Annotated in this window: 61 protein-coding genes and 2 rRNA genes (2 of these 63 cut by a window edge); 35 read left to right on the top strand and 28 right to left on the bottom strand. The window is 50.2% G+C overall.

The genetic code is table 11. The annotated features are described in order from the left end of the window. From mlaD to ACTNE6_RS02825, 11 genes are all read left to right on the top strand, one after another. On the top strand, positions 1–83 hold the 3' end of the coding sequence (gene mlaD / locus ACTNE6_RS02875) for an outer membrane lipid asymmetry maintenance protein MlaD (protein ID WP_442498525.1). 397 nt of this gene lie to the left of the window's left edge; the window shows 83 of its 480 coding nt (coding positions 398–480); its start codon lies off the left edge, out of view; it ends in the stop codon at positions 81–83. Continuing rightward, entirely contained in the window at positions 80–412 is a 333-nt protein-coding gene (locus ACTNE6_RS02870) for an STAS domain-containing protein (protein ID WP_434483851.1), read from the top strand. The genes mlaD and ACTNE6_RS02870 overlap by 4 nt, the downstream gene beginning before the upstream one ends. A gap of 30 nt (positions 413–442) precedes the next feature. Beyond that, a complete protein-coding gene (murA, locus tag ACTNE6_RS02865; RefSeq protein WP_331817211.1) occupies positions 443–1,708 on the top strand; it encodes a UDP-N-acetylglucosamine 1-carboxyvinyltransferase in 1,266 nt (421 codons plus the stop codon). A 10-nt stretch (positions 1,709–1,718) separates the two neighbouring features. Beyond that, on the top strand, positions 1,719–2,345 hold the full coding sequence (gene hisG / locus ACTNE6_RS02860) for an ATP phosphoribosyltransferase (protein ID WP_194969694.1): 627 nt from the start codon (positions 1,719–1,721) through the stop codon (positions 2,343–2,345). A gap of 4 nt (positions 2,346–2,349) precedes the next feature. Beyond that, a complete protein-coding gene (gene hisD, locus ACTNE6_RS02855; protein ID WP_442498524.1) occupies positions 2,350–3,660 on the top strand; it encodes a histidinol dehydrogenase in 1,311 nt (436 codons plus the stop codon). 78 nt (positions 3,661–3,738) lie between these two features. After that, the gene (hisC, locus tag ACTNE6_RS02850; protein WP_442498523.1) at positions 3,739–4,827 is read left to right on the top strand and encodes a histidinol-phosphate transaminase; all 1,089 of its coding nucleotides are present in this window, start codon (positions 3,739–3,741) and stop codon (positions 4,825–4,827) included. 194 nt (positions 4,828–5,021) lie between these two features. Further along, a complete protein-coding gene (petA, locus tag ACTNE6_RS02845) occupies positions 5,022–5,624 on the top strand; it encodes a ubiquinol-cytochrome c reductase iron-sulfur subunit (protein ID WP_194969697.1) in 603 nt (200 codons plus the stop codon). Beyond that, positions 5,621–7,021, top strand: a complete 1,401-nt coding sequence (locus tag ACTNE6_RS02840) for a cytochrome b (RefSeq protein ID WP_194969698.1) — start codon at positions 5,621–5,623, stop codon at positions 7,019–7,021. The genes petA and ACTNE6_RS02840 overlap by 4 nt, the downstream gene beginning before the upstream one ends. Before the next feature lies 1 nt (position 7,022). Beyond that, on the top strand, positions 7,023–7,745 hold the full coding sequence (locus tag ACTNE6_RS02835; protein ID WP_442498522.1) for a cytochrome c1: 723 nt from the start codon (positions 7,023–7,025) through the stop codon (positions 7,743–7,745). A gap of 170 nt (positions 7,746–7,915) precedes the next feature. Continuing rightward, positions 7,916–8,521: a glutathione S-transferase N-terminal domain-containing protein gene (locus ACTNE6_RS02830; RefSeq protein ID WP_255528668.1), complete on the top strand. Its 606-nt coding sequence runs from the start codon at positions 7,916–7,918 to the stop codon at positions 8,519–8,521. Continuing rightward, positions 8,518–8,895, top strand: coding sequence for a ClpXP protease specificity-enhancing factor (locus tag ACTNE6_RS02825; protein WP_331817196.1), 378 nt, complete (start codon positions 8,518–8,520; stop codon positions 8,893–8,895). The genes ACTNE6_RS02830 and ACTNE6_RS02825 overlap by 4 nt, the downstream gene beginning before the upstream one ends. 40 nt (positions 8,896–8,935) lie before the next feature. On the opposite strand, the gene ACTNE6_RS02820 is transcribed toward ACTNE6_RS02825, so the two are convergent. Together ACTNE6_RS02820 and ACTNE6_RS02815 are read right to left on the bottom strand one after the other, a co-directional pair. After that, positions 8,936–9,268 (bottom strand): DUF1820 family protein, encoded by a 333-nt coding sequence (locus tag ACTNE6_RS02820; RefSeq protein WP_331817194.1) that lies wholly within the window; start codon positions 9,266–9,268, stop codon positions 8,936–8,938. A gap of 87 nt (positions 9,269–9,355) precedes the next feature. Then, positions 9,356–9,856 carry an NUDIX hydrolase gene (locus tag ACTNE6_RS02815; protein WP_442498521.1) on the bottom strand — a complete coding sequence of 167 codons (501 nt, stop codon included), beginning with the start codon at positions 9,854–9,856 and terminating at the stop codon, positions 9,356–9,358. 141 nt (positions 9,857–9,997) lie between these two features. On the opposite strand from ACTNE6_RS02815, the gene ACTNE6_RS02810 reads away from it, so the two are divergent. Both ACTNE6_RS02810 and ACTNE6_RS02805 read left to right on the top strand, forming a co-directional pair. Continuing rightward, entirely contained in the window at positions 9,998–10,564 is a 567-nt protein-coding gene (locus ACTNE6_RS02810) for a c-type cytochrome (protein ID WP_194969703.1), read from the top strand. A 211-nt stretch (positions 10,565–10,775) separates the two neighbouring features. After that, positions 10,776–13,019 (top strand): fused MFS/spermidine synthase, encoded by a 2,244-nt coding sequence (locus tag ACTNE6_RS02805; RefSeq protein WP_442498520.1) that lies wholly within the window; start codon positions 10,776–10,778, stop codon positions 13,017–13,019. A gap of 80 nt (positions 13,020–13,099) precedes the next feature. Here the strand turns inward: ACTNE6_RS02805 and ACTNE6_RS02800 are convergent, their stop codons facing one another. From ACTNE6_RS02800 to def, 11 genes are all read right to left on the bottom strand, one after another. Beyond that, on the bottom strand, positions 13,100–14,713 hold the full coding sequence (locus ACTNE6_RS02800; protein ID WP_442498519.1) for an ArnT family glycosyltransferase: 1,614 nt from the start codon (positions 14,711–14,713) through the stop codon (positions 13,100–13,102). 36 nt (positions 14,714–14,749) lie between these two features. Continuing rightward, entirely contained in the window at positions 14,750–15,028 is a 279-nt protein-coding gene (locus ACTNE6_RS02795; protein WP_194969706.1) for a lipid-A-disaccharide synthase N-terminal domain-containing protein, read from the bottom strand. A 1-nt stretch (position 15,029) separates the two neighbouring features. Continuing rightward, positions 15,030–15,752 (bottom strand): glycosyltransferase family 2 protein, encoded by a 723-nt coding sequence (locus ACTNE6_RS02790; RefSeq protein ID WP_194969707.1) that lies wholly within the window; start codon positions 15,750–15,752, stop codon positions 15,030–15,032. Positions 15,753–15,861: 109 nt separating this feature from the next. After that, positions 15,862–16,254, bottom strand: coding sequence for a 30S ribosomal protein S9 (rpsI, locus tag ACTNE6_RS02785; RefSeq protein ID WP_194969708.1), 393 nt, complete (start codon positions 16,252–16,254; stop codon positions 15,862–15,864). An 11-nt stretch (positions 16,255–16,265) separates the two neighbouring features. Then, positions 16,266–16,694, bottom strand: a complete 429-nt coding sequence (gene rplM, locus ACTNE6_RS02780) for a 50S ribosomal protein L13 (RefSeq protein WP_194969709.1) — start codon at positions 16,692–16,694, stop codon at positions 16,266–16,268. A gap of 129 nt (positions 16,695–16,823) precedes the next feature. After that, complete coding sequence (locus ACTNE6_RS02775; RefSeq protein WP_331817180.1) at positions 16,824–18,185, bottom strand: sigma-54-dependent transcriptional regulator; 1,362 nt, start codon at positions 18,183–18,185, stop codon at positions 16,824–16,826. 21 nt (positions 18,186–18,206) lie between these two features. Further along, the gene (locus ACTNE6_RS02770) at positions 18,207–20,348 is read right to left on the bottom strand and encodes an ATP-binding protein (RefSeq protein ID WP_442498518.1); all 2,142 of its coding nucleotides are present in this window, start codon (positions 20,346–20,348) and stop codon (positions 18,207–18,209) included. Continuing rightward, positions 20,330–20,908, bottom strand: coding sequence for a DUF4390 domain-containing protein (locus ACTNE6_RS02765; protein WP_442498517.1), 579 nt, complete (start codon positions 20,906–20,908; stop codon positions 20,330–20,332). The genes ACTNE6_RS02770 and ACTNE6_RS02765 overlap by 19 nt, the downstream gene beginning before the upstream one ends. After that, positions 20,886–22,172, bottom strand: coding sequence for a 16S rRNA (cytosine(967)-C(5))-methyltransferase RsmB (rsmB, locus tag ACTNE6_RS02760; RefSeq protein WP_442498516.1), 1,287 nt, complete (start codon positions 22,170–22,172; stop codon positions 20,886–20,888). The genes ACTNE6_RS02765 and rsmB overlap by 23 nt, the downstream gene beginning before the upstream one ends. 7 nt (positions 22,173–22,179) lie before the next feature. After that, positions 22,180–23,103, bottom strand: coding sequence for a methionyl-tRNA formyltransferase (gene fmt / locus ACTNE6_RS02755; RefSeq protein ID WP_442498515.1), 924 nt, complete (start codon positions 23,101–23,103; stop codon positions 22,180–22,182). A gap of 2 nt (positions 23,104–23,105) precedes the next feature. Further along, positions 23,106–23,612, bottom strand: coding sequence for a peptide deformylase (gene def / locus ACTNE6_RS02750; protein WP_442498514.1), 507 nt, complete (start codon positions 23,610–23,612; stop codon positions 23,106–23,108). Between the two features lie 548 nt (positions 23,613–24,160). Between def and ACTNE6_RS02745 the strand changes: the two genes are divergently transcribed. The 6 genes from ACTNE6_RS02745 (at position 24,161) to ACTNE6_RS02720 (ending at position 30,357) form a co-directional block, all read left to right on the top strand. After that, positions 24,161–24,334 carry a hypothetical protein gene (locus ACTNE6_RS02745; protein ID WP_442498513.1) on the top strand — a complete coding sequence of 58 codons (174 nt, stop codon included), beginning with the start codon at positions 24,161–24,163 and terminating at the stop codon, positions 24,332–24,334. Positions 24,335–24,708: 374 nt separating this feature from the next. Next, a complete protein-coding gene (locus tag ACTNE6_RS02740) occupies positions 24,709–25,821 on the top strand; it encodes a LysM peptidoglycan-binding domain-containing protein (RefSeq protein ID WP_442498512.1) in 1,113 nt (370 codons plus the stop codon). A 50-nt stretch (positions 25,822–25,871) separates the two neighbouring features. Next, positions 25,872–26,924, top strand: coding sequence for a DNA-processing protein DprA (dprA, locus tag ACTNE6_RS02735; protein WP_442498511.1), 1,053 nt, complete (start codon positions 25,872–25,874; stop codon positions 26,922–26,924). 19 nt (positions 26,925–26,943) lie between these two features. Next, positions 26,944–27,411 carry a DUF494 family protein gene (locus ACTNE6_RS02730; protein ID WP_194969719.1) on the top strand — a complete coding sequence of 156 codons (468 nt, stop codon included), beginning with the start codon at positions 26,944–26,946 and terminating at the stop codon, positions 27,409–27,411. A gap of 23 nt (positions 27,412–27,434) precedes the next feature. Continuing rightward, on the top strand, positions 27,435–29,744 hold the full coding sequence (topA, locus tag ACTNE6_RS02725) for a type I DNA topoisomerase (RefSeq protein ID WP_442498510.1): 2,310 nt from the start codon (positions 27,435–27,437) through the stop codon (positions 29,742–29,744). Between the two features lie 55 nt (positions 29,745–29,799). Further along, positions 29,800–30,357: an L-threonylcarbamoyladenylate synthase gene (locus ACTNE6_RS02720; protein WP_442498509.1), complete on the top strand. Its 558-nt coding sequence runs from the start codon at positions 29,800–29,802 to the stop codon at positions 30,355–30,357. Here ACTNE6_RS02720 and ACTNE6_RS02715 read toward each other — a convergent pair. Genes ACTNE6_RS02715 through ggt form a run of 3 tightly spaced genes read right to left on the bottom strand, consistent with a single transcriptional unit; the run spans position 30,335 to position 33,543 of the window. Further along, a complete protein-coding gene (locus ACTNE6_RS02715; protein WP_442498508.1) occupies positions 30,335–31,174 on the bottom strand; it encodes an alpha/beta fold hydrolase in 840 nt (279 codons plus the stop codon). The two genes, ACTNE6_RS02720 and ACTNE6_RS02715, sit on opposite strands and share 23 nt — an antisense overlap. Next, a complete protein-coding gene (locus ACTNE6_RS02710; protein WP_194969722.1) occupies positions 31,171–31,863 on the bottom strand; it encodes a 4'-phosphopantetheinyl transferase family protein in 693 nt (230 codons plus the stop codon). Before ACTNE6_RS02710 ends, ACTNE6_RS02715 begins: the two co-directional genes overlap by 4 nt. 3 nt (positions 31,864–31,866) lie before the next feature. Further along, positions 31,867–33,543, bottom strand: coding sequence for a gamma-glutamyltransferase (ggt, locus tag ACTNE6_RS02705; RefSeq protein WP_442498507.1), 1,677 nt, complete (start codon positions 33,541–33,543; stop codon positions 31,867–31,869). 248 nt (positions 33,544–33,791) lie between these two features. On the opposite strand from ggt, the gene smbP reads away from it, so the two are divergent. The 3 genes from smbP (at position 33,792) to ACTNE6_RS02690 (ending at position 35,914) form a co-directional block, all read left to right on the top strand. Next, positions 33,792–34,133 (top strand): small metal-binding protein SmbP, encoded by a 342-nt coding sequence (smbP, locus tag ACTNE6_RS02700; protein WP_442498506.1) that lies wholly within the window; start codon positions 33,792–33,794, stop codon positions 34,131–34,133. Between the two features lie 109 nt (positions 34,134–34,242). Continuing rightward, a complete protein-coding gene (locus ACTNE6_RS02695; RefSeq protein ID WP_442498505.1) occupies positions 34,243–35,127 on the top strand; it encodes an NAD(P)-dependent oxidoreductase in 885 nt (294 codons plus the stop codon). Further along, on the top strand, positions 35,120–35,914 hold the full coding sequence (locus tag ACTNE6_RS02690; protein ID WP_442498504.1) for a hydroxypyruvate isomerase family protein: 795 nt from the start codon (positions 35,120–35,122) through the stop codon (positions 35,912–35,914). Before ACTNE6_RS02695 ends, ACTNE6_RS02690 begins: the two co-directional genes overlap by 8 nt. A 29-nt stretch (positions 35,915–35,943) precedes the next feature. Here ACTNE6_RS02690 and ACTNE6_RS02685 read toward each other — a convergent pair whose 3' ends face one another. From ACTNE6_RS02685 to ACTNE6_RS02665, 5 genes are read right to left on the bottom strand one after another with little or no spacing between them, the layout of a single operon-like run. Beyond that, positions 35,944–36,189: a YfhL family 4Fe-4S dicluster ferredoxin gene (locus tag ACTNE6_RS02685; RefSeq protein WP_268118277.1), complete on the bottom strand. Its 246-nt coding sequence runs from the start codon at positions 36,187–36,189 to the stop codon at positions 35,944–35,946. An 8-nt stretch (positions 36,190–36,197) separates the two neighbouring features. Next, complete coding sequence (coaD, locus tag ACTNE6_RS02680) at positions 36,198–36,677, bottom strand: pantetheine-phosphate adenylyltransferase (RefSeq protein ID WP_194969728.1); 480 nt, start codon at positions 36,675–36,677, stop codon at positions 36,198–36,200. A gap of 56 nt (positions 36,678–36,733) precedes the next feature. Continuing rightward, positions 36,734–37,288, bottom strand: coding sequence for a 16S rRNA (guanine(966)-N(2))-methyltransferase RsmD (gene rsmD, locus ACTNE6_RS02675; protein WP_442498503.1), 555 nt, complete (start codon positions 37,286–37,288; stop codon positions 36,734–36,736). After that, entirely contained in the window at positions 37,285–38,592 is a 1,308-nt protein-coding gene (locus ACTNE6_RS02670) for a M16 family metallopeptidase (protein ID WP_442499664.1), read from the bottom strand. The genes rsmD and ACTNE6_RS02670 overlap by 4 nt, the downstream gene beginning before the upstream one ends. Then, on the bottom strand, positions 38,582–39,952 hold the full coding sequence (locus ACTNE6_RS02665; protein ID WP_442498502.1) for a M16 family metallopeptidase: 1,371 nt from the start codon (positions 39,950–39,952) through the stop codon (positions 38,582–38,584). Before ACTNE6_RS02665 ends, ACTNE6_RS02670 begins: the two co-directional genes overlap by 11 nt. A gap of 101 nt (positions 39,953–40,053) precedes the next feature. On the opposite strand from ACTNE6_RS02665, the gene cyoE reads away from it, so the two are divergent. Genes cyoE through ACTNE6_RS02650 form a run of 3 tightly spaced genes read left to right on the top strand, consistent with a single transcriptional unit; the run spans position 40,054 to position 42,776 of the window. After that, positions 40,054–40,941, top strand: a complete 888-nt coding sequence (gene cyoE, locus ACTNE6_RS02660) for a heme o synthase (protein ID WP_442498501.1) — start codon at positions 40,054–40,056, stop codon at positions 40,939–40,941. Beyond that, the gene (locus ACTNE6_RS02655; protein WP_442498500.1) at positions 40,938–41,963 is read left to right on the top strand and encodes a glycosyl transferase family protein; all 1,026 of its coding nucleotides are present in this window, start codon (positions 40,938–40,940) and stop codon (positions 41,961–41,963) included. The genes cyoE and ACTNE6_RS02655 overlap by 4 nt, the downstream gene beginning before the upstream one ends. Before the next feature lie 12 nt (positions 41,964–41,975). Further along, complete coding sequence (locus tag ACTNE6_RS02650) at positions 41,976–42,776, top strand: alpha/beta hydrolase (RefSeq protein ID WP_442498499.1); 801 nt, start codon at positions 41,976–41,978, stop codon at positions 42,774–42,776. Here ACTNE6_RS02650 and ACTNE6_RS02645 read toward each other — a convergent pair. Next, positions 42,773–43,378 (bottom strand): PilZ domain-containing protein, encoded by a 606-nt coding sequence (locus ACTNE6_RS02645; RefSeq protein ID WP_194969734.1) that lies wholly within the window; start codon positions 43,376–43,378, stop codon positions 42,773–42,775. The genes ACTNE6_RS02650 and ACTNE6_RS02645 overlap by 4 nt on opposite strands. Before the next feature lie 149 nt (positions 43,379–43,527). Here ACTNE6_RS02645 and ACTNE6_RS02640 point away from each other — a divergent pair, with 149 nt between their 5' ends. The 4 genes from ACTNE6_RS02640 to ACTNE6_RS02625 all read left to right on the top strand — a co-directional run bounded on the left by ACTNE6_RS02640 (position 43,528) and on the right by ACTNE6_RS02625 (position 47,225). Next, a complete protein-coding gene (locus tag ACTNE6_RS02640; protein ID WP_194969735.1) occupies positions 43,528–44,100 on the top strand; it encodes a transglycosylase SLT domain-containing protein in 573 nt (190 codons plus the stop codon). Positions 44,101–44,226: 126 nt separating this feature from the next. Beyond that, positions 44,227–44,646: an FKBP-type peptidyl-prolyl cis-trans isomerase gene (locus ACTNE6_RS02635; protein WP_442499663.1), complete on the top strand. Its 420-nt coding sequence runs from the start codon at positions 44,227–44,229 to the stop codon at positions 44,644–44,646. A 112-nt stretch (positions 44,647–44,758) separates the two neighbouring features. Next, on the top strand, positions 44,759–46,960 hold the full coding sequence (gene rlmKL / locus ACTNE6_RS02630; protein WP_442498498.1) for a bifunctional 23S rRNA (guanine(2069)-N(7))-methyltransferase RlmK/23S rRNA (guanine(2445)-N(2))-methyltransferase RlmL: 2,202 nt from the start codon (positions 44,759–44,761) through the stop codon (positions 46,958–46,960). After that, positions 46,950–47,225: an acylphosphatase gene (locus ACTNE6_RS02625; RefSeq protein WP_442498497.1), complete on the top strand. Its 276-nt coding sequence runs from the start codon at positions 46,950–46,952 to the stop codon at positions 47,223–47,225. The genes rlmKL and ACTNE6_RS02625 overlap by 11 nt, the downstream gene beginning before the upstream one ends. 6 nt (positions 47,226–47,231) lie before the next feature. Here ACTNE6_RS02625 and ACTNE6_RS02620 read toward each other — a convergent pair whose 3' ends face one another. The 4 genes from ACTNE6_RS02620 to ACTNE6_RS02605 form a co-directional block, all read right to left on the bottom strand. Then, entirely contained in the window at positions 47,232–47,873 is a 642-nt protein-coding gene (locus tag ACTNE6_RS02620; protein WP_442498496.1) for a sulfite oxidase heme-binding subunit YedZ, read from the bottom strand. Next, a complete protein-coding gene (gene msrP, locus ACTNE6_RS02615) occupies positions 47,873–48,817 on the bottom strand; it encodes a protein-methionine-sulfoxide reductase catalytic subunit MsrP (RefSeq protein ID WP_442498495.1) in 945 nt (314 codons plus the stop codon). The genes ACTNE6_RS02620 and msrP overlap by 1 nt, the downstream gene beginning before the upstream one ends. Positions 48,818–48,819: 2 nt before the next feature. Further along, a complete protein-coding gene (locus ACTNE6_RS02610) occupies positions 48,820–49,464 on the bottom strand; it encodes an HvfX family Cu-binding RiPP maturation protein (protein ID WP_442498494.1) in 645 nt (214 codons plus the stop codon). A gap of 211 nt (positions 49,465–49,675) precedes the next feature. Beyond that, positions 49,676–50,941: a TIGR03862 family flavoprotein gene (locus tag ACTNE6_RS02605; protein ID WP_442498493.1), complete on the bottom strand. Its 1,266-nt coding sequence runs from the start codon at positions 50,939–50,941 to the stop codon at positions 49,676–49,678. Between the two features lie 223 nt (positions 50,942–51,164). Here ACTNE6_RS02605 and ACTNE6_RS02600 point away from each other — a divergent pair, with 223 nt between their 5' ends. The 6 genes from ACTNE6_RS02600 to ACTNE6_RS02575 all read left to right on the top strand — a co-directional run bounded on the left by ACTNE6_RS02600 (position 51,165) and on the right by ACTNE6_RS02575 (position 54,819). Further along, a complete protein-coding gene (locus ACTNE6_RS02600; RefSeq protein ID WP_442498492.1) occupies positions 51,165–51,401 on the top strand; it encodes a hypothetical protein in 237 nt (78 codons plus the stop codon). A 146-nt stretch (positions 51,402–51,547) separates the two neighbouring features. Further along, positions 51,548–51,820 (top strand): hypothetical protein, encoded by a 273-nt coding sequence (locus ACTNE6_RS02595; RefSeq protein ID WP_194969743.1) that lies wholly within the window; start codon positions 51,548–51,550, stop codon positions 51,818–51,820. Between the two features lie 509 nt (positions 51,821–52,329). After that, on the top strand, positions 52,330–52,635 hold the full coding sequence (locus tag ACTNE6_RS02590) for a hypothetical protein (protein WP_194969744.1): 306 nt from the start codon (positions 52,330–52,332) through the stop codon (positions 52,633–52,635). 44 nt (positions 52,636–52,679) lie between these two features. Continuing rightward, positions 52,680–52,898 carry a hypothetical protein gene (locus ACTNE6_RS02585; protein WP_442498491.1) on the top strand — a complete coding sequence of 73 codons (219 nt, stop codon included), beginning with the start codon at positions 52,680–52,682 and terminating at the stop codon, positions 52,896–52,898. Between the two features lie 311 nt (positions 52,899–53,209). Beyond that, the gene (locus tag ACTNE6_RS02580) at positions 53,210–53,551 is read left to right on the top strand and encodes a cupin domain-containing protein (protein ID WP_194969746.1); all 342 of its coding nucleotides are present in this window, start codon (positions 53,210–53,212) and stop codon (positions 53,549–53,551) included. A 2-nt stretch (positions 53,552–53,553) separates the two neighbouring features. Then, positions 53,554–54,819, top strand: a complete 1,266-nt coding sequence (locus tag ACTNE6_RS02575) for a glycosyltransferase (protein WP_442498490.1) — start codon at positions 53,554–53,556, stop codon at positions 54,817–54,819. Positions 54,820–54,972: 153 nt separating this feature from the next. On the opposite strand, the gene rrf is transcribed toward ACTNE6_RS02575, so the two are convergent. Beyond that, a 5S ribosomal RNA gene (gene rrf, locus ACTNE6_RS02570) occupies positions 54,973–55,088 on the bottom strand. 103 nt (positions 55,089–55,191) lie between these two features. Continuing rightward, positions 55,192–56,369 (bottom strand): 23S ribosomal RNA (locus ACTNE6_RS02565) (it continues 1,715 nt past the right edge of the window).

The raw sequence follows: 56,369 nt of genomic DNA, 5'->3' as shown, positions 1-56,369 counted from the left end.
CGCAGTCCGCCATCATCCTGGAAAAAGTAATCGGCCAATTCCTGTTTAAATCAGCCGAAGAAAAAGCGGAAACGAAAAAGTGAGCGGGCTGAATATTATTGATCAGGGAGCGGGGAACTTCATCGTCGACGGCGATTTGACCTTTTCAACGATAGATAAGAAAACAGTCAAATCATTTGACTTCTTGAAGACGGCAAAACACATCACCATCGATCTCAGCCGGGTCACATCTACGGATAGTGCCGGGCTTGCACTCATGATCGAATGGATAAAGTATACGCGCGACCATAAAATCCAGTTGCACTTTAAGAACATTCCTAAGCAGCTGCTCAACCTTGCCAGATTGAGCGGCTTTGACAAGACGAACCATTTTACAAGTCAGCCAGATTCGCCAGAGTTTACTGATCTTTAGCATTTATCGAGATAACCCAAGACATTCTGTATGGATAAACTAATCATTACCGGCGGCAAAAGACTTTCAGGAGAACTGCGCATCTCCGGCGCCAAGAATGCGGCTTTACCCATTCTGGCCGCAACGTTGCTTTCGGAAACGCCCGTCAGCGTCGGCAACATACCGCACCTGCACGACATCACGACCACGATGGAATTACTGGGCCGCATGGGGGTTCAGCTCATCGTTGACGAAAAAATGAACATTGAAGTCGACGCAAGCTCGATCGCCTGTTTTGAAGCGCCGTATGAACTGGTCAGAACCATGCGCGCATCGATCCTGGTGCTGGGCCCTTTACTGGCCCGGTACGGCGAGGCGCATGTATCGCTGCCCGGCGGCTGCGCCATCGGCACGCGCCCTGTGGATATTCACATCAACGGATTGATCAAGATGGGCGCCGACATCACCGTCGAAAACGGCTATATCCATGCCAAGGTCGACCGATTGAAAGGCTGCCGCCTGGTGCTTGAACAGATCACCGTTACCGGCACTGAAAACCTGCTCATGGCCGCCGCACTGGCCGAAGGCACCACGATTATCGAAAATGCCGCCAAGGAACCGGAAGTCAGTGATCTGGCTTATTTCCTGAATGCCATGGGCGCCAAAATTTCCGGCATCGGCACTGATGTCCTCGTCATTGAAGGCGTCGAAAAACTGGGCGTGGAAAATCTGCACTACAACATCCTGCCCGACCGCATCGAAACCGGCACTTACCTGGTCGCCGCCGCCATCACCGGCGGCAAAGTCAGGCTGAAGAATACCCGGCCTGATCTGCTGGATGCCGTTCTGGAAAAATTGGTTGAGGCCGGCGCCGACATTACAACCGGCGAAAACTGGATCCAACTCGATATGCACGGCAACAAGCCCAAAGCCGTCTCCGTGCGCACTGCCCCCTACCCGGCTTTCCCGACCGACATGCAGGCCCAGTTCACGGCCATGAATACGGTCGCCGAAGGTGTCGGCATTATTACCGAAACGGTCTTTGAGAACCGGTTCATGCATGTCCAAGAAATGCAGCGCATGGGCGCCGACATCAAGCTGGAATCGAATACCGCCATCTGCACCGGCGTTAAAAAGCTGACCGCTGCCCCCGTTATGGCGACCGATTTAAGAGCGTCCGCGAGTCTGGTCATCGCCGCCCTTGCGGCCGAAGGCGATACGCTGGTTGACCGCATCTACCATATAGACCGCGGCTACGATCACATCGAAGAAAAACTTTCGCAACTGGGCGCGACTATACGCCGCGTCCCAAGATAAAGGATCAGCCATGCTGACTATCGCCGTATCCAAAGGCCGAATTTATGAAGAAGCCCTGCCCTTCCTGGAAGAGGCAGGCATCACGCCGATCGACGACCCGAAAACATGCCGCAAGCTGATTTTGCAGACCAGCCGCGACGACGTTCAACTGGTCATCATCCGTGCTACTGATGTACCTACATTTGTAGAATATGGCGCCGCAGACCTCGGCATCGCCGGCAAGGATGTGTTGCTGGAGCACGGCGCCGAAAGCCTGTACGAGCCGCTGGACCTGAAGATTGCCTGCTGCCGGCTCATGACCGCCGCGCCCAAGGATGCGCCGGACATCTCGGGCAGAATCCGCGTGGCGACCAAATACGTCAAAACCGCCCAACGCTATTTTGCCGGCCGCGGCATTCAGGCCGAAATCATCAAATTATACGGCTCCATGGAACTGGCGCCCCTGGTTGGCCTGGCCGATTGCATCGTTGACCTCGTCGATACCGGCAACACCCTGAAAGCCAACGGTCTCGAACCGCGCGATCTCATCATGAACATCAGCTCCCGCCTGGTCGTGAACAAGGCAGCCATGAAGATGAAGCATCAGGCCATTCAGTCACTACTCGATCAATTTGAAAAAACCCTTGCGGAAAGATAACGCCATGTCCGATTTAAACATTACCAAACTGGATGCCTCATCAGCTGATTTTGACCGGCAATTGAAAAATCTGCTGGCCTGGGATGAAACCGACGATCTGGAAATTCATCAACGCGTGCTGTCCATCATTGCCGACGTGCGCAAAAACGGCGATAAAGCCGTGATCGAATACACCAACCGCTTCGATCACTGCCAGATCACCGATGCCAGCGAACTGGAATTGTCCGGGGAGACGCTGAAATCAGCCTGGGAAAAACTGCCGGCCGATCAGGCCAAGGCATTGCAGACAGCGGCCGACCGCATCCGCGCCTATGCGGAAAAACAGAAGATGGAGTCATGGCAGTACACCGAAGCCGACGGTACGCTGTTGGGTCAGAAAGTCACCCCGCTGGATCGGGTAGGGCTTTATGTGCCGGGCGGCAAAGCGGCTTATCCGTCTTCGGTGCTCATGAACGCGATCCCGGCCAAAGTCGCCGGCGTCGGCGAACTGATCATGGTCGTGCCCACGCCGCATGGCGAAACCAATGAACTGGTGCTGGCGGCCGCCTATCTGGCCGGCGTCGACCGCGCCTTTGCCATCGGCGGCGCACAGGCTGTCGCAGCGCTCGCTTACGGCACGGAAACGGTGCCGGCCGTGGCCAAAATCGTCGGCCCCGGCAATATCTATGTCGCCACGGCCAAAAAACTGGTTTTCGGGCAAGTCGGCATCGACATGATTGCCGGCCCTTCGGAAATCCTGGTGATCTGCGATGGCAAAACCAACCCGGACTGGATTGCCATGGACCTGTTCTCGCAGGCCGAGCACGATGAAGACGCGCAAGCCATCCTGATCAGTGATGACGCAGATTTTCTGGCTGCCGTCGAGCAGAGCATCCGCAAATTATTGCCGCAAATGGAGCGGGCCGACATCATCAGAACCTCGCTGACCACGCGCGGCGCGCTGATCAAAGTCGGCAATTTAAAAGAAGCCGCCGAGGTGGCCAACATCATTGCGCCGGAACATTTGGAACTATCGGTTGAAAATCCGACCGCCTTATGTGAAGACATCCGCCATGCCGGCGCCATTTTCATGGGCCGCTATACTGCCGAAGCCTTAGGCGACTACTGCGCCGGCCCCAACCATGTCTTGCCGACATCGAGCACCGCCCGCTTCTCATCGCCTTTGGGCGTTTACGATTTCCAGAAGCGTTCCAGTCTGATCAACTGCTCCGAAGCCGGTGCAGATCAGTTGGGCAAGACCGCATCGATACTAGCGAGAGGTGAAAGCCTGACCGCCCATGCGCGCTCTGCCGAATACCGAATAAAGTCAGAGTAAGGCCCAAGATGCAGGGCGGATAAGTCTTCGCCCTGCATCTTGCCAGTTACTTTTCACCTTTGCCCTGAATCTTAATGTATGCCACAAAATGATCTGATTGCCTCCGTGTTCCGTCAGGAAGTGCGGGCCTTGTCTGCCTACAAAGTGGCCGATGCCACAGGCCTGATCAAACTCGACGCCATGGAAAATCCCTATACCTGGCCCGATGATATCAAGGCCAGCTGGCTGGAAGCGCTGAAAGACTGCGCGCTGAACCGGTATCCTGATCCTGAAGCCAAAGCGCTCGCAGCAACGCTGAAACGTTTGAACCAGCTGCCCGATCAATTCGAACTACTGCTGGGCAATGGCTCCGATGAAATCATTCAATTGCTGCTGATGGCGCTGCCATCGAATGCTTGCGTAATGGCGCCTGATCCTGGCTTTGTCATGTATAAACAACTGAGCCACTGTCTGGGACTGAATTATCATGGCATTCCGTTACGGGCCGACGATTTCGATCTGGATGTGCCTGCCATGCTGTCTGCGATTGAAGCGCATCAGCCTTCGGTTATTTTTCTGGCCTATCCCAACAACCCGACCGGCAACCTGTTCAGCGAAGACGCGATGCTGGCGGTTATCAAGGCGGCCAAGGGACTCGTGGTCATTGATGAGGCTTACGCGCCTTTTGCCGATGCCAGCTTTATCGACCGGCTGGATCAATTCGATAACCTTCTGGTCATGCGTACCGTCTCCAAACTGGGACTGGCCGGTCTGCGCCTGGGTTATATTGCCGGCAGCCGTGCCATTATCGAGCAACTGAACAAAATCCGCCTGCCTTATAACATCAACATTCTCACGCAAATCAGCGCCGACTTTGCCTTGTCCAATAAATCGCTGTTTGACAGCCAAACCCGGCAGATCTGCGCTGAGCGAGCCGGCGTATTTGGACAACTGAATAACATGGACGGCATTACCGCCTACCCAAGCGCGGCTAATTTCATTCTGTTCCGGACGCCGAAAAATCAGGCGGACAGTATTTTCGCTTCATTAAAAAAGCAAGGTGTTTTAATAAAGAATCTGGCGCCGCAAGGGGGATTATTAAGCGATTGCCTGCGCGTCACGATTGGCACGCCGGAAGAAAACAAGGCTTTTCTTGCGGCATTAAGGAAAAGTCTGGCCGGTCATTGAGCTGACTATCAAACCGTTGACTGTACAGATACAGAGATTGTGATGCCGTCTATGTATTCGCCCTGGATGCCGATTCCCGGACCATTGCGCATAAACGCTTCAAAACACATAAGTTGTAATGGTATATTGGCATCGATAAAAACTATAAAATCATGTGCTCTTTAAAGCACAGACCCAATCAGGAGACTTTATAAATGAATAATGAAGGCGTCGATAAGTCCAAGCGCCAGTTTTTAACCACGGCGTTGACCGTGGTTGGGGCGGTCGGCACAGGCTATCTAGCGGTTCCGTTTCTGGCTCAAATGCAGCCCAGCGTTAAAGCGATGGCGGCCGGGGCACCTGTTGAAGTTGACATCAGCAAAATGGAACCTGGCCAATTGCTCAGAGTCGAGTGGCGCGGCAAACCGGTCTGGATTCTGAACAGAACGCCGGAAGTCCTTGAGACGCTTAAAACACTTGATAATGAGCTTCGTGATCCGCTCTCGCAGGAATCGATACAGCCGTCCTCGAGCAAGAACCAAATGCGTGCGATCAAACCTGAGATTTTCGTTGCCATTGGTTTATGCACGCATCTGGGCTGCTCGCCTACTTACCGTCCGGAAATTGCCCCTAACGATCTGGGCGATAAATGGAAAGGCGGCTTTTTCTGTCCTTGCCATGGCTCCTGGTTCGATCTGGCCGGCCGTGTTTATCGCGGTGTGCCGGCGCCTACCAATCTGGAGATTCCACCCTACCGTTATGTTACCGACACGCAGATCATCATTGGCGAAGAAGCTACCGCGGGGGCAAGCGCATGAAACCATCACGTCTAACAACATACGGCAACTGGGTCCTGGACCGTTTTCCGCTCACCAAACTCTGGAATGACCACATGGCGCAATACTATGCGCCGAAAAACTTCAATTTCTGGTATTTCTTTGGCTCACTGGCCCTGCTGGTGCTGGTCAATCAGTTTGTGACCGGCATTTTGCTGACCATGAACTATAAGCCGGATGCGCAGCTGGCCTTCGACTCTGTCGAATACATCATGCGCGACGTCAACTGGGGCTGGCTGGTGCGCTATATGCACTCCACCGGCGCTTCGGCCTTTTTCATTGTGGTTTATCTGCATATGTTCAGAGGCTTGCTGTACGGCTCATTCAAGCAGCCTCGCGAATTGATCTGGATCTTCGGCATGCTGATATTCGTTGCACTGATGGCCGAAGCCTTCATGGGCTACCTGCTGCCTTGGGGACAAATGTCTTACTGGGGCGCTCAGGTTATCATTTCACTGTTCAGCGCCATACCCGTAGTCGGCGATGAATTGTCGCTCTGGGTTCGCGGCGATTATGTCGTATCCGATGCCACGTTAAACAGATTCTTTGCCTTTCATGTTATCTCGGTGCCATTGGTTCTGGTATTACTGGTTTTCCTGCATATCGTAGCGCTGCATGAAGTAGGCTCCAACAACCCGGACGGTATCGAAATCAAGAAAAACAAGAACGCCAACGGCATTCCGCTGGATGGCATTCCTTTTCATCCTTACTATACCGTTAAAGATATCGTCGGCGTCGGCGTATTTTTAGTGTTTTTCGCGACCGTCATTTTTTACATGCCGGAAATGGGCGGTTATTTCCTGGAGCATGCCAACTTTATTCCGGCTGACCCGATGAAAACACCCGAGCATATTGCGCCGGTCTGGTATTTCACACCGTTTTATGCCATTTTGAGAGCGATTCCTGACAAATTCGCCGGCGTTATCGGCATGGGCGGCGCCATTGTCGTGTTATTCCTGCTGCCGTGGCTGGATCGCAGCGAAGTCAAATCCATCCGCTACCGCGGCGGCACCTATAAAAAAGCCCTGTTGCTTTTCGTCATCAGCTTTCTCGGCTTAGGCTATCTGGGCACGCAACCCGCAACGCCGGCAGCGACAACCGTGGCTCGTATTTTTACGGCGATTTATTTCGGCTTCTTCCTGCTGATGCCGCTGTATACGCGTTGGGAAAAAGCAAAACCGTTACCGTCGCGCGTGACTGATCAGCCAAGCCTTGAAGACCGCATTCCTGCACTGATAGAAACCTATCATGAAATGACTGTGCAGAAACCGGTCACCCAAGAAGACGGCACAACAGTTATGAAGAGAAGACCCCATCCTGCAGGCATTCTCAACGTCATCACTCGACTAGCAATAAAACTAAAAAAGAGCCTCGATTGATATGAAAAAATTTATCACCCTATTTTTGTTGTTGATTCTGCCTTTGGGCGTTCATGCATCTGAAGGCATGCCATTGCAGGAGGCCGATATCGATCTGTCCGATAGCGCATCCTTACAGCGCGGGGCCAAGCACTTCGTGACCTATTGCCTGGGCTGTCATTCGATAAAACATATCCGTTATCTGCGCATTGCCCTCGATCTTGGCGTCGACGAAAAGAAAGTTTTGAAAGACATTGCGCCGGAAGGGGCCGGTATTTATGACCAAATGCACACGGCGATGAATGCGCATGACGCAGAAAAATGGTTTGGCATTCAGCCGCCCGACCTGTCATTGGTCGCCCGTTCACGCGGCGCTGATTGGCTGTACAGTTATTTAAAGGGGTTCTATACCGACAAAACCAAAGTCCTGGGCACAAACAATGCGGTTTTTCCGGATGTCGGCATGCCTAACGTATTCTGGCAATTGCAAGGCGAACAGACCCCCTTGTATAAAAAAGTGGATGGCAAGCAAGTCATCGATAAGCTGGTTATAGAAGAACCAGGCACTTTAACTGAGGCAGAGTTCGATCGCGTAGTCAACGATCTGGTCAATTTCCTGGTTTATGTAGGGGAACCTGTACAACTGGAAAGGCAGCGTATGGGCAAATATGTCATATTCTTTATTTTGATGTTTGTCGGCATAGCCTATCTGCTGAAACGAGAGTATTGGAGAGATATTCATTAATTTACGACGATGAAAACAGGGACGTTTTCTTGTTATATATACATTTGATTCTAATATCGTCTACCGGTCAAAAACCTGATCTTCCGTGTTATAATGCCCGCTTTTACCGCCCCACACCGTCCTAAATGAGGTTGTTATTCGTGGCAAATATTAATACTCGTAAATCTGTAATGACGCTTTTTTCATCTCCAACATGTGCCATGAGCCACTGCGCCCGCTTTGTCTTACACGAAAAAGGGGTTGTCGCAGACATTGAATATTATGATCCGAATAACCCGCCTGAGGATTTGCTTGAACTGAATCCGACAGGCGTATCCCCGACGCTGATAGAGCGGGACCTGGTCCTCTATGATTCGCGCATTATTATGGAATATCTTGACGAGCGCTTTCCGCATCCTCCCTTGCATCAAATGGACCCGGTTTCGCGCGCCAACGCCAGGATGCTGATTAAACGCATAGATCAGGACTGGTATCAATTACTTGACGAGATTTTATATTCGGGCGAGAAAAAATCAGCCCGGGCTAAAAAAATGCTCAAGGAAAGTCTGCTGTCCGCTGCGCCTATTTTTGCAGCCAGACCTTATTTCATGAGTGATGAGTTTTCGCTGATCGATTGCGCGCTCGCCCCTTTATTATGGCGCTTGCCGAGCATAGGCATTGATGTGTCGACACCGAGCGAAGCTATTACAAACTATGCCCAACGCATATTCAGAAGACCTGCATTCAAGCGCAGCCTCAGCGATGCAGAAAAAGAAATGGCTGAACCACCAAAATGACTTCTTTAAAACCTTATTTAATCCGTTCAATCTACGAATGGATCATTGATAACCACCTGACTCCGCATTTGCTGGTAGATGCTGAAAACAGCAACGCGGTTCTGCCGCAGGAATATATTGAAGACGGTAAAATCGTCTTAAATATACGGCCTGAAGCCATACAGGGACTTTCCCTGGGCAATGAGGAAATTCAATTCAACGCCCGATTTGGCGGCAAACCGATGCATATCGTCACACCGATAGCCGCTGTGATGGCCATCTACGCCAAAGAAAACGGCAAAGGCATGATCTTCGATCATGAAGACACGGAAGGCGATGAACCGCCTCCTGAGAAAACTCCGCCTAACAAACCTAATTTACGTATCGTAAAATAATTTTCCTGCCCAATCTGTCCAAGGCGATTGGGCAGGCGCTTTATTTCTTATCCGGCGTATAAAGCGCAGACAACCGGCCACGATCCTCTGCCGCATCCTTGGGAATAGCCACAATCTTTGCCGTCCCTCGCTTTTTTACCTGATCGATACGGATAATCTTGTGCATAGGAATAAAAGAGCGATTGACGCCCTCAAACTCAGACCGGAGCCGCTCTTCCGTTGGATCGACAACAATTGAGCTTTTCTCGCCGAAAATGAAATCCTCAACAATTACAAATCCATAGAGCTCCGCTTGATAGACGCTTTTAACGTAAACTTCATAAACCTGCTCCTGGTTGACAAAAGCGACTTTATAAATATGTTTTTCCGACATGCCGATTATGAACCCGAACAAAGATAAACTTCCGATATTTTAACCGGATTCAGATGCTTATACACTAAGGGATCCCATGCAAAGCATTTACAGTAAAGGAATATAGTCCGTGCCCTTCGAATCAACATCGTACAATCCAGCCAAATGATCTTCTTTATAAATGCAGAAGGTGCGCCTGACAATCTCCGCCAAACCTTCAACTAACTCATAATCAGCAAGATTTTCCAAATTGACCCATTTGGCATCGGCAATATCGCTCTGAGCTATCGGCACAGCCTGTTCTTCGTCAATTAACAAAGCCAAATAGTCAATAATCACATAGTGAAAATTCTCAATCCGCCTTTCGACTACCGCCACAATATTTTTAATGTCCGTTTCCAGACCCGTCTCCTCTTTAATCTCCCGCTTACAGGCTTCTGTTAAAGACTCGCCCGCCTCCAATTTCCCGCCAGGTATGGACCACAAACCCATCGCCGGCGGCTGATTGCGCTTTATCAATAAAACCTGATTTTGCCGATTGAAGATGATTCCACCGACACCAATAGCGGGTATAGGAAATAGGCTTACAGTGTTGTCCGGTGTAATCATACTCAACCTCTGAACTTTTTTATTATCACTTAATCTTTTTAGTTGTATAGTAAATGCTCCCAATAACAATAAGACAGACGCCTGTCATATTGCGTCCAGTTCAATAATCATCTAAAGCCCAATACTTTTGTGAGGTGAAACATGGTTGTATTCAAGCAAATCCTTACGCTATTTCTATGCCTGGCCTGGTCTGCAACTGTGCCGGTTTCGGCTGCCGATGCTGCAGCCGGCGAAAAAAAAGCAGAAACTTGCGGCGGTTGCCACGGGCCCAAAGGCAATAGCAGCAATCCCCAATGGCCTAGTCTTGCGGGCCAGCAATCAAACTATATCATTAACCAACTGAATGCCTTCAAAAAGGGAGAGCGTAGCAATCCTGTCATGCAACCGATGGCGGCCAGCCTGTCGGATGAAGATATAGCAAATCTAGCCGCTTACTTTTCAACCCAGAAAGCCGAAAAAGCCGGCGGCGATGCTGCGCTGGCTCAAACCGGCAAAGCTAAAGCGGGCATGTGCCTGGGATGTCATGGCGCATCAGGCGAAGGCAATGGCCAGTTTCCGAGACTTGCCGGACAACACCCTGAATACCTGGCCCAGCAGTTGAAAAGCTTCAAAGACGGTTCGCGCAAAGGCGGACCGATGCAGGCTATTACCGCGAATCTGTCCGAAGAAGACTTTAAAGCCTTGGCCGCCTACTTTGGCTCGCTATAATGCCGGATGCTTTCATAACGTCCGCCATTGTCATGAGGTCAAGCAAGGTCGATAATCTCCTGTGACGATAAAACACCAATGGTCGGAAAATAGGTGAATAAAAAAGGCGGTAAAACCGCCTTTTTTATTGGCTTTTCTTATCCCTGAGCAAAGCTAAATGCTTTATCATTAGCGCATTTTATAACAATAAGCCCAAAGGGCGATTTAACAAATGCGTAACCATTCAGAAGCAAAAACAGACCGAAATCTATCTCTGATATTCTTGTTTGCAGCGACATTATTTACCAGCGCCTCGCTGATGTTCGTTCTGCAACCCATGTTCGGAAAAATTTTATTACCTTTACTGGGAGGCTCTCCGGCAGTCTGGAACACCTGCATGGTGTTTTATCAAAGCATTTTGTTTCTCGGGTATCTGTACGCCCACTATATTTCGACGCGCCAAAGCCAGCACCGGCAAATTCTAATACACGCAAGCGTGATGCTGATCAGCTTTCTGGCCCTGCCACTGGCATTGCCTGAAAACACTGCTCCGCCGACAGACAGCGACCCGACCTTCTGGCTGTTCTGGACCTTGCTTTTGGCTATCGGCCTGCCCTTTTTTGTGGTTTCGACCACCGCGCCCTTGATTCAAAAATGGTTTTCCAATGTCGGCCATCACACCAGTCATGATCCTTATTATCTCTATGCAGCCAGTAATGCCGGCAGCCTGATGGCCCTACTGAGCTATCCCTTTATTTTGGAACCAAACATAGGGCTGGCTGACCAGAAAACCTACTGGAGCATCGGCTACCTGCTGCTTTGCTTGCTGATCGCCGGTTGCGCATTTATTTTATGGAAAACTCGGCTACAAGCCGAGACTTCGCAAGAAAACCTGCTGGAAAGCAATGAGCTGAGCCATTACACTCAACTGCACTGGCTGGCGTTGGCCTTTGTCCCCTCCAGCCTGCTGCTGGGTTTGACCAATTTCATCAGCACCGATATCGCCTCGGTGCCGCTGCTGTGGATCATTCCGTTAACGTTGTATCTCTTGTCCTTTATTATTGTTTTTTCCAAATGGAATCCTGTCATTCATCCATTAATGGTCAGGCTGCAACCTATTGTACTGCTGCCGTTTATTGCTTACTCGTTCATCAATCCGGCAGTCCTGCCCTATTGGATGGATCTGATGCTGCACCTGCTGGCTTTTTTTCTGGCCGTCATGGTCTGCCATGGCGAACTGGCTAAAAGCAGGCCCCATACCCGTCATTTAACAACCTTTTACCTGATCATGTCATTTGCGGGCATGCTGGGCGGCATGTTTAATACTTTCGTGGCACCTTTTGTCTTTAATGGCGTCTACGAATACCCGATCATGATAGTTGCGGCATTATTGCTGCGCCCTGGCCTGAAATCATCAATAGGCAAACATAAAATGGCTTGGGCGGCGCAATTGATATTGCCGGCAACGCTTGTCATCATTGGCCTGCTTATTTACGCCAGCAGCGATAATCTGCCTCAATATCTCGATACGATCGGTGTCGGCCTGATTTTAATAGCCGGCTTGACTTATGCCTTCCGACAACAGCCGATTACGCTTGCCTTGCTTACCGGCACGCTTATTTTCTTTACACAGGGCCTGCATGGACTGCTGTCCAACACGCTTTATCAGGAGCGCAGCTTTTTTGGCGTCCTTTCGGTGAGAGAGAGCGTGTTAGCCGATGAGCAAAATCATCCGGAAAAATACCATGAGCTCTTCCACGGCACGACCAAACACGGAGCGCAACGCCTGACGGCAGCCCACATTCAAACGCCGCTGACTTATTACAGCCGCCCAGGGCCTATGGGCCAGCTGTTTAAAGAATACGATAATGCCGATCAGAACTGGCACATCGGTGTCGTAGGCCTTGGCGCTGGTGCTTTGACCTGCTATGCCAAGCAGCAACAGGAGTGGACCTTGTACGAAATTGATCCGCTGGTAGTCGAAGTCGCAAGTAATCCGGCCTATTTCAGTTATCTTAAGCTATGCAGCCATAATGCAACCATGCGCATAGGCGATGCCCGCCTGTCGCTGGAAAAAGACCCTGATAAGAAATTCGATTTGCTGGTCATGGATGCGTTCAGCTCGGACTCGGTGCCAACGCATCTGCTGACTCAGGAAGCCCTGAAGCTTTATTTCAAGAAACTGAAACCAGACGGCATCCTGGCATTTCACATAACCAACCGTCATCTGGCGCTTAAGAAAGTATTATCCGATCATGCCAAACAGTTGCATTTAGCGGCTATGATTCAGGAATTCAAACCGCAACAGGAAATTCCGCTGGTCGTGGCGACAGATTGGGTGGTTATGGCAAATCGCGCTGAAACGCTGGAACCACTGCGCCTAAGCCGCCTTGGCCATTGGCAGAAATTGCCGTTGTATTTTGACGTGAAGCCGTGGACGGATGATTTTACCAATATCGTCAGTATCTGGAAGTAACCTTGCTAGCCGGCGCTTTAGCTAAAGCGCCGGCTGTGCGCCAGAAATCGTTTACAAGCAGTGCGTTATTACAAATGACGTTATGAGGGTTTCAGCACAGAGCCAAGACTGGGGTTTTCAAGAAGCGTCTTGCATGAAAGCAAGCCTATATTCTGGCTTTTATAAGGATAATGATAGCTGATAATTGACTCGGGCAATGCGTCCGCATCCTTATAAGTGACAATAATGTAACCATCCTGATGACGCTTGGCCCAGTCATACAGACCATTGAAATCCATCATTACCGCAATCGGCTGTTTGAGCCGTCCGGCAAAATGATATTGACCGTGGTATTTGCTGCCATAAAAAGAAATGGCTCTGTTCTCGTCCATTAAGCTGGCAATTTCTTGAGCCGCCGCTTTGGTATCGTAATGGTCTGCTTTAATCTCAAAAAAAGCGCATGAAATCGCCAATGACGCCACAAGCGATGCTATGCAGAGATAAAAGGCGGAATCCGGCGCATCCTTGGCCTTGGCCAGTCCTATAGCAATGGAAATCGCCAATAGCAAAACGCCCCATACTGGCGAAATTAACGATAGCTCAGCGCGCCACTGATAATGATCATTCAAGGCTGGCACAACCGTCATAATCATGCCCAATAAGGCAAATATTCCCACAACAGCAAGATGAGCCCGCTTCCAGCAAATTTGATCGGTTATTTCATCGGCAGCCCGCGCCAATATCAACGCCAAAGCAGGCAGCAAAGGCAATAAATAATGGATGCGCTTGCCGCTGACCAGCGAAAAAGCGATAAAAACCGGTACTGCCCAGGCCAGACAAAAACGTATGCCGACATCATTAAAATTCAGCTTCCTGAGCCCTGTCCATACGGGTTTCCAAAGCAACCACGGCAACAACAATAACGGCAATATTTCCAAATACCACCACCAAGGCAGCCGATGGGCAAAAGACTCGACCAGGCGACCGCTGGTCTGCCCTAAAAAAATTGCCTTTCTGTAAGCATCACCGCCAGCCATGCCGGCAGGTATCGCCCAGCACAAGGCCATACCTGCGCCTATTAAAACAGCGACGCCAATACGATAATACCAATGCCGCCAGCAAAACCCGGCAGTCTGGAGCCACCATGGCGCTAATAATGCAACAGGCAATAAATGCAGCAAAATCACCGGACCTTTTGTTAAGACGCCCGCCCCTATCGCCAATCCAAGCAACAGCAAATACTTAAAAGATAAGTCCGAATAAGCGAGTTTCAACAGGCTATAGATGCCCAGCAATGCAAAGAAAGCCAGCATCATATCGAACATCGTCAACGTACTGAAGACAATCCAGAAAAAGCATCCCAGCAAGATCAAAGGCGCTAGCGCTTCGATTTGCTTTCTATCCGGCCATAAAGTCCGGGCAATGGCACGGGACAAGAACAAGGATGCCAGCGAGAATAGCGGCCCGATAAGCCGCAATGACCAATCGTTGACGCCCAATACCAGCCAACTGAGTTGCATCAGCCAGAATAACAACGGTGGTTTATGACTATAGCTGTCACCGTTTAGATAAGGAACGAGAAAATCTCCCCTGACCCACATTTCCCAGGCAACAGCGGCATAACGGGTTTCATCGACCGGGATTAATGGGCGCGTAGAGAGATTAACCGCGATTAAGCCCCCCCAAAGAAAAAAAATCCAAAACCGGGCAGGCAAGAATTGATACATTGGCAGTAAAAAATGAGAAAAAGCTTATTCGACTTTCAGATTCTTGTGTTCGTAAATAACAAAATACAGATTTCGCAGATAAATGAACAAACCGGTTAATTGACCCACAATGAAAACAGGATCCTGTCGATGCACCGCATAAGCAAAAAGCGTAACTCCACCGGCGATACTGAAATACCAGAACGCTATAGGAAACACACTTTTCTTCTCGCGCTCGCTTTTAAGCCATTGCACTATAAAGCGAGCCGAAAATAACCCCTGCCCCAAAAAACCGATAACTAGCCAAATATTCTCAGTGTCCATTTCAAATTTCCTTAATTATTGGCAGTTTTGCCCGTTGCTTCAACCATATAACACCCAACAAATCGGTAATTCCTACCCAAAGCCGGTCCAAAGTGCCATATTTAGAATACCCCGCCATTCTGGGGCGGTGATTGACAGGTTCAGAGATTACCTGCCCTCCGGCTCTTAAAATTAAAGCTGGCAAAAAACGATGCATATGATCGAAATAAGGCAATTCAAGAAACTTGTCCCTTAAAAACACTTTTAGCCCGCATCCTGTATCAGGCGTATTATCTCCCAGCAACCGGGAGCGCACTGTATTAGCCACTTTAGATGAAAATAGCCGCCAGGCAGAATCATGGCGTTTATTACGCCATCCCGCCACCATCCATAAGTGGTTCAGGTTTTTGTTTTGTCGCATAAATACTTCATACAAGCGGGGAATATCGGCAGGGTCATTCTGACCATCGCCATCCAAAGTTGCTATATAGGGATAATTTGCAGCCTTGACTCCTGTATGAATAGCCGTGCTCTGCCCGCAGCTTTGCTCGTGACGAATGACTCTCAGCGCCGCAACCTGTTGAAGCGCATGCTGTAAAACAGCCGCAGTATCATCGTTGCTGCCGTCATCAACATAAATAATTTCATAAGCCTGCGCCTGACTCATCGCCTTAACGATTTCCTCAGTCAATGAGAGAATATTATCGGCTTCATTATGAACAGGAACAACAATAGATATTTTCATATGACCTCCTGAGCAGGAGATTCCTAAAACTCATAAAAAAAGGGCGGCACTCCGAGACGAATGCGACCCTTTTTTAGTTGTATGTATAACCTTAGTTATACATAAATAATTAACGTTTGGAGTATTGTGGACGTTTTCTAGCTTTGTGGAGACCCACTTTTTTACGTTCTACCACACGTGAATCACGTGTAACGAACCCGGCTTTTCTAAGCGGTGAACGTAATGCTTCATCATATTCCATCAATGCACGTGTCAGACCGTGACGAATGGCACCAGCCTGACCAGAAGGACCTCCGCCTTTAACAATCACGTTAACGTCGAATTTGGCTTCCATATCGACGCACTCCAGCGGCTGACGCGAAACCATCTGGTCGGTTTTACGGCCAAAATATTTTTCGATGCTGACGTTGTTAATTGTGATTTTTCCAGTGCCTGTTGTTGCGTAAACGCGCGCTACTGCACTTTTACGACGGCCTGTTCCATAATACTGAGCTGCTGCCATGGTCTACCCGTTTAAAATTCTAAAACTTTTGGCTGTTGAGCCTGATGATCGTGTTCGGGACCTGCATAAACTTTCAATTTCTTGAACATTGCACGACCCAGTGGATTGTTTGGTAACATTCCTTTAACCGCAGTAGTAAGAATACGATCAGGGAAGGTTTTTCTTAATTTGCCCAGACTAACGGTTTTCAGATTACCAATATAACCTGTATGGTGCTGATACAATTTGTCTTTTTCTTTATTGCCAGTAACGCCGATTTTTTCTGCATTTACTACAATAATGTAATCACCGGTATCAACGTGCGGTGTATATTCTGGTTTGTGTTTACCGCGAAGACGACGCGCAATCTCAGAAGCAAGACGACCCAGCGTCTTCCCTTCCGCATCAATTACGTACCAATCGCGCTTAACTTCTGCTGGCTTTGCACTAAATGTTTTCATCGTTACTTAGTCTTTCTGTTAAAGGCCCAATAAAAGAGCGAGAATTCTACTAAACGCCATCAATTTTTTCAAGTTTATTTATTACTTCAGACGCATCAATAACATATGATAACAAATCACCGGCGTTCCTCATAATTTAATATTCAATGAATGCAGTTTCCGATAAAGATGCGTACGCTCCATGCCCACAGCGGCCGCTAACTTTGCCACACTGCCGCCATTTTTTTCAAAATGGTATTCCAAATACGCTTTTTCAAAATGATCTCTGGCTTCTTTCAACGGCAGACTGAAAAAATCAGGGACTGACGAAGCATTGTAAACGTCACTGACCACTGACCCCAGCGCCAGCTTGACTTCGTCCAGTTCGATATCTTCCCCAACTCCGAGAATCATGAGCCGCTGCACCAGGTTTTTCAATTCGCGCACATTGCCGCGCCAGCTGTAATTGCGCAGAAAATTCTGCGCCGCTATGGAAAACCGGCGAAACGGCAGCTTATCCTGATTAACGAAATAATCGACATAAAAACTCAGCAATGCCGGCACATCCTCGCTGTGCTCCCGAAGCGGCGGAATCTCGAGCGTAACCTCATTAAGCAAATAATACAAATCCTGCCGGAAGCGGCCCGCCTTGACTTCCTCATCCAATGCAATCCGGGTTGAAGCAACCACTCTGACATCGACGCGGACTGCTTGGCTGCCGCCTACCCGCAGAAAAGAACTGGACTCCAATGCACTGAGCAGCCTTAACTGGGTTTCTTTATCCATGCCGCCGATTTCGCCTAAAAACAGTGTTCCGTTATGGGCCCGCTCCAGCAGTCCCGGATAAACTTTGCCGCCATCCTCTTTGCCAAAGAATTCTACGGCTGAGTTTTCCGGCGAGATGCTGCCTACGGCCACATCGATAAAAGGGCCATGCCGATGAGCGCTGTTATTATGCAAATAGCGCGCATACATCTCTTTACCAACCCCCGCCTCGCCGACCAGCAGCACACGAGCCTCATGCTGCGCAAGACGCTTTAACTGATCCTTGGTTCTTGCCACTGTGGCGCTCTTGCCCACAGGCTCAACATCAGTAATCAGCTGCTGCTTGAGCCCTGCATTCTCTTTTTGCAGATTACTGGCTTCCAGAGCTCTTTCAACAATCAATAACAGCTTTGCCATCGACAAAGGCTTTTCAAGAAAATCGTAGGCACCCAGGCGAGTCGCCTCGACAGCAGCTTCTACAGAGCCATGTCCGGACATCATGATTACAGGGCAAAGCTCCTCATCTTCGACAACCCATTCTTTCAGCAGCGTAATCCCATCGCTGTCCGGCATCCAGATATCGAGAAGAATCAGACTGGGATCGTTAATTTTTTTTAACTCCCGGGCTTCGCTGGCGTTTTCGGCCATAGTGACCTGATACCCTTCATCCTCAAGAATTTCGCATACCAGGCGGCGAATATCCGGCTCGTCATCTACGACTAATATTCGTGGTGTATTTGCATTCATATTGTTGAGAGGTTTTAAAATTTAAATAGCGGGCAACTGAATTATAAAACCGGCCCCCGCTTTACGGCTGGTGTCAACCCATATGGCTCCGCCATGTTCTTCGACTATTTTTTTGACAATGGCCAGCCCCAAACCTGTCCCTTTGGCCTTGGTCGTCACATAGGGTTCAAAAATCTTCTCAATCTGATCCTCTTTGATACCAGGACCATCATCATAAAGCGCAATTTCGATAAAATCGCTATTGTTCTTCCGCAATCGATTCAGGTTTACTTCAATCTGGCCTTTTGCATCGATCGCTTCCAGCGCATTTTTGATCAAATTATGCAGAACCTGCCTGATACTGACAGGATCGCCCTTAATCATCAGCAGGCCTGCCTCATAATCGACTTTAAACTTGACGCCCGGCTGAACCGCATAAAGCGCCAGCACCTCCTGCACTAAACCTGGCAAGTCAATATCCGCCGTCTGTTTCTTTGAAGGCTTGGCATATTCCGAGAAATCATCCACCATTTCCTTCATCGCTTCAACCTGCTGTACGATGGTTCGCGTGGAACGCTGCAGAATATCCGCGTCAGTAGCAGCCAGCTTGTCAGCCAGTTTATGCTGCAACCGCTCTGCCGACAATTGTATCGGCGTCAAGGGATTCTTGATTTCATGCGCCAATCGTCTGGCCACTTCGCCCCAGGCCGCGTTCCTTTGTGCCTGGATCAGGTCGGTTACATCGTCAAAAACCACAACCGAGCCTACCCGGCGGCCTTCCTGGGAAAAAAGAGGCGTACCCCGGCATAACAGTTCACGCCTGCCATTTTGCCCCAAAAAGGCAATCCGATGCTGCCAGATATCATCGGCCTGCTCCAATAAGCGCTGAATGACTTTTAGAGGCTCGGCCAGCTCGGCATAGCCGTGCGCTATGTCCAATAATGTCTGCCCGATAAAGTAACTGACCGGAATATGAAAAATCCTATAAGCCGCCTGATTAACCGTGCGGATTTTATACAACGCATCAAAACTTATAACACCGGCCGTCAAGTTCGCCAGAATCGTCTCCAGATAAGCCCGCTGATTTTCGACTTCAAGGCCGGCCAGCCGAGTTTCATCCCGAGCCCGGGCAATACGAAGCGTCATCTCATTGAACGACTCCACCAAAAAACCCAGATCATCCTGCACGGCAACCGGCAACTGCTGGTCATAATGCCCGGAAGCTACTGCCTGTGTGCCTTTAACCAGCTCCTTGACCGGCGCGATAATATTACGGATGCTGATAAAGGCCACCCAGATAGCCGCCAGCAAACTCATTAACAAGACGAGCGACAATGCCAGAGAGAAGCTTAATTTTAGTGAATCCCTTAAAAAGTGCATCTCCTGGTAACGCACAAAGGCGAATTCCACTGAATCGGCCAAGTCGGCAATTCTGACCGGCACCGGATACAAGGCCTGCAGATACTGCGGCTCTTCCGCTTTGACAGCCACAATAACCCGGATCATTAATTGGTCATCACGCACGGGCGCTAAAGCGACATATTCCTCATGCTGCCTTAATTGCAACCAGATATGCTCATCCGGCAGGCTCGGCAAGATATCGCCGGGATTAATGCTGCTCGAAGCAATAATTCTGCCCTGACGGGAAAACAGCGTCATCTCGGACGCTTCCGAAAGCTCGCGCAGATTCTCTATTTCCAGAGTAGCCAGACTTTCCGAGGCATCTTGCAATCTGTCGGTTAATTGTTGCGTTTGTCTTAAATGCCAGCGCATGCGTTGATCCAGCGATGCCTGGCTCAGCTCCAGCGAATCCTCCATGGCTTTATCGATTTCCACGTTGAACCAGCTGTCTATGCCCTGATGCAGGAACTGCATGGAAAAATAAAACACGATGGCGGCAGGTACCAAAGACAGCACCACAAACAGCGAGACCATGCGCGTGGTTAATCTGGAACCTGCCTCACGCTTCTTTAACTGCCGGGTCAATGAATAAATATTGGCTCCGACCAACCCCAGCAGCACGACCGAACCCAAGGCATTGACCAAAAGCAGCCATGAATACATCGCGCTCAATTGCGAAGATTCCTGAGTCGCAGAACTCATCAGCTGCAATGACAGCAGAATGAGACCGAACAGAACCAGAACAGAAAGACCGACAGGCGGCTTTATTTTTTCAGGGACCATAAATACCAGTCACTGGATAAATACCATTGAGGATTAATATAGGCGATCGGGCGTAGCGGCAAAGGCAGTGCGTCGCGTTCGAACCTGACCTTTACGCCGACGCTATAATCTGTGTCCGAAGCGACTTCGGCCTTATCCATAATGGGGATATTGCGTATTGTCGACATCGCATGCAAGGCTGCGGACAGTGTGGAAAAGTTATCGACTACATCACTGCTTTCATCTCTGACCCGGTACATATTCAATAAAGCATGATACTGGATACGATAACGTATTTCTTTATCAAGCAGCTTTTTGTTCCAGAGATAATCGCGGTGCTGCTGAACCTTAACCAGCACAGTCCAGAACAAAGGAATTCCGTTTTGCAACGCGTCCTTGGCGCTATCGCTGAGCTGATAATTGATATCGGCCGATAAAACATAGCTATTTTCCCGCAGAATCAACTCGGCCTTTTTGATGCTGACTGAAAACTCATCGGCATGAACAGATGCCGGCCACAGCAGCAGATAAAACAGACAGATCAACAACAACCGGAATTTATCGCTTAATGATGCGGGCATAATAAAAGCCATCCATCGCAGACTCTCCGGTAAAAATCTGCCGCCCAAATTCCCTGGCCGACCCCCAGCCCGCCTCTATAGGCAATTGTGACGCATCGATGTGCTCCGCTAAAAAGGCCTCAATCTGTTGCTCATTTTCCTGCTTTAAAACGGAACAGGTGGCATAGAGCAGTATGCCGCCGGGCGCCAGAAGCGGCCAGATCGCACCGAGAATATTTTTCTGCAGCGACTGGAGCTGCGCAATATCCTCGGCCCTGCGCAACAGTTTAATGTCGGGATGCCGGCGGATGACGCCCAAGGCCGAACACGGCGCATCCAGCAAAATCCGCTCAAACGGCTGACCGTCCCACCAGGCTTCAGGATTTGCCGCATCGCCGACCAGCAAGCCGGCTTCCAATTTCAGTCTCTGCAGATTGTCGCTGACGCGTTGCATACGGGACGCATCGATATCGACAGCCACCAATTCCTTCAATTGCGGTTGGCTTTCAAGAATATGCGCAGCTTTGCCGCCCGGGGCTGCGCAAACATCAAGCACCCGATGCCCCGGTTGAACATCGAGCAATTGCGCCGCCAATTGCGCCGCCGTATCCTGTACCGAAACCAGCCCCTGCTCGAAACCGGGCAGCAAGTCAACCGGGACCGGCTTATCGAGCATCAACGCTGATGGACAAAACTCGACCGGCACCGCACTGATGCCGCGCTCTGCCAATTGATTCAGATAATTCTCACGGCTGATTCGCGCCAGATTGACGCGCAGGACCATCGGTGGCTGACGATTGTTTTCCAGAAACAGCTGCTGGGCCTGCTGCGGCCAATCCTGTTGAATCTTGTCGATGAGCCAGCGAGGATGACTGAGGGCAGCCGATGGTTCCTGATCAGCTTGCTGCTCAAGGCGGCCTTGCTCCCGCAGATAATTTCTGAGCACCGCGTTAACCAATGCCTTGGCCCAGGGCTTTTTACGGGCGGCAGCAACCGTTTCGGATACCGCGGCATGAGACTTGACCCTCATGAATTGAAGCTGGTACAAGCCGATTAAAATCAGTGACTTGACATCAATATCCTTCAATGGCTTATCGAGCAATTGATTTAAGATGAAATCCAGTCGGTGGTAATACCGGCAGACGCCGTAACAGAGGGCCTGGATAAACGCCTTGTCCTTAACAGACTCAATGGTGGGCATAACGCTGTCCAGCGCAGCCGTTAAAGACTGCCCGTCCTGCAACACCCGGGATAGCACCCGGGCGGCAATCAATCTTGAATTCACTGTCTGTTCAACCCAACTTCAGCGCATCAACGTCATGAGCATTAAGAAAAGCCTGAATACTCATGCGTTTTCCTCCCGGCAGTTGCACTTCATGCAACCGCAGCATGCCCTTGCCGGTAGCAACATCCATTGTTTTATTGGCACAGCGCACATTGCCTGGCTCCGCATTGGTATCGGCATTGATGGCCTCGGCCCGCCAAATTCGCAATACTTCGCCCCGGCAAAGCGTCTGAGCGACAGGCCAGGCATTCAAGCCTCGGACCTTTCTGGCCAATTGCTCGGCCGGCTGCGTCCAGTCCAGGACCGCTTCGTTTTTTTCCAGCTTCTCCGCATAAGTCACCAGCGCCTCATCCTGCTTTTCCGCATGCACGGTTCCGGCTTTTATTTGCTCCAGCACTTTAGCCAGGCCGATTGCTCCCAACTGTGCCAGCTTGTCATGCAGATCGCTGGCCGTATCATTTGGCCCGATTACGCACTCTTCTTTATGCAGCATATCGCCGGCATCGAGTTTTCGCACCATCCGCATGATGGTCACACCGGTTTTTTCATCGCCGGCCATGATGGCGCGCTGAATGGGCGCAGCCCCGCGCCAGCGCGGCAATAGTGAGCCATGCACATTGATACACCCCAGACGAGGCGTATCCAGCACAGCCTGTGTCAATATCACGCCATAGGCGACAACCACCATAAGGTCGGCGTTAAACGAAGCAATTTGCCACAAATCCTCATCGGTCTTCAATGTCTCCGGCTGAAAAACAGGAATGCCTGTTTTCAAGGCCAGTTCCTTGACGGGGCTTGGTTGTAATTTACGCCCTCTGCCGGCGGGACGGTCGGGCTGAGTATAGACGGCGCAAACCTCATGCTCCGAGTCCAGCAGCATCTGCAAGGTAGGCACGGCAAATTCGGGCGTGCCGGCAAAAATAATCTTCATGATCAGCTGTGTTCCATCTTATGGATTTTTTCCAGTTTTTTCTTGATGCGCTGCCGCTTTAGCGGCGAGATATAATCGACGAACAGCTTGCCATCCAAGTGATCCAGTTCATGCTGTACGCAAACGGCCAGCAAATCCCGCGCTTCAAGCTCAAAAGGCTGGCCGTCTCTATTGAGAGCTCTTACTCTGATGTGTTCGGCCCGTTTTACTTTTTCGAAAAAACCGGGCACGGAAAGGCAGCCTTCTTCAGATTCCTCTACACCATCTTTTTCAATGATTTCGGGATTAATCAAGAATATCGGCTCATTCTTTTCTTCACTGACATCAATCACGACAATACGCTGATGAATGTTCACCTGAGTGGCGGCCAGCCCTACTCCGCGTGATTCATACATCGTTTCAAGCATATCATCGGTTATTTTTCTGATTTGATCGTCGACCGTTTTGACAACAGTGGCTTTCTTCCGCAACCGCTCATCCGGAAACTCGAGGATAGTTAAAATACTCAACAAACTCTCCACAAAAATATAATTGTATAGGAATTCTATATGATTTTGGACAGAATCTAAAACCCATTGTTACCAATGGACTAACGGCATAATTTGCCTTTGATATCCTAATTTTAAAGACCCTATGCCCCGTTGACAGACTAAGGGGATAGAAATGGATAAAAGTTCCATATAGGCATCTTAAGCCCTGGTGAACTGATGCAGCAAAAAACGGCATTTCACAAACCAGGCATTCAGGAAAATTCAGTCGGAGGCTCCGCTTCAAAAACATCAAAGCATGCGGAAAATAGACGCCGTCATGAATTGTGGAGCGTGTCCAATGAAATATTGGGCATGTAATTAAGATGCAAGGATTAGGCAAGAAGCCGCACAGCACCCACTTGATTATTAACCATGCGGTCGACTACGAAATTAGCCAAGACCCAACCTAATAACTCACTATAACAAAAAATAATAAATCATTGATTTATATAAATTATAACTTCTTGACAACCCCCAGCTGCTTCTGAAAAAATCTTAGCTCTTTAAATAAAAAACCGCAAGTCCACATGGAACCCCACAAAATTTCCCTTCAAGAGTTAGCTGATATCATAAAAGCATCAATCGTAATCAGCACCGCCAGCCATACCGGAATTCTGATTCATATCATTGCGCATCCCATATTCGGCAAGGCGGCAACGATTCAAGTCGATGATGGCGCGTTGTTGATTAGGGATTTATGAACGCAATAAAATGGCCCATTAGCGCCTCTACTTCACATTTTTCACTTAATAAAGCCAACTTGTGAGCCTTGCCGCCAAGTCCGGGGCGATGCCTGGCTTTCTTCGCCGCGCTCGGCATCGTCATTCTTTAAAAATGACGCAAGATACCTGAGCCTTAATTCAAAACCGGCAAACTTCACATATACCAAAATAGTGCTATCTTTAATCATATAAAGCGACGGCGCAGAGGTGTCGCGCTTTCTTGCAAATCCACCAAAGGCGAATTAGCTTTCTCATTAAAATCAATATATTGCGCTTTTGTTAGATTTCCATATGAATTCATCTAAACTTTGGATTCAGACAGACTTAAAAAAGACCTCCTTCAGGAATCAAATATGGCTTTTCGAACACTTATTGGATGTATAGCTGCCCTCTCTTTCAGCATAAGCGCATGGGCTGACGAGATACAAATAAACCCGTCTCATCCCGACCAATACACCGTCGTCAAGGGCGATACATTGTGGGATATATCCGGCAAATTTTTAAAGCATCCTTGGCAATGGCCCGAATTGTGGAGCTACAATTCCCAAATTCAGAATCCACATCTGATTTATCCTGGCGATACGGTTTATTTCTCCATGGTCAACGGCCGGCCCCAGCTCAGCTTGTCCAGACCTGGCTTTTCCGGTACCCAGCAGCAATCGCCATGCGTTCTGAAGGAACAGGACGTTAAAGACGGACGCACGTACTTTGCCGCTTCCGGTGACGGAAAACTATCGCCCTGTATCCGGGAAACCAGTCAGGAAGAAGCGATCAAATTGATTCCAAGCGACGTCATAGCACCGTTTTTGACTTCTCCACGGGTCGTCAGCGAAAAAGAGCTTAATGAAGCGCCTTATGTCGTTGACTTTGCCGGCGAGCATTTATTGGCGGGCACCGGCGACAGGCTCTATGTCCGCTCAATCCTCAAACCGGAAACGCTGTCATATACCGTCTACAGAAAGGGAGAGCCTTATGTCAGCCCCGACACCGGAGAGCTTTTAGGCTATGAAGCCAAATACATTGCCGACGCCACTTTGCAGCAGGAAGGCGATCCTGCGACCTTATCCATCAGCAAAGTAGCCAGTGAGATCCGCATGGGCGACAGAATAATGTCCACGCCTGAAGAAGAACTGACTCTAACTTATTTCCCTCGCCCGCCTGAGGAAAGTATTAAAGGCAACATAATCAGCGTACTTGATGGCGTTTCTCAAATTGGACGCTATAATGTCGTAGTGATCGACAAAGGCACGGTTGACGGTCTTCTGCCCGGCCATGAACTGGATATCTATCAAAATGGCAGAATTACCCGGGACCCGTTCAGCGCCATTCAAAACGACGCTGTTAAATTGCCTGACGAACTGGCCGGCACGCTGATGGTTTTCCGTCCTTTTGAACGCATCAGTTATGCCTTGGTCATGAGAGCCTCACGCAACATCCATGTATTAGACAAAGTCCAAACCCCCTGAATATTTCCATCCGCCAAACCGACAACGACATCAAATACTGGCTTGCGCTTTTGCGTACGCCAGGATTTGGCTGCCGGACATTTCTCAAAATACTCGAAAGCCATACGCCTGGGCAGCTGTTTGCGGAATCGGCGTCAAGACTTGCGACGTTACGGTTAACGAACGCTGTAATCGAGTCCATAAGAAACCCGGACTGGACGGCTATCGATTATGATCTCGCCTGGCTGGAACAGGAAAACAACCATGCCCTTACCCTCTGTGATCCTAATTATCCTGCCCAGTTAAAAGAAATAGCCGACCCGCCGCCCATCCTGTTTGTGCGCGGCAACCCTGATCTCTTGAAACTGCCGCAAATCGCCATGGTCGGCAGCCGCAATCCATCCGTTTCCGGCATGGAGACCGCCAGAGACTTCGCCAGAACGCTGAGCCGGCACGGCTTTGTCATTACCAGCGGCCTGGCTTTAGGCATCGACGCCGCCAGCCACCGCGGCGCACTCGATGCGCACGGATACACTATCGCAGTCGCAGGCACCGGTCTGGATCGTGTCTATCCCGCCAGGCACAAAGACCTGGCCACCGAAATCGTCAATACCGGCGCCATCGTTTCAGAGTTTCCGCCCGGCACGACGGCTAAAGCCAACCATTTTCCCCGGCGTAACCGCATCATCAGCGGATTGTGCCTGGGCTTGCTGGTCGTTGAAGCGGCCAAACAAAGCGGCTCATTGATTACGGCCCGAATGGCTTTGGAACAGAACCGCGAGGTGTTTGCGATTCCGGGGTCTATCCATAATCCGCTGGCCCGGGGCTGCAATGCACTGATTCGGGAAGGGGCAAAACTTGTCGAAACCACGCAGGACATCATGGAAGAATTACATCAATATAATCAACGGGATGACATTTCAGCACCACTGCCCGTGCAAACAACACTTGACCTGGAGCAGCAAACATTATTGAATCTCGTCATGTTCAGCCCAACTTCTATCGATATGCTGGTTGAAAATGCCGGGCAATCCGTGGAAGTGATTTCATCAATGCTACTGGTTTTAGAACTGCAAGGATACATAGAAGCGACTGCTGGTGGTTGCTATACACGCATAAAATAAACAGCACAGACCATACCCTATGAAAGAAAATATTTTTGATGTCCTGATGTATTTATTTGAAAATTATATGGAAGATGAAATCGAAATACTTCCAGACAGCGATATCATCAGAACCGAATTGATGGAAGCCGGCTTCGAGCAGGTCGAGGTTAATAAAGCGTTCGACTGGCTTGAATCGCTCAGCCTTCAACGCCCTATACAATCGACGACATCGCCCGCCTTCCGTATTTTCTGTAGCGAGGAACAAGAAAAGCTGGATCTTGAATGCCGCAACCTGCTCATATTTCTGGAAAACAGCGGCATTCTGAACTCAACCAACCGCGAAATTGTCATCGACCGTGCCATGGCATTGGAAAATGAGGAAATATCGCTGGAAAAACTGAAATGGATCGTGTTGATGATATTGTTAAGTCAGCCGGATGAAGAACTTGCTTTCTCAAGAATGGAGGATATCGTTTATGACCTCGTTCCGACTTATTTACATTAATACCCACTCGCTCGCATTATTAAATGAGTAAAAATCTTGTCATTGTAGAATCGCCTGCAAAAGCCAAAACCATAGAAAAATATTTAGGTAAAGATTTCCAAGTTCTCGCTTCCTACGGACACGTGCGCGACCTCGTCCCCAAGGAAGGCGCCGTTGACCCCAGCCATGACTTTGCCATGAAATACGAGGTCATCGAGCGCAATCAACGCCATGTCCAGACCATCAGTAAAGCGCTCAAAACTGCTGAAACCTTATATCTTGCGACCGACCCGGACAGAGAAGGCGAAGCTATCTCCTGGCATCTCTATGAGCTGCTGAAAGAAAAAAAATTGCTGAAAGACAAGCCGGTGCACCGTGTCGTCTTTCATGAAATCACCAAAAGGGCCGTTACCGACGCCATCGCCCATCCTGCGGAACTGTCCACCAATCTGATCAACGCCCAGCAGGCCCGGCGCGCGCTCGATTATCTGGTCGGGTTTAAATTGTCGCCGTTGCTATGGAAAAAAATCCGCCGCGGCTTATCGGCAGGCCGCGTACAAAGCCCGGCCTTACGCATGATCGTCGAACGCGAACAGGAAATCGAAGCTTTCAAATCGCGCGAATACTGGACCATTGATGCTTTGCTGGCCGCGCACGACCAAGCCTTCAAGGCCAAATTGACGCATTTCGCCGGCGAGAAGCTGAGCCAGTTCAGCATCGATAACGAAACACAGGCGCAGCAGACCCGGCAAGCCCTGCTTGACGCGGCGGACGGCCAGCTGATCGTTGCCAAGCTGGAAAAGAAACAGCGCAAACGCAACCCTGCGCCGCCCTTCATCACCTCGACGCTGCAACAGGAAGCGGCCCGCAAGCTGGGCTTCACGACCAAGCGCACCATGATGGTCGCGCAACAGCTCTATGAAGGCATCGATATCGGCGGCGAAACAGCCGGTCTGATCACTTATATGCGTACCGACTCGGTTAATCTGTCGGTGGAAGCGGTCGATGACATCCGTGAACTGATCGCGGAAAATTACGGCGCCGACAATGTGCCCAAGGAACCTCGCCAGTTCAAAACCAAATCCAAGAATGCCCAGGAAGCGCACGAAGCCATACGCCCGACCTCCGCGCGCCATTTGCCCAATGCTATTAAGAAGTATTTGACTGACGAGCAGTACAAGCTCTATGACCTGATCTGGAAACGCACCATTGCCTGCCAGATGATTCACGCGACCATCAACATGGTCGCGGTCGATTTGAGCTGCGGCGACGGCCAGCATGTTTTCAGGGCAACAGGCTCGACGATCGCCACGCCCGGCTTCATGTCCGTTTATTTGGAAGGCATGGACGACACGACCGAAGGGGACGATCAAGAAAGCTACCTGCCGCCACTGGAAGAAGGCCGCCCCGTGCCGCTGAACGATATCATCGCCGCCCAGCACTTCACCGAGCCGCCGCCGCGCTACGGCGAGGCCAGCCTGGTCAAGGCGCTGGAAGAGCACGGCATCGGCCGGCCGTCGACCTATGCGTCGATCATTTCGACGCTGCAGAACCGGGAATACGTCACGCTGGAGAACAAACGTTTCCATCCGACCGATGTCGGCCGAATCGTCAACAAGTTTCTGACCGAACATTTCACGAAATACGTCGACTATGACTTTACAGCGAATCTGGAAGACGAGCTCGACGCCGTCTCGCGCGGCGAAAAGGACTGGATTCCCTTGATGCACGCCTTCTGGAATCCTTTCAATACGCTGATTCATGAAAAAGAAGAAAGCGTCCAGCGCAAAGACGTGACGCAGGAAGCCATCGATGAAAAATGCCCTGAATGCGGCAGCGCCCTGTCGATCCGGCTGGGCCGGAACGGCCGATTCATCGGCTGCACGAATTATCCGACCTGCTCTTATACGCGCAATCTGAATGACGACAATACACCTGACGAGCCTGAAGTCATAGAAGGCCGAACCTGTCCCAAGTGCGACTTGCCGCTCGTGATCAAATCGGGCCGCTATGGAAAATTCATCGGTTGCAGCGGCTATCCCAAATGCCGTCATATTGAACCGTTGGAAAAACCTTTGGATACGGGCGTGGAATGCCCGAAATGCAAAAAAGGCAATATTCTCAAGCGCAAATCCAAAAGCAACAAAGTCTTCTACTCCTGCTCGGAATACCCGAAATGCGATTATGCCTTGTGGAATGCGCCGATCGCGGAAAGCTGCCCTGAGTGCAATTGGCCGGTTCTGACTGTCAAAGTCACTAAAAGGCACGGTGCGGAAAAAGTCTGCCCGCAAAAAGACTGTAAATATGCAACGCCTTATGAAGGCGATCCTGCCGATGCCGAGGGGCCTAAATAAGGTTGCCAATTCAAATACCCGCTGCGCCCTACTACGGCGCAGTTTTTGATCGCCTATGGCTTATTATTCCAATTTTAAGATAAGAAATGCCGTCCGCCATATCAAAGCCGGGGAAGTCATCGCCTATCCGACTGAGGCGGTCTACGGTTTAGGCTGCGATCCGCTCAATGAGGACGCGGTCCTGTCTTTACTCGACATCAAGCAGCGTCCTATAGATAAGGGCCTGATTCTTATTGCTTCTTCATTACAGCAATTGCAGCCCTACCTAATCTTGAATCAAGCGATGATCGGGCGCATCACGCCGACCTGGCCCGGCCCTGTCACCTGGGTGATTCCGGCCCAGCCCTGGGTGCCTGTCTGGTTGACCGGAGCCCATGACTCACTGGCGGTCAGAGTCACGGATCATCCCGTCGCCCGCCGGTTATGCGCCTGCTACGGCAGCCCTATCGTATCGACCAGCGCCAATGCCAGCACCCGCCCCGCCATCCGACAGGCGCGCAAACTGGTGCAGGCTTTTTCGGGCAGCGGCGTTTTCATCCTGCACGGTCCCACAGGCGGCCTTACACAGGAAACGGCTATTTATGACGCAGTCAGCGGGAATCGCCTGCGTTAAACGCCACATTTCCGGCCTGGATTTTTCCGAGTATCGAAGGCCATGCCTCTGCCCAGCAGCATTGATGATCAAAATCTCTGTAGATAATGGCTCGTGCACGACTGTGGGTCTTGGCGAACGCTTCGATGATAAACGGCGGCACGTTATCATCCTTGCCGCCGGCAAAATGGAACTGCCTGATCATGGGCGGCAGTTCGGGCCCGACTGCCGGGTTTAGCGAATCACTGAGCGGCAGATAGCCATGAAATTCGCTCCATGCCTTGATATCGAGGTTGGCCGCCACTGTCACGATGGCTTTGATCTTATCGATATAGGGCGCGATCAGCATGGCCAATGTGCCGCCGCCGCTGTAGCCAACCAGCACGATCTCATTAAAATCAGTTGTTTCAAGCCATTGCTGCAAAGCCGCCGCCATGCTTTCAACGACCGGCTTCGAATAGCGGTGCGACGTCCAAAACTTATTGTGGCAAGGCTCGGTACCGCTAAAACCGTGATAACAGGGCCGGCCCAGCAAGATAGACGGCTCGCTGTCCTGCACCATCAGTTTCAGTATGATCGGACTGCGCGAGGTCGGGTCGCCTGCAATCCAGCGCTGCTGCCAGGGCGTACCGTCGCCGTCCAGGTAAACGTGCAGCGTTTTACGGTCCGTGTTTTTTACGGCATTGATATGGCTATAGATACGATGCGCGAACCGGTCGGTTCTGACCGTCAGTTCCTCAAAGCCCAAAGTGTCCGCCGCATCGGCAAAACGCTCGGAAGGCGTCGCGCAGGCACTTAACAGCATCACAGACGCCCATACATAATGGCGCATTTTCATACGATCAGATCATTGACTCTGATTCGGGCCAGTTCCCTATTGTCTACCACCAGCGCGGCGCAGCGATCCTGCCCCAAATCAAGATCGCGCACGCGCCATGCAGAAGCAGGGCCGCATTCCTCGGGAACTCTTAAAAATTCCACCGGATGCACGGGATTGATGACGCACCGGTTTACGCCCAGACCCAATCCCCGCCCTGTCGCTTTGACAAATGCTTCCTTGCGGGTCCAGAAACGGTAAAACTCGCGCGTCTTCATGGCGTCGGGCAAGGCATGCCAGTAAGCGGCTTCTTCATCGGCCAAACATTTGTGGACCAGTTCGGCCAGAGTGGTCCTGTTTTTACAGCATTCGATATCGATGCCCAATTGGCAATTCCAACCCAACGCCATGATCAGGTACGAGCCTGAATGGGACAGGTTGAATGCCAGTTGCGGATGATCGATCAGATAGGGCTTGCCGTGCTCGCTTTTGCCAATCTGGATGGCTACCGGGTTTTCGTTAAGATAATCCGTCAGCAGCAGTCTTAGGCGCCCATGTACTTCGACATAACGCCGATGTAGTACAGGCTTTGTGATTCTCTCAGCATGCGCCTGCTCGGCCGCGTCCAACAAAGCATAGTAACGCTGGTAATGCAGTTCTTCCGTCGAAATAAGCCCTTGCCAGATATCGACCGTGTTTTTATCCGGCATGCTTCACTTCCAACTGTAAACGCTGGCCCGTCCCTCGCCGCGCGGGTCGCTAGCCGCCGTCAGTGTGCCCGTGGTTTTGTCGCGCATCACCGCCTGCATATTGCCGTAACGGTAACGCGCTTCTTTCAATTGATGGCCGCGAGCTGTAAGACTACTCATCTCATCCGTAGTCAATGCTTCTTTTTCGTACTCAATCGCATCGGGAATGAACTGATGATGAAAACGCGGCACGCGAACCCACGAATCCGGGCCGTTGCCATCGGCAAAATCCAGCGCGCCCAGCAAGACCATCGAAATAATGCGGCTGCCTCCCGGCGTACCCAGCACGGCGACGCGCTTGTCATCCTCCAGAAAAGTAGGCGTCATGCTAGAGAGCATGCGCTTGCCCGGCGCTATGGCATTGGCCCGGCCGCCGACCAGGCCATAAACGTTCTTCGCGCCCGGCAGGCTGACGAAATCGTCCATTTCATCGTTCAGCACCACGCCGGTGCCTGCCGCAACCAGGCCGGCACCAAATGGGAAGTTGACGCTGAGCGTAGCTGCGACGCGGTTGCCCTCGGCATCGATGATGGAAAAATGCGTCGTGTGGGGTCCATCCGCTGCATCCTGTATGTTGCCGGACAGCATCGTGCTCGGCAATGCCTTATCCGGCCTCAGGCTGCTTCTTAATCCGGCCGCATAATCCTCATCCAGCAAGCGCTGGACCGGCACGTCGACAAAATCGGCATCGCCCAGATACAAGGACCGGTCATGGTAGGCGCGGCGCATGGCTTCGGCTATCAGATGCTTGCGCGTTACGTCATCCGCGTGCTTCAAATCGTAGCCGGACAGAATGTTCAATGCCTCGATCAATACGATACCGCCCGCTGAAGGGGGCGCCGCGCTGGTAACTTTTATGCCGCGATACCATCCTCTGACCGGTTCCCGCTCGACCACCCGATAATTCGCAAGATCCTGTAAAGTCCAGATGCCGCCGGCCTTTCTGACGCTGTCCACAAGTTTTTCGGCCACATCGCCGTCATAGAAACCGTCCCTGCCGTCTTCAGCCAATTGCGTCAGGGTATTCGCCAGATCCGGCTGGCGCAGTATCGATTTGTATTCAGGCACATTGCCGTTATCGAGAAACTGCCGCGCCGTCTCCGGATCTTTCTTCATCACGTTGATCCTGAACTTGAGCAGTTTGCGATGTATCTCGCCAATGGCAAAACCGTCCCGCGCATAGCGGATTGCCGGCGCCAGGCTCTGCGCCAGAGGCAGACGGCCGTATTTTTCCGACAGATGCACCAGCGCCGCCGGCATGCCCGGTATCGCGGCCGCCAGCGCACCGTCGACCGATAAGCGCGGCGCGACTTCGCCGTTCTTGTCGAGGAACATATCGCGATGGGCCGCCAGCGGCGCTTTTTCACGCCCGTCTATCATCGTTTCAAAGCCGTCGTTAGCCCTGTGCAGCAACCAGAAACCGCCGCCGCCCAGCCCCGATCCGGACGGTTCGACCACGGCCAGCGCGGCACTGACCGCGACCGCCGCATCGAACACATTGCCGCCTTTATTAAGAATTTCAAAGCCGGCTTCAGTCGCTAAAGGATGTGCGCTGGCAATGGCGGCCTTGCCGTCGGCATGAACCTGCGTTCCCCAAAAAACAGCCGTTGCTATCAGCGCTGCACAACATTTCTTTAACATCTTTTCCCCTGATCGAGTTGTATTTGAAGAATGGAACTTCCTGCCTACCCGGCAATAAACACGAATTTATTTTGCAAGCCGTCCTGCTTCGATAATCAGGCCGCGCACCGGCAATTGCATCGGCCCAACATATTGGCTCGTATTGTGCCGTATCTATGATATGTGATATATAACAAAAGCCTTGGTAGTTCCAATAAAACGAGGCGCTAATAATAACTCTAAACATAAACAAACAAGGATATGCTGTTATGAAAACATATATTACCGCTTTAGCAGGTGCTTTCGCTCTTTGCCTGAGCGCCCAGTCCAATGCAACAGAACATCATACAGCGCAAGCGCTAGAACATTCAGCCATGGCAACGGCCCATGGACAGGATGGCCACGCCGACCAGTTGCTCAAGCATGCGGAAGAAGGCTTGAAACATGCTGAAGCTGCGGAAAAAGAACATGCTGAAGCTCATAAACATATGACAGAAGCAGTTGATCATTTAAAACAATCCATAGAACATGCCAAAAAAGGCCATGCCGATGTAGGCACTAAACATGCCGAAGAAGCGATGGTGCATATGCGCCAATCCATCGGCCAATAAGCAAGCCCAATAATGCTGAAAAGAGGGTGCTATGCATCATTGCACCCTCCTTATTAATAGATCTCACGGATAACTCCCGATTGCTTCGCGCATCAAGAACTTGATCCTCATGTCAGATAAAGAATACACGCTCGGCTTCATCGGCATCGGCCTGATGGGCAAGCCGATGACTTTGCGCCTGCTCGATGCAGGCTTTAAGGTCAACGTCTGGAACCGCACCCCCGAAAAGCTGCTTCCGGTTACTGAGGCCGGCGCACAAGCCTGCAGCTCAATAGTAGAGTTGGTTCAAGCATCCGATGTCACCATTTTGTGCCTGGCCGATACGGCCACCGTCGAATCCATCGTTAAGACCGACATCCTGGCCAGCGGTTCGGCCGGCAAACTGCTGATCGACTTATCCAGCATTCATCCCGAGACGACACGGCAATTGGCTGCCGCACTGCATGAAACCTGCGGCATGAGTTGGGTCGATGCGCCGGTCTCGGGCGGCGTCGCCGGCGCCCAGCAAGGCAACCTCGCTATCATGGCCGGCGGCAGCGCCGAGAACATTGCTGTCGCGCGCCATGTGCTGGCGCCGCTGTATCAGCAATTGACGCACATGGGCGATGTCGGCAGCGGCCAGATGACGAAAATCTGCAATCAGATGATAGTCAGCTGCAATGTCATGGTCATCGCCGAAATGATGGCGCTGGCCAGGCAGGCCGGCGTCGATGCCGAAAAGATACCGGCCGCGCTGGCCGGCGGTTTCGCCGACTCCAGGCCGCTGCAGATCGTCGGCCCCGAAATGGCGACCGGGACATTTGAGCCGGTCAAATGGCGCGTCAAGACCTTGCTGAAAGACCTCAACATGGCCGTCGACGTCTCGACCCGGCAGGGCAATGCCGTGCCGATGTCCGCTCTGGCCGCGCAACTGATGCAGTTGCATGGCCGGCAGGGCTTTCTGGAGCAGGATCCGTCTACATTAATCAAGCTGTTCAGCAAAGCCGATGCTTAAATTTACCGCCAATCTGAGCCTGCTGTTTACCGAAGCGGATCTAATAGAACGCTTCGAGGCAGCCAGCCGACAGGACTTTACCGCCGTTGAGATTCAGTTCCCGTATGCGCTGGACGCCCAAACATTAAAAAATGCCCTAACGGCGGCCGGGCAAAAGCTGGTGCTGTTCAATGTCGATGCAGATGATTTGTTGCAGGGCGGTGAAGGGCTGGCCTGCGTGCCGGAAAAACAGGCCCGGTTCCGGCAGGCGGTCGCGCAAACGCTCGCTTATGCAGAGGTGCTGAAACCGGCTGCGATCAATGTGCTGCCGGGGCGCTGTCTGAATGAAAGCCGCCTGCCGAAGTATATGAAAACTTTTAAGGAAAATCTGTGTTTTGCCGCCGATGCCTTTGCGCCGCTAGGCATTAAAACGGTTTTTGAGGCGATCAATACCTGCGACATGCCTGGCTTTATTATCCACAGCGGCGCGCAGATGCTGGCCGTGCTGGACGAACTGGATCGCCCCGACCTGTTCATGCAATACGATGTCTATCACATGCAGATGATGGGTGAAGATCCTATCAGGTTTATCGCCGATCATGCCGACAAGATCGGCCATATTCAGTTCGCCGACTGCCCCGGACGCGCGCAGCCCGGCACCGGTCGAATCGATTTTGAACGGCTTTTTTCGGCGATTGAAAAATCAGGCTACTCCGGCTGGGTAGGCGCCGAATATAAGCCGATGGGAACAACCTTGGACAGTCTGGACTGGTTTAGAAAGCTTGAGAGGGAAAGATCACGCCGATAAGACGTGATCTTCTTTTGTGATGAAAAATATTACTGTGTCAGTTTCAGATATTTCTGATACAGACTGTCTTTATCCTCGACATTCTTAGGGTCTTTGTCGATGCAGTCGACCGGACACACCTCTATGCATTGCGGCACATCGTGATGGCCTACGCATTCGGTACACATGGCAGGATTGATGACATAGATGTCTTCGCCCTGGGAAATGGCGCCGTTCGGGCATTCGGGCTCGCAGACATCGCAATTGATACATTCATCACTAATAAAAAGGGACATACTTACTCCTAACTAAATTTCCCAATCAAATGCTGTAGCACAAGATCAGGGACAAAACTTGACACATCGCCTTTCAGCTGCGCGATCTCTCTGATCATGCTCGAAGAAATAAATTCATACTGTTCGGCCGGTGTCAAAAAAACCGTTTCAAGGGCCGGCGCCAGGCGCCTGTTCATGCCGGCCAGCTGAAATTCATATTCGAAATCGGAGACGGCGCGCAAACCTCTCAAAATCACATGCGCTCCATGCTGTTTGGCACATTCGACCAGCAAATTGTCAAAACCGACCACCTCGACGTTTGCATACCCAGTCGTCACGCCTTGCACCAGCGCGACACGCTCTTCAATCGAAAACAGCGGCGATTTGCCGCGATTAACGGCGACAGCGACGATGATTTTGTCATAAAGCCTGGACGCTCTGGCAATCAGGTCCAGATGCCCGTTGGTGATGGGATCGAATGTACCAGGATAGATCGCGGTAATGTTCATATGACGGCTATAAAACTGACTATTTTATATCAAGTATATCGGCTTGAAAAAATAAATCAGCTTAATCGCTCGAATAAATGATAGCCGACTTCGCCTGCAGTCTTGCTTTTCAGGCACTGCCAATTGGCGGGCATGCCGCTCAGGTCAAGCTTGCACTCTGTTTCGACATAGATTTTGGCGTGATTGGCCAGCCAGCCTTTTTCCTCCAGCCACTGGCAGGTTTGAACGGCCAGGTTCCTGGCGAACGGCGGGTCCATGAAGACGACATCAAACGCTTCGGCATCGCCGGCCAGATAGCGCAAGACGTCCATCTGCACGATTCTGATCTGGTTAGCGGCCAGTGCGGCCGAATTTTCCTTCAAGCTTCGGCAGGCTTGGGGATTACTTTCCACTTGTATGACCGAAGCGGCACCCCTTGACGCCGCTTCAAATCCCAGCGCGCCGCTGCCCGCATATAGATCCAGGCAACGTTTGCCGATGATCTCGCCCTGCAGCCAGTTGAACAGCGTTTCCCGCACTCTTGCCGGCGTCGGCCTTAAGCCCGGCAAGTCGACAAAACTCACCTGCCGGCTGCGCCATTCTCCGCCGATGATTCTGAGCTTGTTTTTCACTTTTTCGCAGGGGCTCCGCCTAATGTGATGGTCTGGAGCAACTGCGGATCGATGTGGCGCTTGAAGGCATCCTTGATTGAAGAGACTGTCACCTGCTCGACTTTTTGCTGGAATGCGTCCAGGTAATCCAAAGGCAGCTCATAGAAGCCGATCATGGAGACATAATTAGCCAGTTCCTTGTTGGTATCAAAACGCATTGCAAAACCGCCCGTGATATTTTTCTTGGCTGCCGTCAATTCCGCTTCCGTCGGGCCTTCGTTGATGAAGTCCGCCAGTGATTTATTGAGCACTTCCAGCGCTTTCTGCGTCTGGTCATTGCGCGTCTGCAGGCTCGCTACAAACGGGCCTTTTCTGAACATCGGCACGAAAGAGCTGGAGGCGCTGTAAGCCAGCCCGCGTTTTTCCCTGACTTCATTAAAGAGCCTCGAAACCAGCACAGCTCCGCCCAGGATATGATTGCCGACATACAGACTGAAATAGTCAGGATCTTTGCGATAAGTGCCCGGCATGCCGACCAGCACATGTGTTTGCGATGAAGGAAAATCGATATGCCGTTGGCTTGCTTTTGTCGGCATTGCGACCTCCGGCAATGGCTCGGGCTTTTGGCCTGCCGGCAGTTCCGCGACCAGGCTTTGCGCCGTCTTTTCGGCCTGTTCTTTGCTCAAATCGCCGACGATAACAACCATGGCATTGGCCGCTACATAGTATTTTTTGTAAAACTCCCGTAAATCATTAGCGCTGAAGCCGGCTACTGTTTCGATAACGCCATCGCTGGGATGCGCATAAGGGTGGTCCCCATAGACAGCTTTAGAAAAGGCGATATGCGCCAGTTCGGCAGGCGATTCTTCGCGCTGTTTCAGAGCGGCCAGCGTCCTGTTTTTCTCACGCTGAAAATCGGCCTCGTTAAAGGTTGGTTTAGCCAGCATGACCTGCAGCGTTTCCAGCGCTTTATCGAATAATTTCTTATCGGTCAATGTCCGCAGCGATACCCAAGCCGTGTCATCGGAAATGCCCGCGCCAACATCCGCGCCGACGCTTTCAAAACGCTTCGCGATTTCATCGGCGTTCCATTCTCCGGCCCCGGTATCCAGCAAGGCCGACGTCAAAGCCGCAATACCGAATTGGGAGCCGTCGCGCGCGCTGCCGGCATCGAAGGACACCTGGATATCGACCATCGGCAGACCTTCTGTACGAACGTAATAAACCCGGCTGCCTTGAGCCGTCTGCCAGTGATCAATCTTGGCCGCCGACCAGACCGTCTGGCTGAACAATAAAAAAACGATACCTATCAAACTAGCGCGCATCATGCTCTCCTTGGGTTGTTGGGCTTGCTTTGTTTTCTTTTATTTCCTGGGGCTCCAGATAAGCGATATTCAAGTGATCCTTGATCAGATATTTACGCGCGACATCGCGCACCTGTTCCGCCGTTACCTGATTGACCTTTTTGACGTATTCGTCCACTGTCGGCCAACCCAGCCCGACCGTTTCAGTCATGCCCAACTGCATGGCCTGATAAAACATCGAATCGCGCTGGTAAATGTCGCTGGCCAGCACTTGCGCCTTGATGCGCTGCAATTCTTCATCGCTGACCAACTCATTTTGCAGCTTGACCACTTCATCCTTTAGGGCCGACTGCAGATCCCAAACCGTCTTGCCATCGGCCGGGGTCGCCTCCAGTGTGAACAAGTCTGACAGCCGCGAAGTCAAATCGTACCCGGCGCCCGCCGAGACCGCGATTTGCTTGCCGCGCACCAGTCTTGACGCCAATCTGGCGCTATTGCCGCCGTCCAGCACGCCGGCCAGCACTTCCAGCGCATAGGCTTCCCACTCCCTCTCTGCCGTTTTCAGGCTGGGCACTTTATAACCCATGACGATGTAAGGCAGTTTTGCCGGCAGTTTGATCGTCATCTCTCTGACGCCGATCTGTTCGACTTCGGTTTGCGGTTTTAACGGTTTGATTTCACTGGTTTTCAACGCGCCGAAATATTTTTCGGCCAGATCGAAGACGGCCTTCGGTTCGACATCGCCGACCACAACCAGCGTGGCATTATTCGGCGCATACCAGCGCTGGTACCAGGCTTGGAGATCTTCCACAGTATAATTGGCAATGTCGGCGGGCCAGCCGATCACGGGGTTCCGGTAAGGACTGTTGGTGTGCGCCATGGCCATGAAATATTCCTGCATCTTGGCTCGCGGCTTGTCATCAGTGCGCATCCTGCGCTCTTCGGTTACTACTTGCAGTTCTTTCTTCAGTTCATCAGCGAGCAGATGCAGATTGCGCATCCGATCCGCTTCCAGTTCAAAGCTGACGTCCAGCCGGGATTTGTCCATGGTCTGGAAATAAGCTGTGTAATCCTGACCGGTAAAGGCATTTTCGTCACCGCCGTTCTCAGCAATGATGCGGGAGAATTCACCGGCCGGATGCTTGTCCGTGCCTTTGAACATCATATGTTCCAACATGTGAGAAAGGCCGGTAATGCCGCCCGGCTCGTAGCTGGAACCGACTTTGTACCAAACTTGGGAAACCACGACTGGCGACCGATGATCTTCCTGGACCAGAACTTTTAATCCGTTTCCTAAAATCCGTTCCGACACTTTTGTCTCGGCACTGCTCGAAAAGGCCGGCAAACATAACAATATTGCAAATAGTAATCGATTATTCATAACTCCCTCTTTAATCTAAATGGTAGTGCTTCCGACTATTTCAATAATTAATCGTTCACGGTATTCTATACAATAATGAAAAAGTTGGAATTTATTAAATAATGACGAGCGACTCTACTTTGCTTTCCTGGCGAAACTATCTTGAGCTGTGCAAACCGAAAGTGGTTACACTGATTGTATTTACTGCAGTTGTCGGTATGTTATTGGCAGTTCCGGGAGTACCGCCTCTGGATACGCTTATTTACAGCACCGTAGGCATTGCGCTGGCGGCTTCTTCAGCGGCGGCGGTCAATCATTTCATCGATCAGAAAGCTGATGCGGAGATGAAACGCACCCAGAACCGCCCCCTGCCGAAAGGCGAACTGAGCTCCAAAAACGTCATTATCTTTGCCTTGATTCTGGGCATTATTGGTATGGCACTGCTGATTTTCATGGTCAACATACTGACGGCTGTACTGACCTTTCTGTCATTAATCGGTTACGCCATAATCTATACCGTCTACCTGAAAAAAATGACGCCGCAGAACATCGTCATCGGCGGTGCGGCCGGCGCGGCGCCGCCGTTGCTTGGCTGGTGCGCCATGACCGGCGAAATACATCCTTATGCGCTGCTGCTGTTTTTGATCATTTTCGTCTGGACGCCGCCGCATTTTTGGGCGTTGGCCATCGCCCGCCGCGAGGAATACGCCAAAGTTGAAATACCCATGCTGCCGGTCACGCACGGCCCGGAATTCACGCGTCTGCATATTCTGCTCTATACCGTGCTATTGCTGATCGTGACGCTGCTGCCCTATCTGACCGGCATGAGCGGACTGATTTATCTGGCGGCGGCCGTACCGTTAGGCCTGGGTTTCATCTATTTCGCCATTCTGATGATGCGCAGGAAAGATGACAGAACCGCCATGCAAACTTTCGGCTACTCGATCATTTATTTAATGATTATGTTCGCCGCCTTATTGGTCGACCATTATGTGGCATTAACCTTATGAAACTGACCCACCACGAACAGACACCGCATCCGGAGCATCCATTCGCCGAATATATCCGTATTCTCGGCAAAGGCAAAAAAGGCTCAAGGCCACTGACGCAGGATGAAGCCTATCAGGCTATGAAAATGATCCTGGCTGAAGAAGTGCAGCCTATCCAGCTGGGCGCATTCTTGATGTTGATGCGGGTCAAGGAAGAAACCCCGGAAGAATTGGCCGGTTTTGCCCAGGCCGCGCAGGAGTCATTCAATCTTGCCGGGCATTCTGTGAAAGTCGACCTGGATTGGTCATCCTATGCCGGCAAACGCCGCCATTTGCCCTGGTTTCTATTATCAGCCCTGTTGCTGGCTGAAAACGGCATCAAGGTTTTTATGCATGGCTCGGAAGGCCATACGGCCGGCAGAATTTACACGCAGGACGTGCTGAAATTTTTAAACCTTCAGCCCGCCAATTCCATTGCAGAAGCCGTACAGCAAATCGAGCAACATAACTTCAGCTATCTTTCGCTGGAGCATTTTTGCCCGAAACTGCATGAGATTATAGAACTGCGGCCGCTGCTGGGATTGCGCTCGCCGGTTCATACCCTGGTGCGCCTTTTAAATCCGTTTAATGCCGACTACAGCATTCAGGGCATTTTTCATCCCGGCTACCGCCCGGTTCATCAGCAGGCTGCGGCCTTATTGAATCAGCCACATATGGCCGTATTGAAAGGCGAAGGCGGCGAGACCGAACGCAATCCGGATATGGATTGCCTGGTGCAAAGCGTACACAACGGGCAATTATCGGATGAAAACTGGCCGGCTTTGTTCACGCACCGCCATGTCAAGCCGGAACTGCTCGATCCGCAAGAGTTGGCATTGATCTGGCAGGGCAGCATTGAGGATCAATTTGCGGAAGGCTCCATCATCGGCACAGCCGCGATTGCGCTGAAACTATTAGGCAAAGCCGATACGCAGCAGCAGGCGCACGAGTTGGCTACGGCTTATTGGGAAGGCAGGGATAAGCAAAAATTCGCAGGCCCCTAGCATGCTTGATCCATGATCGCCAAGCGCATGCTGTCGCTCATACTGCTTTATTTGCTCCTGTTGCTGATCGTTTTCCTGTTTCAGCGAAAACTGATCTACCTCCCCTCTCAACTTGAGCCAGAGCGCCAGCAGGAGTTGGCCCAACAGTTGAATCTCAAACTCTGGCCGACGAACGACGATTACCTCGGGCTGATTTCACAAACGCCGTCTGTGGCTGATAAAGGGACGATTGTCGTATTCCACGGCAACGCAGGCTCAGCAATCAACCGCATCTATTATTTGCAAGCCCTGGAAAAGCTTGGTTACCGCGTCATCCTGGCCGAGTATCCGGGCTATGGCGCCAGAGCAGGCGATCCTTCGGAAACGGTATTGGTTTCGAATGGCATTGCAACAGTAAAACAGGCCCTGCATGACTTTGGCGGGCCGATTTTTCTGTGGGGCGAATCGCTGGGAGGCGGAGTGGTTTCGGGTATCGTAGCCAGCGGACAGGTTCCGGTAAAAGGCATCGCCCTGGTCACGCCATTTGACAGCCTGGCCAATGTTGCTCACCATCATTACCGATTCCTGCTGGCAAGATGGCTACTCCGTGACCAATTCGACAACGTCGAGAATCTGCGGCACTACACTGGAAACACGGCCGTTGTACTGGCCGAAGCCGATGAAATCATTCCTGTGAAATACGGAGAGAACCTATTCGATTCACTGCAACATCCAAAAAAACGCTGGATATTCAAAAACGCCAGCCATAACAATCTGCCGCTGGCTCCCGGCCTGCCCTGGTGGCAAGAGGTGATGCAGTTTGTTTCAGATTAAAACGAAATAGCATCGATAGCCGCACTGACCTTGTACATATACTGTAAGCCGATCATTGTTTCACTATCGGCAGTATGATTAACCCATATTACTTTTATCTGCCCTTCCAGTTCCATCTGCTCAAAGTCAAACACAGTCGTCAGTCCCTCTTCAACGGCCGTTGTTCCCTCCAGAAGAATCATTAAACCGCCTGCCGAAACATTGACGGTAGTAAATTCCCAATATTCACCGTTTAAAAAGATCCGTCCTGGAACAGCCAGATTTTCTCTGTGAAATTTTCTCGTATACGGCCGATTACCCTCGCTATGACTGATATGTTTAAATTCCATAGCGATGAAAGCACGCTCATCATCCATATCGATTCTGACAACTTCAGCATTGCCAACTAAACGCAGCTCCGGAAGATGCACATCAATCATTGTCGACGCCGACAATGTCTTATAAAGATCTCGGACATTCTCATAACCCTGCCTGCTGTCCAATTCAGCAAGTGCTCCGGTTATTGACATATTCTTGACAGTAACCGCTCTCTTTTCTCCGCCCATAACAATCGAACCGTTCGATGTTAAATTTTTACGATAAGGTCGCTTTACGTAGAACACCTGGGACATCTCCTTGCTTGATTATCTGTTAATGTCGGCTCGTTTGCTGTACAAGACTATGACATATCATTATATTGCTGAGCTTATATTATCGTTTGTTTTTTTAACTCTAACCATATTCTTCAGTATTTTAATTCCTCTGCTCTACCATGAAGAAACCATTCATACTGCCTCTATTACTTTCTCTAACCGCCTGCGCAACCATACCGCCAAAGAATAGCGATAATATCTGCGCGACTTTCAGAGAAAAAGATGACTGGTATAACGATGCCAGAAAATCATTTCAAAAATGGGGGATACCTGTCCATGTTCAAATGGCGATCATGCATCAGGAATCGCATTTTGTCGCCGATGCGAGGCCTCCCCGCCCCTGGCTGTTAGGTATCATTCCCTGGTTTAGGTCCAGCAGCGCCTATGGCTATGCGCAGGCCAAGGATGAAACTTGGGACAGTTATGTCGATAATGCCGGCAGTTGGTGGGCCGACCGTGATGAATTTGACGATGCCGCCGATTTTATCGGCTGGTATTGCAGTATCAGTTACAAGAAGCTGGGCATCCCAAAATGGGACACAAAAAATTTATATCTTGCTTATCATGAAGGGCATGGCGGTTATATGCGCAAGAGTTATCTGAAAAAACCATGGCTGATGCAGGTAGCCAGCAAAGTAGCCAGGCGCGCGCAAATATTTCAAAGCCAATTAAATACTTGCAAGAAGAATTAAACAGCAAAAGACGGTTTTTTGATAAACTACATGCCTCACATTTACCGTATGAGAGGAGGGGAAACCGTGAGAAAACTTCAAGCTCGAATTCTTTCAGTTATTACAATTATTCTTGTAGGAATCACTATGTTTTCAATGGCTAATGCCACAACACCCGAAGAAAATAAAGCTGCCGGCGAAGCGTTCCTCGCAGAAAATGCCAAAAAGCCCAATATCATCACGACAGCAAGCGGTCTGCAATACGAAATCCTGAAAAAAGGCGAAGGCGCGACACCGTCCGGCACTGATAATGTAACTGTACATTACAAGGGCACAACAATTGACGGCAATGAGTTTGACAGCTCCTACAGCCGAGGCGAACCCGCCACATTTCCGCTTAACCGCGTCATTCCCGGCTGGACCGAAGGCGTTCAATTGATGCAGGAAGGCGCTCAATATCGTTTTTATATTCCTTCAGAATTAGCCTATGGCGCTCACGGCGCAGGCCGTCTGATTGGCCCGAACTCAACATTGATCTTTGATGTGGAATTGATCAAAATTCAATAAAAATGCCCATTTGGCGCGTAATACATCAATCTGCGCCATATCTGCAAATGCTATCGGCTGAAAAGCCATGCTGAAGCCGATAGCCAACCGATAGCCCCTGCCTTGTTTGACCATGCCTATTTACCAATTATTTGCCACAACACCCAAAGCGATGGAAACCATTCTTGCCGAAGAGCTTCAGGCTCTTGGCATTAAGCCTATCAAACAAACTCTGGCGGGCGTGGCGTTTGAAGGCGACCTAGAAACAGCTTATCGGGCATGCCTGTGGTCCAGAACGGCAAACCGAATCTTACTGGTGCTGAGTTCTTTTGAAGTCAAAACCCAGGATGATCTTTACTACGGTGTCAAGCGGATCAATTGGTTTGAGCATTTGCAACCGGAAGGCAGTTTTGCTGTCTCGTTCAGCGCCAAGAACTCACCTGTTATCAACAATACTCATTTTGGGGCTTTAAAAGTTAAAGATGCGATCGTTGACCAAATGCGTGCCAAATTCCAGAAACGTCCGAACATCAATACCGAGCAGCCTGATATCCGCATCAATGTTTATCTACAAGGAACCACAGCGCAGCTCAGCCTGGATCTTTCCGGCGAAAGCTTGCACCGGCGCGGTTATCGCGATATCAATATTAAAGCGCCGATAAAGGAAAACCTGGCTGCGGCCATATTGCTGCGTAGCGGCTGTCCTCAAATCGCCCTACAGCATGGCTCGCTGATCGACCCGATGTGCGGCTCAGGAACCTTGCTGCTAGAAGGCGCAATGATCGCAGCCGATTACGCGCCCGGCCTGTTGCGTGATTATTTCGGTTTTATTGGCTGGAAAAAACACGATGCCGCATGCTGGCAAAAATTGCGCGCCGAAGCCGAACAACGGAAAGCGGTCGGGCTTGAGAGACTGCCGGTTATCGTCGGTTTTGATCAGAACCGCCACGCCATCAATGCCGCTTTAACGCATATTACCAATGCCGGTCTACAACATAAGATCCATGTCGAACGCCGCGATATCAGCGATGCACAACCAGCGGAAAGCTGGAAATCCGGCTTGATCGTCTGCAATCCGCCGTATGGCGAGCGACTCGGTGATGAACAGGAAACAGCCGAACTATACAAGCGCTTCGGCGATACGCTGAAAACGCATTTTACCGGCTGGAAAGCTGCCATGATCATCAGTAATCCGGAACTGGGCTTCCGTCTAGGAATCCGCTCGCAAAAGCCGATTACGCTGTTCAACGGTGCAATCGAATGCAAACTCTTGCGCTTTACCATTGAAGAAAGCGCTTTTTTCACACCCAAGGCCAAAACGCAGGATGAAAGGCTGAGTCAAATCACCGACACCAGCAAGAAGCCGTCTGTCGATGCCAGCGCCGATATGTTCGCCAATCGGCTAAAAAAAAATCTCAAAAAGCTCTCCAAGTGGGCTCAGCAGAATAAAATCAGCTGCTATCGGATTTACGATGCCGATCTTCCGGAGTACGCGGTCGCCGTTGATATTTATCAGAGTGAGCAAACCTGGGTCAATGTCCAGGAATACGAACCGCCCAAAAGTATCGATCAGCACAAAGCCGACCAGCGATTGGCCGGCGTGCTGGCAGAAATACCGCGCGTGCTCCAGATAAGCCCGGATCAGGTCTTCCTGAAAATACGCCGCAAGCAGAAAAGCACCGACCAGTATGAAAAGCACGGCGATTCCGGCGTGTTTCATGTTGTCGAAGAAGGCGGCTGCAAAGTGCTGGTCAATTTTGAAGACTATCTGGATACGGGCCTGTTTCTGGATCACCGGCCTATCCGCCTCATGATCCAGCAACAGGCCAAAGGCAAGCGCTTCCTGAATCTGTTCGCCTACACCGGTAGCGCGACCGTTCATGCGGCCCGCGGCGGTGCCCAATCAACCACGACGGTCGATATGTCTAATACGTATCTCAATTGGGCCAAAAAGAACATGCAGCTGAACAACATGCAAGGAGAACACGAGTTCATTCAGGCAGATTGCCTGGATTGGCTGGCAACTGAAGCTAAGCAGCTTTACAGCCGTCAGTATGATTTGATTTTTCTCGACCCACCGACTTTTTCCAATTCAAAACGCATGGATGACGTGTTTGACGTGCAAACCGACCATGTATCGATGATCAAGAATGCGATTTCACTGTTGGCGCCAGATGGCGTTTTATACTTCTCGACCAATTTCAGACGCTTTAAACTCGACAGTTCAGCCCTGTCCGGGCTAGTTATTGACGATATTACCGCGGACACTATCCCGGAAGATTTTGCCCGCAATCCCAAAATCCATTATTGCTGGAGAATCAGGCATGGTGCGTAAAGTCAAAATTCTGGTTTCTGGCCGGGTTCAGGGCGTCTATTTTCGCGCCTTTACCCAGAACAAGGCCAAACAGTTAGGTGTGAAAGGCAGCGCTCGAAACCTGGCGGACGGACGCGTTGAAATTATTGCCGAAGCCAAGAGCCCAACAATCGAAGAGTTCATCAAATGGTGCAGCAAAGGACCTGTAACGGCTCGTGTTGATCACATTGAAATGGCCGAATTACAGTCTGATGAACAATTAACGTCATTCGACATAATAAGATAAATCCGTTTATGTTATTAGTTTATTCGCGGGTCCAGGCAGAGATTGTTTCTTGTTTGTCTTTTTCGAGAAATACAGCAGCACGCGGTAGCTCAGCAACAAAAAAATTATCAATGCATAAACAAGAGGCTGACTGTAATCGGCTTTAACCAGCCAGAAATAATGGATTAGCGCGGTAATGGCAATGACATAAACCAATCTATGCAGTTTTTTCCAGTTTGTCCCTAAGCGCTTTTGCATCACTTTTGTCGAGGTGACCGCCAGCGGAATCATCAGGAAAAAAGTCAGCAACCCCATCAGAACATAAAGACTCTCGGATACCTCGTCCTTAAACGCATACCAGGAAAAGGACAAATCGAGGACGATAAAAACCAGAAAATGCAATGTGGCATAGAAAAAGGCGAACAGCCCTATCATGCGCTGAAATCGCGTCGGCCAGTTTTGGCCGGTTATTTTTTTATAAGGCGACAGAGCCAAACCTATGCATAGAAACCGCAATGTCCAGTCACCGAACCCGTGATGCAATGCCTGTACCGGATTAGCTCCGAGCCGGTTCTGGATGGCCGCTGTAAACAGCAATACTAAAGGCAACAGGCTCAACAAAAAAACACAGCCTTTAATAGCAAGCCAGTAGTTTTTATCGAGCGCCATTAGAAATATTTTTTTAGATCCATGCCGGCATAAAGCGATGCCACCTGTTCTCCGTAACCGTTGAACTTTTCAGTGTTGCGCTTGGCCGTAAAAATGCTGCTGCCTAGCACTCGCTCGCGTTTCTGGCTCCAGCGGGGATGGGAAACTTCCGGATTGACATTGGCATAAAAGCCATATTCCGTCGGCGCGCTTTTATTCCAAGCCGTATCAGGCATGTTTTCCAACAGGCGGATTTTAACGATTGCCTTGATGCTCTTGAAGCCGTATTTCCACGGCACAACCAAGCGTAATGGTGCACCGTTCTGATTGGGCAGATCGTCATCATACATGCCGGTAGCCAGAATCGTTAGCGGATGCATGGCCTCATCAATTCTTAATCCCTCCACATAAGGCCATTCCAAGACGCTGGTTCGCTGGCCGACCATGACGTCCGGATTGTACAGCGTTGTAAACTCGACGAATTTTGCATTTGCGGTTGGCTCAAACCGCTTCAGCATTTTGCCCAGCGGAAAACCTATCCATGGCACGACCATAGACCAGGCTTCCACGCAGCGGAAACGGTAGATGCGTTCCTCTAAAGAATTGTCCTTTAAAATATCTTCCAAATTATAAACGCCCGGCCTGTTTACCTCACCTTCTACCGTTACGCTCCACGGTCTGGTTTTTAGCGCCCGCGCCAACTTGGATGCATCCTGTTTATTGGTAGAGAATTCATAATAATTCGTATAGCTGGTGACATCTTCGTAATCAGTCGGCACCAAAGGTTCTGAATAAGGCCCTGTGAGCACATCGGCATACTTGCCGCTTTCTGCATCAGCCAATCCTGGCAGCATCAGTGCCGCAGAGCCGACGACCGTTGCTTTGATGAATTGCCGGCGTGACTCAAAGACCGCCCGGTCGGTAATTTCGCTGCTTAAAATGTTTGCTTTGACTTTGATCAACATATTTATGCCCCTTGTGTCATATATTTACGGCCCAGCCAATAATCGGCACTGACATAGCGGCCGCCGCCCATAAAAAACAATACCAGCAGCATGATGAAGTAAGTCGTGGCAAACTCAATACCATTGTTGAGCACGACAAAATTGCCTTTTTCGGTCAGCCAAGCATAATCGCCATATTGCTGCAGTATAGATTTGGCCTGTTCCAGACGTTCCATTGCCGCTATTGTTCTATCCGTCGCGAATAAGCCACTGTCTCCGGCAATTGCCAGCCAGCCGTACTGCCAATGCACCGCGACGGCTGCAACGACCATCACCACCATGAGCGGAATAGTAATCAAGCGCACGCCAAACCCAAACAGCAAAAATAAAGCGCCCAGAATCTCAACCGTTATCGTCAACAGAACCATCAACCAGGGCAGCGGCATGCCCAATCCCCACTCTGGATTACCGAACCAGTCGACAGTACTGCTAAAGCTGGCGATTTTTTTGGTACCGGCCATCCATAAAACAGGGGCGAGGTAAAGTCTCAGCAGTAACGGCGCAAGAAAATCCAGCACTTTAGCTTTATCTAACCATTTCGACAGTCGCCGGCCCCAAACAACGCTTTCATCTACTACAGTGGCAAAATCAATATCTCTAATATTCATGATAAGCCATTCTCCTTATTAGTCATTCAGTTATAACAGCCATAGCCTTAATCGTAAGATAACTCAAATATGAAATCTGTGTCTTGATTATTTCGGTTGGAAAGGCTCAGGAATTTTCTGTTCTAATTGCAATTATGGCTGTGTATCCGTTTGGGATTGTAATCTAGCGGATGACAATCCTCGCAACGGCGGACGCATCATCGATGATTTCTCAAGACGGATGCTGATGACTTAGCCAGTCACGCACACCCAAGCCCGCGCACAGACCGGTGGCGAAGCAGGCCGTGAGCAGATATCCGCCAGTAGGAGCTTCCCAGTCAATCATCTCGCCGGCGACGAACACGCCGGGAATAGTAGTGAGCATAAGGTTTTGATCGAGGCTGCTGAAGCGCACGCCACCGGCAGTGCTGATCGCTTCGGCGATGGGGCGAGTTGCCCGCACTGTGATCGGTAAGGACTTGATGGTCGCCGCCAGCGTAGCCATATCGGCAAATTGTTCCTTACTGAGAACCTCGCGCAGCAGAGCCATCTTGACGCCGGCAATACCGAGCCGACTTTGCAAATGGCTAGATATCGACCGTGATCCGCGCGGTTTGCTGATTTCGGCAAGCACCTTCTCAGCGTCGCGTCCGGGCGCCAGATCAAGCGTGAAGGTAGCACTTCCATGGATATTCAAGTACTCACGCAGCCGCTGCGAAAACGCATAGATTAGGCTGCCTTCGACACCGTGCATGCTAATCATCATTTCGCCTTGCCGCCGCTCGGTATGCCCCTGAATGTCAGTAAAAGTCAGCGCCACCGATTTAAGGGGCGTTCCAGCGAATTTGTCTCGCAAATATGAACTCCACGCCACTTCAAAGCCACAATTAGCGCTTTGCAATGGCGCGATCTCTACGTTGCGCGCCTGCAGCCATGACACCCAAGCACCATCTGATCCCAGCTGCGGCCAGCTGGCTCCTCCCAACGCCAACACCGTCGCCTGCGGCTTGATTGAAATTTCGCCTCTCGGATTGGCCAGTCTCAACGAGCCATCAGCGTTCCAGCCCAGCCAACGGTGGCGCACATGCAGATGTACACCCGCGCTGCGAAGGCGATGCAGCCAAGCCCGTAGCATCGGCGCAGCTTTCATCCGTGTGGGAAATACTCGGCCTGAGCTGCCGATAAAAGTATCGATGCCCAGCCCGTGTACCCATGCGCGCAAGGCGCTCGGCGGCAATCGGTCGAGACATGCTTGCAGCTGCGGTTGATGATCGCCATAGCGGGTGCAAAAGGTGTTATAGGATTCGCTATGCGTGATATTCAAACCGCCGATACCGGCCAACAAAAACTTGCGGCCGAGAGATGGCATGGCATCATAAACATCGACTTGTATACCCGCAAGACAAAGCGCTTCAGCAGCCATCAGCCCAGCCGGCCCTCCTCCAATAATGGCGACTTGCTGGGTGATGTAATCGGGCTGAGCAGTGTAATTATTCATAGAGTTAGAGTATAGGTATTTGAGGCGATTCTCATTTTAACTTAAATGCCGCAGTCAATAGCTCGAACACACAAAAACACACAAAAAATTGAAGATCGATGTGAATTGGCAATAAAAATTAGTCTTTTAGCACAAAAAATATAATAAAAGACAAAAGGATCACTTAAGTTAAGTCAGATATAAATGCTCAGCTACAGCTAAATAGCCTGAGGAGTAATATTTTATGATTCTGACAAAATTTAAACTTAACGATGGTACTGAGTATTTTGCAGAAGCTTATGTTGACGGACACCTGATTAATCCGAGATTTACACCTGAATCTGTCCCTGAAACCCCTTTTATCATCCATGCTGAAAATATATTTTCAGTGCATGCTCTAGTTGATGGATACACCTTATGCGTAGGCGTCTTTGATAATCTCAATGATGCCTTATTTTGCGCTAAATATCGCCCTATTTGACATTAGGAGAGTCCCAAAATATAAATATATGCTAATCAGCGTTCGCCATTTGGCATGGTGCGCCAAAGTGTGACTCAAGGCAGATGATAAGCATTCGACACAATATCTCTCTCCGAGGTAGATCAGTAGCATGTGAAGTTTATGACATGAGATTCTTATTATCGCTTATGAAAAAATTTAAATTTGGTGACAATACTGAATGTTTGGCAGAAGACTTCATTGATGGCCACTTAGTCAATCCGGTTTTTAAGAATGGACTATTCCCAGAATCACCTTTCATTCTTCGTGTGGAGCATCAATTTTCAGTTCATAACTTGGTTAACGGATGCCTCAAATGTTTGGGCGTATTTAATAGCCTCAATGATGCCTTGAATTATGCTAAAAATGGCTATTCTTGGCGTAATGAAACTTATGCTTAATGTTCTGTTACCCATGTTATTGATAGAGAAAGACGCAATCGTTGTGTCAGCTCTCGAGCGCTCGAGAGCCGATACCTTTTCGATGCGCCGGACAATCCAAATGTTTTTGGCAAAATAGGCCGTAAGTGATATCAACCGTGGCGGGCCGAAGCCCTTGCTGAATTGTCCGAAATCAGACACAACGCCTCTCGACTGTCCATTATTTATCTTTGTCAATAACATAAAACTCGATGAACCCGATACTGCCGATTTAATAGTGACACAGCCTCTGCAAGAGGAGAGCTTAGCGGCAACTCAGCAATCAAAAAATGCTTAACACAGTTATTTCTCTATCTTCCTACAGGATGACATCAAAGGCTGGCTTCTATTTCTATACTGACTATGACGTGCAAATCTGCTATTACGCAATTTAACCAATTGATTTATATGACTTGTATATTTAGCATCATTTAACACGTCAACGGACTTTCCCGGGTGCAATATTGCCCATCCACTAGTGGAGGTGATTTATGATGACTCGTTACTTGTTTTTGTTTTGTTTTAGCCTGAGTCTTGGTTTAGCGGCTTACGCGGCCGACCCTGACCAGCCCAAAGCTAATGTGGCGGCCGAAAAGCCCGCTAAAAGCAATGCAACTGCGATCGGAGACGAGACGGGAATGTGTTTTAAAGGAACGAGTTGCGATGGTGAGAGAATTGGTTATAAGACCATTCCTGACTGCAAAAAAGCAAGAGGTAATAGCTGGTATGGACACACTATAATAGGAGGACATGACAAATGTGTTAGTAAAGATAGAGATCATTTGGATTGGAAATAATCTGTTATATTCTGGATACCATATATTTTGCGTAGAGGCTTTGGATGAAGCGATGGTGCATTACGGAACGTCTGAAATTTGCAATACCGATCAGGGGTGGACAATTCACCCGCGAAGCCTTCACCAGTAAACTCAAAACCCATCAGATCCAGATTAGCATGGACGACAAAGCCTCCCGGATCGATAATGTCTTTGTGGAATGGCTCTGGCGCTGCTTAAAGTCTGAAAAAATCTACCTGAAAATGCATGAAACACCTCAGTAAGCTGAATGCTAATTCTGCTTCTACAATGAAGAAAGACGCCATCAGGAATTAGAGCAAAGAACATCGGATGAAGTGTATTATGCTGACCTTGTTAATGAATAGAAAGCAGCATAACTCGGCAGGGTTATCACTTAAGAATGATAAATGACTGTCCAATCAGCGGAGCCACATCTGTTACTACACAAATAATCGATGTATAACCAATTTATTCTTTTTCCATATTAAATGTGTAATATCAAATGATAAATAACCATTGCCATATATTGACCCGCTGTATCGTTTGCACGATTATTGCTATCAGTTAATAAGCTATGGAACCGAATCACTTCAATATTTTCAGTGATATTCCCCTTCAACTACCCGAAGAGCTATTTGACTGTATACTCAAGCAGGATAATATTCGTATTGAACGAATCGTTTCCAGAGGCCATGTTACACCTGAAGGCTATTGGTATGATCAAGTCTTTGATGAATGGGTCATTCTGCTCCAGGGTCGGGCAATTGTCGCTTATGAACAAGACCAAGTGTGCTTCACATTAAAAACCGGTGATTATTTGTTCATCCCTGCGCATGTCAAACATCGCGTCGAATGGACTATGCCGGAAATTGATACTGTCTGGCTGGCAATTCACTTGCTTAAAAGAGATAGTTAATCATGAAGATAGGTCTACAGACATGGGGATCCAATGGCGACATCCGGCCTTTATTGGCTTTATCCGAAGCGTTACAAAAGGCGGGGCACCAGGTAACACTGGCAGCCAGCAGTATTGATAACAGCAGCTATACGGATATTTGCCAACGGCTGGCTATTGGCTACCGGCAAGTAACTGCACATATCGATTTTGATATGCCTGCCTTTGCGCAAAAAACGTTCAGAATGAACACATTGCAATGGCTTAATGCTTTACTTGAAGCGGTCTTCTTTCCGTACGAGCAGACTATTTATGAAGCATCCAAGCAATTGGTTGAAGAAAATGACTGCGTGATCGGCCATCACTTTTTGTACCCATTGAAGCTGGCTGCCAGTAAACAGAAAAAGCCACATGTTAGCGTAACATTTTGTCATGGCGCAATTTCCATGGCAGAGCAACCACCTTTTAAGTTTCCTGATTTAAGCCCTTTAATTAACCGCTTTCAATGGCATATTTTGGATTATATTTTTGATTTTGCGCTAAAAAACAATCTTAGCAAGCTCTGGCTTAGCGAGGGCATGCCTGCTTTTAAACATGTTTTTCCCGAATTGTTAAATTCGGATTTTCTTAATCTGGTAGCTGTTGATCCGCTTTTTTGCCCTTATCAGAACCAATGGCATCCGATCCATCAGAATTGTGGCTTCTTGAATTTATCAGACACGGCTGAAACCTGGTTAATTTCTGAGGATCTGCAAGAGTTTATTAAACAAGGAGAAAAACCTGTTTATATGACATTCGGTAGCTTACAGCAAGCAGTGCCTGATTGGAGCATGGATCTATTTATTAAAGCCGCTCAGAAGACAAACTGCCGCGCAATCATTCAAACCAGTTCCGATAGATATCCACCCGAAACGCAGCATGGAGATATTTATTTTATTGGCAAGCATCCTCATCAAGCTGTCTTCAAACACTGCGCAGCTGTTGTACATCATGGCGGTGCCGGAACTACTCACTCCGCTACGCTCAGCGGTTGCCTTTCAATTGTAGTGCCTTTCATGGATGAGCAACTGTTCTGGGCTTGCCAACTTCAACATTTAAACCTTGCCCCAGCCCCTCTGCCGGCAAGGAATGCAACCGCAACAGCATTATCAGAAAGAATACGAGAAGTATTACAATCAGAAAGCATGCGGTTAAATGCTCTTAAAGCCAAAAACAAAATTGATCCAGGGCAAGGGGCCCGGCGGGCCGTGCAGTTGCTGGCAGCGGCTCTCAGCCGGATCCCGCCCTGAGCGGGTGTCGGCGTTGGCCTTTTTCGCGTCGCCGGCCGACTCGAGCTATATCACGGGCGAGATCCTGACCTTGCTGGGCGGGGCGACGCGGGCGGCCTGAGCGCGGGCAAAAAAAAACCCGGGCCTCTGGGAGGACCGGGTTTTCGGATTGGCGCTTGGCGATGCCCTACTTTCGCATGGCAAACGGCCACACTATCATCGGCGCTAAGCGGTTTCACTTCCGAGTTCGGGATGGGATCGGGTGGTTCACGCTCGCTATGGTCACCAAGCAAACTGGTGTAGCAGGCCCGCTGTCGCGGCCTACTGCATGGAAATCTGTATCTCTCGCGTCAAAAAAGCGCTGTCAGTCAACCCAAACTGATTGGGTGTTATATGGTCAAGCCTCACGGGCAATTAGTACACGTTAGCTGCACGCCTTACAGCGCTTCCACACCGTGCCTATCAACCTGATCGTCTCTCAGGGCCCTTCAGGGGACTCATGGTCCCAGTGAGATCTCATCTTGGGAGGGGCTTCCCGCTTAGATGCTTTCAGCGGTTATCCTGTCCGAACATAGCTACCCGGCAATGCCATTGGCATGACAACCGGAACACCAGCGGTTCGTCCACTCCGGTCCTCTCGTACTAGGAGCAGCTTCCCTCAAATCTCAAACGCCCACGGCAGATAGGGACCGAACTGTCTCACGACGTTCTGAACCCAGCTCGCGTACCACTTTAAATGGCGAACAGCCATACCCTTGGGACCTGCTTCAGCCCCAGGATGTGATGAGCCGACATCGAGGTGCCAAACACCGCCGTCGATATGAACTCTTGGGCGGTATCAGCCTGTTATCCCCGGAGTACCTTTTATCCGTTGAGCGATGGCCCTTCCATTCAGAACCACCGGATCACTATGACCTACTTTCGTACCTGCTCGACCTGTCCGTCTCGCAGTCAAGCACCCTTATGCCATTGCACTCATTGCATGATTTCCGACCATGCTGAGGGTACCTTCGTGCTCCTCCGTTACTCTTTGGGAGGAGACCGCCCCAGTCAAACTACCCACCAGACACTGTCCCTAACCCGGATTACGGGTCGAGGTTAGAACTTCAAACATACCAGGGTGGTATTTCAAGGATGGCTCCACACCAACTGGCGTTGGTGCTTCACAGCCTCCCACCTATCCTACACAAGTAGGTTCAAAGTCCAGTGTCAAGCTATAGTAAAGGTTCACGGGGTCTTTCCGTCTAGCCGCGGGTATACTGCATCTTCACAGCAATTTCAATTTCACTGAGTCTCGGGTGGAGACAGTGTGGCCATCGTTACGCCATTCGTGCAGGTCGGAACTTACCCGACAAGGAATTTCGCTACCTTAGGACCGTTATAGTTACGGCCGCCGTTTACCGGGGCTTCGATCAAGAGCTTCTCCGAAGATAACCCCATCAATTAACCTTCCGGCACCGGGCAGGCGTCACACCCTATACGTCCACTTTCGTGTTTGCAGAGTGCTATGTTTTTGCTAAACAGTCGCAGCCACCAGTTTATTGCAACCTTCTTCGGCTTCGCCCGCGAGG

This window comes from Methylobacter sp. sgz302048, assembly GCF_052162025.1.
Classification (GTDB): Bacteria; Pseudomonadota; Gammaproteobacteria; order Methylococcales; family Methylomonadaceae; genus Methylobacter.
The sequence above is the reverse complement of the archived record's forward strand: the minus strand, read 5'-3'. Positions and strand labels throughout refer to the sequence as shown.

Bases quoted from the DNA above. Each gene is read 5' to 3' on its own strand.
- ACTNE6_RS02610 (WP_442498494.1), bottom strand. From the start codon at position 49,464: ATGAATATTAGAGATATTGATTTTGCCACTGTAGTAGATGAAAGCGTT.
- ACTNE6_RS02840 (WP_194969698.1), top strand. From the start codon at position 5,621: ATGAAACCATCACGTCTAACAACATACGGCAACTGGGTCCTGGACCGT.
- ACTNE6_RS02815 (WP_442498521.1), bottom strand. From the start codon at position 9,856: ATGATTACACCGGACAACACTGTAAGCCTATTTCCTATACCCGCTATT.
- ACTNE6_RS02810 (WP_194969703.1), top strand. From the start codon at position 9,998: ATGGTTGTATTCAAGCAAATCCTTACGCTATTTCTATGCCTGGCCTGG.
- ACTNE6_RS02655 (WP_442498500.1), top strand. From the start codon at position 40,938: ATGAAACTGACCCACCACGAACAGACACCGCATCCGGAGCATCCATTC.
- petA (WP_194969697.1), top strand. From the start codon at position 5,022: ATGAATAATGAAGGCGTCGATAAGTCCAAGCGCCAGTTTTTAACCACG.
- ACTNE6_RS02620 (WP_442498496.1), bottom strand. From the start codon at position 47,873: ATGGCGCTCGATAAAAACTACTGGCTTGCTATTAAAGGCTGTGTTTTT.
- ACTNE6_RS02575 (WP_442498490.1), top strand. From the start codon at position 53,554: ATGAAGATAGGTCTACAGACATGGGGATCCAATGGCGACATCCGGCCT.
- cyoE (WP_442498501.1), top strand. From the start codon at position 40,054: ATGACGAGCGACTCTACTTTGCTTTCCTGGCGAAACTATCTTGAGCTG.
- ACTNE6_RS02665 (WP_442498502.1), bottom strand. From the start codon at position 39,952: ATGAATAATCGATTACTATTTGCAATATTGTTATGTTTGCCGGCCTTT.
- rplM (WP_194969709.1), bottom strand. From the start codon at position 16,694: ATGAAAACATTTAGTGCAAAGCCAGCAGAAGTTAAGCGCGATTGGTAC.
- ACTNE6_RS02805 (WP_442498520.1), top strand. From the start codon at position 10,776: ATGCGTAACCATTCAGAAGCAAAAACAGACCGAAATCTATCTCTGATA.
- coaD (WP_194969728.1), bottom strand. From the start codon at position 36,677: ATGAACATTACCGCGATCTATCCTGGTACATTCGATCCCATCACCAAC.
- ACTNE6_RS02820 (WP_331817194.1), bottom strand. From the start codon at position 9,268: ATGTCGGAAAAACATATTTATAAAGTCGCTTTTGTCAACCAGGAGCAG.
- ACTNE6_RS02670 (WP_442499664.1), bottom strand. From the start codon at position 38,592: ATGCGCGCTAGTTTGATAGGTATCGTTTTTTTATTGTTCAGCCAGACG.
- murA (WP_331817211.1), top strand. From the start codon at position 443: ATGGATAAACTAATCATTACCGGCGGCAAAAGACTTTCAGGAGAACTG.
- ggt (WP_442498507.1), bottom strand. From the start codon at position 33,543: ATGTTAAAGAAATGTTGTGCAGCGCTGATAGCAACGGCTGTTTTTTGG.
- ACTNE6_RS02595 (WP_194969743.1), top strand. From the start codon at position 51,548: ATGAGATTCTTATTATCGCTTATGAAAAAATTTAAATTTGGTGACAAT.
- ACTNE6_RS02650 (WP_442498499.1), top strand. From the start codon at position 41,976: ATGATCGCCAAGCGCATGCTGTCGCTCATACTGCTTTATTTGCTCCTG.
- ACTNE6_RS02590 (WP_194969744.1), top strand. From the start codon at position 52,330: ATGATGACTCGTTACTTGTTTTTGTTTTGTTTTAGCCTGAGTCTTGGT.
- rpsI (WP_194969708.1), bottom strand. From the start codon at position 16,254: ATGGCAGCAGCTCAGTATTATGGAACAGGCCGTCGTAAAAGTGCAGTA.
- ACTNE6_RS02625 (WP_442498497.1), top strand. From the start codon at position 46,950: ATGGTGCGTAAAGTCAAAATTCTGGTTTCTGGCCGGGTTCAGGGCGTC.
- smbP (WP_442498506.1), top strand. From the start codon at position 33,792: ATGAAAACATATATTACCGCTTTAGCAGGTGCTTTCGCTCTTTGCCTG.
- ACTNE6_RS02730 (WP_194969719.1), top strand. From the start codon at position 26,944: ATGAAAGAAAATATTTTTGATGTCCTGATGTATTTATTTGAAAATTAT.
- ACTNE6_RS02580 (WP_194969746.1), top strand. From the start codon at position 53,210: ATGGAACCGAATCACTTCAATATTTTCAGTGATATTCCCCTTCAACTA.
- fmt (WP_442498515.1), bottom strand. From the start codon at position 23,103: ATGAAGATTATTTTTGCCGGCACGCCCGAATTTGCCGTGCCTACCTTG.
- hisC (WP_442498523.1), top strand. From the start codon at position 3,739: ATGCCACAAAATGATCTGATTGCCTCCGTGTTCCGTCAGGAAGTGCGG.
- msrP (WP_442498495.1), bottom strand. From the start codon at position 48,817: ATGTTGATCAAAGTCAAAGCAAACATTTTAAGCAGCGAAATTACCGAC.
- ACTNE6_RS02770 (WP_442498518.1), bottom strand. From the start codon at position 20,348: ATGGTCCCTGAAAAAATAAAGCCGCCTGTCGGTCTTTCTGTTCTGGTT.
- ACTNE6_RS02740 (WP_442498512.1), top strand. From the start codon at position 24,709: ATGGCTTTTCGAACACTTATTGGATGTATAGCTGCCCTCTCTTTCAGC.
- ACTNE6_RS02710 (WP_194969722.1), bottom strand. From the start codon at position 31,863: ATGCCGGATAAAAACACGGTCGATATCTGGCAAGGGCTTATTTCGACG.
- ACTNE6_RS02685 (WP_268118277.1), bottom strand. From the start codon at position 36,189: ATGTCCCTTTTTATTAGTGATGAATGTATCAATTGCGATGTCTGCGAG.
- ACTNE6_RS02720 (WP_442498509.1), top strand. From the start codon at position 29,800: ATGGCTTATTATTCCAATTTTAAGATAAGAAATGCCGTCCGCCATATC.
- ACTNE6_RS02745 (WP_442498513.1), top strand. From the start codon at position 24,161: ATGGAACCCCACAAAATTTCCCTTCAAGAGTTAGCTGATATCATAAAA.
- ACTNE6_RS02600 (WP_442498492.1), top strand. From the start codon at position 51,165: ATGATTCTGACAAAATTTAAACTTAACGATGGTACTGAGTATTTTGCA.
- ACTNE6_RS02640 (WP_194969735.1), top strand. From the start codon at position 43,528: ATGAAGAAACCATTCATACTGCCTCTATTACTTTCTCTAACCGCCTGC.
- ACTNE6_RS02835 (WP_442498522.1), top strand. From the start codon at position 7,023: ATGAAAAAATTTATCACCCTATTTTTGTTGTTGATTCTGCCTTTGGGC.
- ACTNE6_RS02605 (WP_442498493.1), bottom strand. From the start codon at position 50,941: ATGAATAATTACACTGCTCAGCCCGATTACATCACCCAGCAAGTCGCC.
- ACTNE6_RS02585 (WP_442498491.1), top strand. From the start codon at position 52,680: ATGAAGCGATGGTGCATTACGGAACGTCTGAAATTTGCAATACCGATC.
- ACTNE6_RS02825 (WP_331817196.1), top strand. From the start codon at position 8,518: ATGACTTCTTTAAAACCTTATTTAATCCGTTCAATCTACGAATGGATC.
- ACTNE6_RS02635 (WP_442499663.1), top strand. From the start codon at position 44,227: ATGTTTTCAATGGCTAATGCCACAACACCCGAAGAAAATAAAGCTGCC.
- ACTNE6_RS02790 (WP_194969707.1), bottom strand. From the start codon at position 15,752: ATGAAAATATCTATTGTTGTTCCTGTTCATAATGAAGCCGATAATATT.
- ACTNE6_RS02830 (WP_255528668.1), top strand. From the start codon at position 7,916: ATGACGCTTTTTTCATCTCCAACATGTGCCATGAGCCACTGCGCCCGC.
- hisD (WP_442498524.1), top strand. From the start codon at position 2,350: ATGTCCGATTTAAACATTACCAAACTGGATGCCTCATCAGCTGATTTT.
- ACTNE6_RS02795 (WP_194969706.1), bottom strand. From the start codon at position 15,028: ATGGACACTGAGAATATTTGGCTAGTTATCGGTTTTTTGGGGCAGGGG.
- ACTNE6_RS02765 (WP_442498517.1), bottom strand. From the start codon at position 20,908: ATGCCCGCATCATTAAGCGATAAATTCCGGTTGTTGTTGATCTGTCTG.
- ACTNE6_RS02695 (WP_442498505.1), top strand. From the start codon at position 34,243: ATGTCAGATAAAGAATACACGCTCGGCTTCATCGGCATCGGCCTGATG.
- ACTNE6_RS02775 (WP_331817180.1), bottom strand. From the start codon at position 18,185: ATGAATGCAAATACACCACGAATATTAGTCGTAGATGACGAGCCGGAT.
- hisG (WP_194969694.1), top strand. From the start codon at position 1,719: ATGCTGACTATCGCCGTATCCAAAGGCCGAATTTATGAAGAAGCCCTG.
- rlmKL (WP_442498498.1), top strand. From the start codon at position 44,759: ATGCCTATTTACCAATTATTTGCCACAACACCCAAAGCGATGGAAACC.
- topA (WP_442498510.1), top strand. From the start codon at position 27,435: ATGAGTAAAAATCTTGTCATTGTAGAATCGCCTGCAAAAGCCAAAACC.
- ACTNE6_RS02715 (WP_442498508.1), bottom strand. From the start codon at position 31,174: ATGAAAATGCGCCATTATGTATGGGCGTCTGTGATGCTGTTAAGTGCC.
- ACTNE6_RS02690 (WP_442498504.1), top strand. From the start codon at position 35,120: ATGCTTAAATTTACCGCCAATCTGAGCCTGCTGTTTACCGAAGCGGAT.